46 protein-coding genes (2 of these 46 cut by a window edge) are annotated in these 57671 nt (G+C 62.0%); 24 read left to right on the plus strand and 22 right to left on the minus strand.

The annotated features are described in order from the left end of the window. The 3 genes in view from glgP to glgB are tightly spaced (at most 2 nt apart) and all read right to left on the minus strand, a layout consistent with a single transcriptional unit that may run on beyond the window. Window positions 1–1395, minus strand: the 5' portion of a protein-coding gene (gene glgP / locus F0M18_RS15885; RefSeq protein ID WP_149612454.1) for an alpha-glucan family phosphorylase. 1152 nt of this gene lie to the left of the window's left edge; 1395 of the gene's 2547 nt are visible here — the first part of the coding sequence; it begins with the start codon at window positions 1393–1395; the stop codon falls past the left edge of the window. A 2-nt stretch (window positions 1396–1397) separates the two neighbouring features. Further along, entirely contained in the window at window positions 1398–2867 is a 1470-nt protein-coding gene (glgA, locus tag F0M18_RS15890; protein WP_149612455.1) for a glycogen synthase GlgA, read from the minus strand. Further along, window positions 2860–5046: a 1,4-alpha-glucan branching protein GlgB gene (gene glgB / locus F0M18_RS15895; protein ID WP_149612456.1), complete on the minus strand. Its 2187-nt coding sequence runs from the start codon at window positions 5044–5046 to the stop codon at window positions 2860–2862. The genes glgA and glgB overlap by 8 nt, the downstream gene beginning before the upstream one ends. Window positions 5047–5178: 132 nt before the next feature. Here glgB and glgC point away from each other — a divergent pair, with 132 nt between their 5' ends. The 6 genes from glgC to F0M18_RS15925 all read left to right on the plus strand — a co-directional run bounded on the left by glgC (window position 5179) and on the right by F0M18_RS15925 (window position 15311). After that, window positions 5179–6447, plus strand: coding sequence for a glucose-1-phosphate adenylyltransferase (gene glgC / locus F0M18_RS15900; protein WP_149612457.1), 1269 nt, complete (start codon window positions 5179–5181; stop codon window positions 6445–6447). Continuing rightward, window positions 6437–8134 carry a glycoside hydrolase family 57 protein gene (locus F0M18_RS15905; RefSeq protein ID WP_149612458.1) on the plus strand — a complete coding sequence of 566 codons (1698 nt, stop codon included), beginning with the start codon at window positions 6437–6439 and terminating at the stop codon, window positions 8132–8134. The genes glgC and F0M18_RS15905 overlap by 11 nt, the downstream gene beginning before the upstream one ends. Beyond that, entirely contained in the window at window positions 8134–9618 is a 1485-nt protein-coding gene (malQ, locus tag F0M18_RS15910) for a 4-alpha-glucanotransferase (protein WP_149612459.1), read from the plus strand. The genes F0M18_RS15905 and malQ overlap by 1 nt, the downstream gene beginning before the upstream one ends. Before the next feature lie 80 nt (window positions 9619–9698). Further along, window positions 9699–11441: a Vgb family protein gene (locus F0M18_RS15915; protein WP_188109759.1), complete on the plus strand. Its 1743-nt coding sequence runs from the start codon at window positions 9699–9701 to the stop codon at window positions 11439–11441. 5 nt (window positions 11442–11446) lie between these two features. Then, a complete protein-coding gene (locus F0M18_RS15920; protein ID WP_149612460.1) occupies window positions 11447–13345 on the plus strand; it encodes a pyrroloquinoline quinone-dependent dehydrogenase in 1899 nt (632 codons plus the stop codon). Window positions 13346–13355: 10 nt separating this feature from the next. Beyond that, window positions 13356–15311 carry an outer membrane protein assembly factor BamB family protein gene (locus F0M18_RS15925; RefSeq protein WP_149612461.1) on the plus strand — a complete coding sequence of 652 codons (1956 nt, stop codon included), beginning with the start codon at window positions 13356–13358 and terminating at the stop codon, window positions 15309–15311. A 51-nt stretch (window positions 15312–15362) separates the two neighbouring features. Here the strand turns inward: F0M18_RS15925 and F0M18_RS15930 are convergent, their stop codons facing one another. After that, window positions 15363–16697 (minus strand): mechanosensitive ion channel family protein, encoded by a 1335-nt coding sequence (locus F0M18_RS15930; protein WP_188109760.1) that lies wholly within the window; start codon window positions 16695–16697, stop codon window positions 15363–15365. A gap of 106 nt (window positions 16698–16803) precedes the next feature. Between F0M18_RS15930 and F0M18_RS15935 the strand changes: the two genes are divergently transcribed. The 3 genes from F0M18_RS15935 to F0M18_RS15945 all read left to right on the plus strand — a co-directional run bounded on the left by F0M18_RS15935 (window position 16804) and on the right by F0M18_RS15945 (window position 20116). Continuing rightward, window positions 16804–17475, plus strand: a complete 672-nt coding sequence (locus tag F0M18_RS15935) for a DNA-3-methyladenine glycosylase I (protein WP_149612463.1) — start codon at window positions 16804–16806, stop codon at window positions 17473–17475. Between the two features lie 197 nt (window positions 17476–17672). Continuing rightward, window positions 17673–18860, plus strand: coding sequence for a flavin-dependent monooxygenase (locus F0M18_RS15940; RefSeq protein ID WP_149612464.1), 1188 nt, complete (start codon window positions 17673–17675; stop codon window positions 18858–18860). A gap of 149 nt (window positions 18861–19009) precedes the next feature. Next, window positions 19010–20116, plus strand: a complete 1107-nt coding sequence (locus F0M18_RS15945; RefSeq protein ID WP_149612465.1) for a Rieske 2Fe-2S domain-containing protein — start codon at window positions 19010–19012, stop codon at window positions 20114–20116. A gap of 92 nt (window positions 20117–20208) precedes the next feature. Here F0M18_RS15945 and F0M18_RS15950 read toward each other — a convergent pair whose 3' ends face one another. From F0M18_RS15950 to F0M18_RS15960, 3 genes are all read right to left on the minus strand, one after another. Next, on the minus strand, window positions 20209–21243 hold the full coding sequence (locus F0M18_RS15950; RefSeq protein ID WP_149612466.1) for a COX15/CtaA family protein: 1035 nt from the start codon (window positions 21241–21243) through the stop codon (window positions 20209–20211). Window positions 21244–21317: 74 nt separating this feature from the next. Continuing rightward, window positions 21318–22502 (minus strand): acetyl-CoA C-acyltransferase family protein, encoded by a 1185-nt coding sequence (locus F0M18_RS15955; protein WP_149612467.1) that lies wholly within the window; start codon window positions 22500–22502, stop codon window positions 21318–21320. An 83-nt stretch (window positions 22503–22585) separates the two neighbouring features. Then, window positions 22586–24535: an acetoacetate--CoA ligase gene (locus tag F0M18_RS15960; RefSeq protein WP_149612468.1), complete on the minus strand. Its 1950-nt coding sequence runs from the start codon at window positions 24533–24535 to the stop codon at window positions 22586–22588. A 90-nt stretch (window positions 24536–24625) separates the two neighbouring features. Here F0M18_RS15960 and F0M18_RS15965 point away from each other — a divergent pair, with 90 nt between their 5' ends. Both F0M18_RS15965 and F0M18_RS15970 read left to right on the plus strand, forming a co-directional pair. Beyond that, the gene (locus F0M18_RS15965; RefSeq protein ID WP_188109761.1) at window positions 24626–25522 is read left to right on the plus strand and encodes a LysR family transcriptional regulator; all 897 of its coding nucleotides are present in this window, start codon (window positions 24626–24628) and stop codon (window positions 25520–25522) included. A 52-nt stretch (window positions 25523–25574) separates the two neighbouring features. Continuing rightward, on the plus strand, window positions 25575–27467 hold the full coding sequence (locus tag F0M18_RS15970) for an ATP-binding cassette domain-containing protein (RefSeq protein WP_149612470.1): 1893 nt from the start codon (window positions 25575–25577) through the stop codon (window positions 27465–27467). 529 nt (window positions 27468–27996) lie between these two features. Here the strand turns inward: F0M18_RS15970 and F0M18_RS15975 are convergent. After that, window positions 27997–29184: an amino acid aminotransferase gene (locus F0M18_RS15975; RefSeq protein ID WP_149612471.1), complete on the minus strand. Its 1188-nt coding sequence runs from the start codon at window positions 29182–29184 to the stop codon at window positions 27997–27999. Window positions 29185–29201: 17 nt separating this feature from the next. Then, on the minus strand, window positions 29202–30644 hold the full coding sequence (pepD, locus tag F0M18_RS15980; RefSeq protein WP_149612472.1) for a beta-Ala-His dipeptidase: 1443 nt from the start codon (window positions 30642–30644) through the stop codon (window positions 29202–29204). A 151-nt stretch (window positions 30645–30795) separates the two neighbouring features. Here pepD and F0M18_RS15985 point away from each other — a divergent pair, with 151 nt between their 5' ends. After that, the gene (locus tag F0M18_RS15985) at window positions 30796–30981 is read left to right on the plus strand and encodes a hypothetical protein (RefSeq protein ID WP_149612473.1); all 186 of its coding nucleotides are present in this window, start codon (window positions 30796–30798) and stop codon (window positions 30979–30981) included. A gap of 24 nt (window positions 30982–31005) precedes the next feature. Here F0M18_RS15985 and F0M18_RS15990 read toward each other — a convergent pair whose 3' ends face one another. Next, window positions 31006–31842: an esterase/lipase family protein gene (locus tag F0M18_RS15990; RefSeq protein ID WP_149612474.1), complete on the minus strand. Its 837-nt coding sequence runs from the start codon at window positions 31840–31842 to the stop codon at window positions 31006–31008. A 156-nt stretch (window positions 31843–31998) separates the two neighbouring features. On the opposite strand from F0M18_RS15990, the gene cmoA reads away from it, so the two are divergent. Then, on the plus strand, window positions 31999–32730 hold the full coding sequence (cmoA, locus tag F0M18_RS15995; protein WP_149612475.1) for a carboxy-S-adenosyl-L-methionine synthase CmoA: 732 nt from the start codon (window positions 31999–32001) through the stop codon (window positions 32728–32730). After that, a complete protein-coding gene (gene cmoB, locus F0M18_RS16000) occupies window positions 32727–33722 on the plus strand; it encodes a tRNA 5-methoxyuridine(34)/uridine 5-oxyacetic acid(34) synthase CmoB (RefSeq protein ID WP_262500974.1) in 996 nt (331 codons plus the stop codon). Before cmoA ends, cmoB begins: the two co-directional genes overlap by 4 nt. A gap of 35 nt (window positions 33723–33757) precedes the next feature. Here the strand turns inward: cmoB and F0M18_RS16005 are convergent, their stop codons facing one another. Further along, window positions 33758–35416, minus strand: a complete 1659-nt coding sequence (locus F0M18_RS16005) for a BamA/TamA family outer membrane protein (protein ID WP_188109762.1) — start codon at window positions 35414–35416, stop codon at window positions 33758–33760. Window positions 35417–35587: 171 nt separating this feature from the next. Between F0M18_RS16005 and gshA the strand changes: the two genes are divergently transcribed. The 4 genes from gshA (at window position 35588) to F0M18_RS16025 (ending at window position 38944) form a co-directional block, all read left to right on the plus strand. Then, complete coding sequence (gene gshA, locus F0M18_RS16010) at window positions 35588–37207, plus strand: glutamate--cysteine ligase (RefSeq protein WP_149612477.1); 1620 nt, start codon at window positions 35588–35590, stop codon at window positions 37205–37207. Continuing rightward, a complete protein-coding gene (locus tag F0M18_RS16015) occupies window positions 37204–37797 on the plus strand; it encodes an acyl carrier protein phosphodiesterase (protein WP_149612478.1) in 594 nt (197 codons plus the stop codon). Before gshA ends, F0M18_RS16015 begins: the two co-directional genes overlap by 4 nt. 171 nt (window positions 37798–37968) lie before the next feature. Continuing rightward, entirely contained in the window at window positions 37969–38478 is a 510-nt protein-coding gene (locus F0M18_RS16020; protein WP_149612479.1) for a disulfide bond formation protein B, read from the plus strand. Window position 38479: 1 nt separating this feature from the next. Beyond that, the gene (locus tag F0M18_RS16025) at window positions 38480–38944 is read left to right on the plus strand and encodes a sigma D regulator (RefSeq protein ID WP_149612480.1); all 465 of its coding nucleotides are present in this window, start codon (window positions 38480–38482) and stop codon (window positions 38942–38944) included. An 18-nt stretch (window positions 38945–38962) separates the two neighbouring features. On the opposite strand, the gene F0M18_RS16030 is transcribed toward F0M18_RS16025, so the two are convergent. After that, on the minus strand, window positions 38963–39736 hold the full coding sequence (locus F0M18_RS16030; RefSeq protein ID WP_262500976.1) for an FKBP-type peptidyl-prolyl cis-trans isomerase: 774 nt from the start codon (window positions 39734–39736) through the stop codon (window positions 38963–38965). Between the two features lie 232 nt (window positions 39737–39968). Between F0M18_RS16030 and F0M18_RS16035 the strand changes: the two genes are divergently transcribed. Beyond that, a complete protein-coding gene (locus F0M18_RS16035) occupies window positions 39969–41858 on the plus strand; it encodes an ABC-F family ATP-binding cassette domain-containing protein (protein WP_149612481.1) in 1890 nt (629 codons plus the stop codon). Here F0M18_RS16035 and F0M18_RS16040 read toward each other — a convergent pair. From F0M18_RS16040 to F0M18_RS16055, 4 genes are read right to left on the minus strand one after another with little or no spacing between them, the layout of a single operon-like run. Then, window positions 41855–42952 carry a ParB N-terminal domain-containing protein gene (locus F0M18_RS16040; protein ID WP_149612482.1) on the minus strand — a complete coding sequence of 366 codons (1098 nt, stop codon included), beginning with the start codon at window positions 42950–42952 and terminating at the stop codon, window positions 41855–41857. The genes F0M18_RS16035 and F0M18_RS16040 overlap by 4 nt on opposite strands. 27 nt (window positions 42953–42979) lie before the next feature. Further along, complete coding sequence (locus F0M18_RS16045) at window positions 42980–43237, minus strand: GIY-YIG nuclease family protein (protein ID WP_149612483.1); 258 nt, start codon at window positions 43235–43237, stop codon at window positions 42980–42982. Then, a complete protein-coding gene (gene elbB / locus F0M18_RS16050) occupies window positions 43237–43890 on the minus strand; it encodes an isoprenoid biosynthesis glyoxalase ElbB (protein WP_149612484.1) in 654 nt (217 codons plus the stop codon). The genes F0M18_RS16045 and elbB overlap by 1 nt, the downstream gene beginning before the upstream one ends. Before the next feature lie 54 nt (window positions 43891–43944). Beyond that, window positions 43945–46080: an FAD-dependent oxidoreductase gene (locus F0M18_RS16055; RefSeq protein ID WP_149612485.1), complete on the minus strand. Its 2136-nt coding sequence runs from the start codon at window positions 46078–46080 to the stop codon at window positions 43945–43947. A 184-nt stretch (window positions 46081–46264) separates the two neighbouring features. On the opposite strand from F0M18_RS16055, the gene trxA reads away from it, so the two are divergent. The 4 genes from trxA (at window position 46265) to ubiD (ending at window position 51446) form a co-directional block, all read left to right on the plus strand. After that, window positions 46265–46591, plus strand: a complete 327-nt coding sequence (trxA, locus tag F0M18_RS16060; RefSeq protein WP_149612486.1) for a thioredoxin TrxA — start codon at window positions 46265–46267, stop codon at window positions 46589–46591. An 81-nt stretch (window positions 46592–46672) separates the two neighbouring features. Continuing rightward, the gene (gene ppk2, locus F0M18_RS16065) at window positions 46673–47629 is read left to right on the plus strand and encodes a polyphosphate kinase 2 (protein WP_149612487.1); all 957 of its coding nucleotides are present in this window, start codon (window positions 46673–46675) and stop codon (window positions 47627–47629) included. A gap of 319 nt (window positions 47630–47948) precedes the next feature. Beyond that, entirely contained in the window at window positions 47949–49217 is a 1269-nt protein-coding gene (gene rho, locus F0M18_RS16070; protein WP_149612488.1) for a transcription termination factor Rho, read from the plus strand. A 741-nt stretch (window positions 49218–49958) separates the two neighbouring features. Further along, window positions 49959–51446 carry a 4-hydroxy-3-polyprenylbenzoate decarboxylase gene (ubiD, locus tag F0M18_RS16075; protein WP_149612489.1) on the plus strand — a complete coding sequence of 496 codons (1488 nt, stop codon included), beginning with the start codon at window positions 49959–49961 and terminating at the stop codon, window positions 51444–51446. Window positions 51447–51544: 98 nt separating this feature from the next. On the opposite strand, the gene F0M18_RS16080 is transcribed toward ubiD, so the two are convergent. The 6 genes from F0M18_RS16080 to F0M18_RS16105 form a co-directional block, all read right to left on the minus strand. Then, entirely contained in the window at window positions 51545–52783 is a 1239-nt protein-coding gene (locus F0M18_RS16080) for a heme biosynthesis protein HemY (RefSeq protein WP_149612490.1), read from the minus strand. Between the two features lie 3 nt (window positions 52784–52786). Then, complete coding sequence (locus F0M18_RS16085) at window positions 52787–53980, minus strand: uroporphyrinogen-III C-methyltransferase (protein ID WP_188109763.1); 1194 nt, start codon at window positions 53978–53980, stop codon at window positions 52787–52789. A 4-nt stretch (window positions 53981–53984) separates the two neighbouring features. After that, window positions 53985–54752 carry a uroporphyrinogen-III synthase gene (locus F0M18_RS16090; protein ID WP_188109764.1) on the minus strand — a complete coding sequence of 256 codons (768 nt, stop codon included), beginning with the start codon at window positions 54750–54752 and terminating at the stop codon, window positions 53985–53987. Continuing rightward, on the minus strand, window positions 54742–55674 hold the full coding sequence (gene hemC / locus F0M18_RS16095; protein WP_149612493.1) for a hydroxymethylbilane synthase: 933 nt from the start codon (window positions 55672–55674) through the stop codon (window positions 54742–54744). Before hemC ends, F0M18_RS16090 begins: the two co-directional genes overlap by 11 nt. Window positions 55675–55738: 64 nt before the next feature. Beyond that, window positions 55739–56473 (minus strand): LytR/AlgR family response regulator transcription factor, encoded by a 735-nt coding sequence (locus F0M18_RS16100; protein WP_149612494.1) that lies wholly within the window; start codon window positions 56471–56473, stop codon window positions 55739–55741. After that, the gene (locus F0M18_RS16105; protein ID WP_149612495.1) at window positions 56470–57531 is read right to left on the minus strand and encodes a sensor histidine kinase; all 1062 of its coding nucleotides are present in this window, start codon (window positions 57529–57531) and stop codon (window positions 56470–56472) included. Before F0M18_RS16105 ends, F0M18_RS16100 begins: the two co-directional genes overlap by 4 nt. A 106-nt stretch (window positions 57532–57637) precedes the next feature. On the opposite strand from F0M18_RS16105, the gene argH reads away from it, so the two are divergent. Continuing rightward, window positions 57638–57671, plus strand: the beginning of a protein-coding gene (argH, locus tag F0M18_RS16110; protein ID WP_149612496.1) for an argininosuccinate lyase. Its footprint extends 1364 nt past the window's final position; only the first 34 of its 1398 coding nucleotides appear in the window; the start codon lies at window positions 57638–57640; the stop codon falls past the right edge of the window.

Genomic DNA, 57671 nt, shown 5'->3' on the forward strand with positions numbered 1-57671 from the left:
CACACGCTGCAATAATTGCTGCTTCAGCGCCTTGTGCACGCTCCAGTAGTGATAATCAGGGATTTCTTCCAAGCGCTCCCAGTACTCATCGTTCAGCAACTCGTTGCGCCAGTCATCCAGGCGCAGGTCGAACAGACTGGTCCATTCCCGCGCCAGGAAAGTCTGCAGGTGCACACCATTGGTCACGTAGCGAATCGGGTTCTCCGCATGGGGCACCTGGGGCCAGATGCCCTGCTCCATCTCCGAGGCAACGCCACCGTGAATGCGACTGACCCCGTTGTGGAAACGCGTACAGCGCAGTGCCAGGCTGGTCATATTGAATCCGTCACCGGAATTCAGGCCCAGGGCATACAGCTTCTCGAAGTCCAGCCCCAGGGCCGACGACATCGGCTGCAGGTACTTTGCCACCAGCTGATGCTCAAAGATATCGTGACCGGCGGGTACCGGCGTATGCGTGGTGAACACGGTACCCGCCGCCACCAGTTCCATGGCACTGGCAAAGTCCAGGCCCTCGTGCATGCGGTAGGCGCAGCGCTCCAGCAACTGGAAGGCCGCGTGGCCCTCGTTGATGTGCCACACCGTCGGCCGCAGGCCCAGGTCGCGCAGGGCGCGCACACCACCCACTCCCAGTACCAGTTCCTGTTGCAGTCGCATTTCGCGATCACCGCCGTAGAGCTGGTTGGTGATACGGCGGTCTTCCTCGCTGTTCGCCGGCACGTTGGTGTCGAGCAGGTAGAGCTTGATATGACCCGCCTGGGCCGTCCAGACCTGGGTCTTGATGGTGCGCCCCGGAAACTCGATATCCAGGGTGAGGTGCTGACCCGATGCAGTCAGCGCCGGCACTACCGGCAGGTCATGCGGATGCGAGCGGGTGTAGGAGACCTGCTGGTGGCCATGGCCGTCAATGGTCTGGGTGAAGTAGCCGGCCTGGTACAGCAGACCGACGGCGACAAATGGCAGCCCCAGGTCACTGGCCGCCTTGCAATGGTCACCGGCGAGGATGCCCAGGCCGCCGGAATAGATCGGGAAACTCTCGTGAAAACCGAATTCCAGGCAGAAATAGGCAATCAGGTCCTCCTCCGGGTCGAACACCTCCGCCAGTTCCGGGTGTACCCGGTGCTCGCGATAGGAGTCGTAGGCGGCCATGACGCGACGGTAGTCCTCCATGAACGAACGATCGGCGACGGCATCATCGAGGCGCTCCTGCGCCACCCGGCGCAGAAACATTTTCGGGTTGTGACCGCAGGCGTCCCAGAGTTCCTTGTCCAGGCGGTGGTAAAGCGAGCGAATGGATCGGTCCCAACTGTAGACCAGGTCATTGGCGACTTCGCTTAGCCGCTGCAGTTGCGCGGGTATCCGCGGCTGTATTTCAAGGGGAAAACGTGTACCGGGCATACTTACTCCACTGTCTCTTCCAGCCCGTACAGGGCCAGGTAATTGCGCGCGCTGCGCTGCCAGGAAAAGTCCTGCGCCATGGCGGTGCGCTGCATGCGACGCCAGGCTGCACGGTCGGGCCACAGCGACAGGGCCTGTTGCAAAACCGAGCGCAGCGCTTGTGAATCAGGCTGTTCGAACACGAAACCGGTCGCCGTGCCGGCGGCAAGGTTGGCCTCGCTGGCATGGGTCACGGTATCAGCCAGGCCGCCCACTGCCCTGACCAGCGGCAGGGTTCCGTAACGCAGGCTGTACATCTGGTTCAGGCCGCAGGGTTCGAACAGCGACGGCATCAGGAACACGTCCGCCGCGGCTTCGATGCGATGCGCCAAGCTTTCATTGTAGGCCAAAATGACCGCGGCGCGGCCAGGATGCCGCGCCGCCAGCTGCGCCAGCGCCTGCTCCAGCCGGGCATCGCCGGTGCCAAGCATGACCAGCTGGGCCGGTGTCTGCAGCAACTCGTCAAGCAGGGGCAGCAACAGTTCGACACCTTTCTGCTCGGCCAGCCGGCCGACAAAGCCAAACAGGGGTATGTCAGCCGCATCGTCGAGGCCCAGCTCACGCAGCAGGGACGCCTTGTTGCGCTGCTTCAGGTCGAGACGCTCGCTGTCATAATTCTGCTCCAGCAGCGGGTCGGTGGCCGGATTCCACACCGCCTCGTCGATGCCATTGAGGATGCCGACCAGCTGTTCCCTGCGATGATGCAACAGGCCTTCCAGGCCCATCCCGCCGGGGCTCTCGCAGATCTCCCGGGCGTAGGTCGGGCTCACCGTGGTAATCCAGTCAGCATAGCTGAGCCCGCCCTTGATAAAACAGAGCTGGTCGTAAAACTCCATACCCTCACCCGACCAGAAATGCGCCGGCAGCTGCAGGCGCTCGAAAGTGGCGCGATCAAACATGCCCATATGCGCCAGGTTGTGGATAGTGAACACCGTGCGCGGGCGCGGCGTGCGCTCGTGTGCCAGGGCAATGGCCGGGCCGGTGTGCCAGTCATTGCAATGCAGCACCTCCGCCTGCCAGCCGAGGGCGGTATCGCCGCAGGCAATAGCGGCGGCGGCACGGGACAGCAACATGAAACGCTGGGCGTTATCGGCCCAGGGTTGCCCCGCGGCGTCGTGGTAGGGATTACCGGCGCGCGCGCTGAACAGGGGATGCTGCAACAGCCAGGTCCTGACGCCGCTGCCCGGCAGTGCGGTTTCCAGCAGCGTGACCTCATCGCCGGCACAGGCAAAGCTGCCGATCTCGACGGCATCATCGACTTTATCCAGGACATCGCCGTAGCCGGGGACGAGGATGCGCACATCCAGCCCCATGTCCGCCAGTACCGTGGGCAGGCTCCCGGCCACATCCGCGAGACCGCCGGTCTTGACCAGCGGGTACACCTCACTGGCCACGAACAGCAGGCGACTGCGCTGCGCGGCGCGCTCACTCACCAGCGGGCTCCCATTGCAGCACGATACCTGCCAGCGGTGGCAAGGTCAGCACCAGTGACGCCGGGCGCCCCATCCAGCTGCTGGCCTCGCCGGCAATGTGTGTGCCGTTGCTGACATTACTGCCACCGTAAAAGTGTGAATCGGAATTGAACACCTCGCGATAGACGCCCTGCTCCGGCACACCGACACGGTAATCTGCGCGCACTACCGGGGTAAAGTTGAGCACCACCACCAGGAAGCGCTCACCGTCGCGACGCAGGTAGGCCAGCACGGATTGTGTGGCATCGTTGCAATCGATCCATTCGAAGCCCTGGGCGGTGAAATTCTGGCCGTGCAGCGGCCCGTGCCTGCGATACAACTGGTTGAGGTCGCGCACCAGGTGCTGCACCCCTGCGTGCGCCGGCTGCTCCGCCAGGGCCCAGTTGAGCTGTTCGGCATGACGCCACTCCAGCGGATCGGCCAGTTCGCAGCCCATGAACAGCAGCTTGGTTCCCGGATAGGTGAACATATAGGTGTAGAGCAGGCGCAGGTTGGCGAAACGCTGCCAGTCGTCTCCGGGCATGCGTCCCAGCAGGGAGCGCTTGCCGTGCACTACCTCGTCGTGGGAGAACGGCAGCATGAAGTTCTCGCTGAAGGCATACATCAGGCCAAAGGTCAGCTTGTCGTGATGGTAGTGGCGATAAATGGGCTCCATGGCCATGTAGTTCAGTGAGTCGTGCATCCAGCCCATGTTCCACTTCATGGAAAAACCCAGCCCGCCGACCCAGGTCGGCCGCGTCACCTGCGGCCAGGCGGTGGATTCCTCGGCGATGGTAAGAGTGCCGGGATGGGCGCCGTGAGTGAGCGTATTCAGCTCGCGCAGGAATGCAATCGCCTCCAGGTTTTCATTGCCACCGTGTTCGTTGGGCGCCCACTCGCCCTCCTCGCGGGAATAATCCAGGTACAGCATGGACGCCACCGCATCCACCCGCAGGCCGTCCAGGTGAAACTCCTCAAGCCAGAAGCTGGCACTGGCGAGCAGGAAGTTACGCACCTCGTTGCGGCCATAGTTGAAGATGAGTGTGCCCCAGTCGGCATGCTCGCCGCGCCGGGGATCGGCGTGCTCGTACAGTGCCGTGCCGTCAAAACGCGCCAGGCCGTGGGCATCCCGGGGGAAGTGGGCCGGCACCCAGTCCAGTATGACGCCGATATTGCGGCTGTGCAGGTAATCCACGAAGTAACGAAAATCATCGGGGGCACCGAAACGGGAGGTGGGGGCAAAGTAGCCCGTGGGCTGGTAGCCCCATGACTCGTCCAGCGGGAACTCGGTAATGGGCAGCAGTTCCACATGGGTAAAGCCCATGTCAGTGACGTAGTCCGCCAGCGCCGGGGCGATCTCCCGGTAATTCAGTACCTCACCGGTTGCTGCGCGCCGCCATGAGGCCAGCTGCAATTCATAGACGGAAACCGGCGCCCGTTGCCAGTCCCAGTGGGCACGGCGCTGCAGCCAGTCAGCATCCGACCAGGTGAACTCACTGGGCGCCTGTACCACCGAGGCGGTGGCCGGCCGCAGCTCGAAGGCGTTACCGTAGGGGTCGGCCTTGAGATGCAGGGCACCCTGTTGATCGCGAACCTCGAATTTGTAATTGCTGCCCGCCGCCAGCCCGGGGATGAACAGCTCCCAGACACCGCTGCCGCCACGCACCCGCATCGGGTGGGCCAGGCCATGCCAGCCATTGAAGTCACCCACCACGCTAACGCGCGTGGCATTGGGCGCCCAGGTGGCGAAGCGCACCCCGGTAACCCCTTCATGCCGGCAGCAGTGGGCGCCGAGAATACGGTAGAGATGTTGGTGCCGGCCTTCGGCAAACAGGTGCAGATCGAGATCGCCAATCAGCGTCCCGAAGCGGTAGGGATCCTCGAACTCACGCCAGTTACCGTCACCGCCGTGGCAGCGCAGGCGGTAGGCCGGCTCCGCCTTGCAATCGATACTGATGGAGAACAGGTCGGTCTCGGGGGTGCGCTCCATGGGCAGGCGGGCATCCCCGGTGACAACCTCCACCGCGGCGGCACCGGGCAATAATGCCTTGATGTGCCATGTCCTGCCGCGGCGATGGCAGCCGAGCACGTCAAAAGGGTCGTGATGGTGGCCGGCCAGGAGCCGGCGTGCCGCGTCGCTGATTGTGCGCCTCTTCTTCACTGTCGCAAATAATTATGTACTGATCTGAATCAAGTGGGAAAACGGGACAATTCCCGGTTCATTGACCACAATGTAACAGTAACCTCATAAAGTCACTTTACGCTAACTACAAAACAGTTCAATGAAGGCGCAATGAATAATCCTGATTCTGTACGTTACGTGAGCCGCATCACCCGCAACACCCTGGCCATGGTGCTGGCCGGCGGTCGTGGGTCGCGACTCAAGCAACTCACCCAGTGGCGAGCCAAGCCCGCGGTGCCCTTTGGTGGCAAATTCCGCATCATCGACTTCCCGCTGTCCAATTGCGTCAACTCGGGGATTCGGCGGGTAGGTATCCTCACCCAGTACAAGTCACACAGCCTGAACCAGCATATCCAGCGCGGCTGGGGTTTCATGCGCGGCGAACTGGGCGAGTTCGTGGAACTGGTGCCGGCGCAGCAGCGCATGGAAACCTCCTGGTATGAGGGCACCGCGGACGCCATCTACCAGAACATCGATATCATCCGCGCCCACAATCCGGAGTACGTGCTGATACTCGCTGGCGACCACATCTACAAGATGGACTACGGCACCATGCTGGCGGCGCACGTCGAAAGTGGCGCCGACGTCACCGTAGGCTGCATCGAGGTACCACTGGAAGAGGCCTCCGCCTTCGGCGTCATGGCAATCGACGAAGATGGCCGCATCGTCGAGTTCGCCGAAAAACCCGCGCAGCCGCCGGCCATGCCCGGTCAGCCTGACAAGGCGCTGGCGTCCATGGGCATCTATGTATTCAGCAGGGACGCCCTGATCGATGAATTGATCCGCGATGCCAATACCGACGGCTCCAGCCGCGACTTCGGCAACGACATCATTCCCTGCATTATCAAGCAGCGCCATGTCCGCGCCTTCCCGTTTCGCAACACCAGCACCGGCGGGCCAGCCTACTGGCGGGACGTGGGCACTGTAGACGCTTTCTGGTCCGCCAACCTGGAGCTTATCGGTATCAGCCCGGAATTGAACCTCTATGACCGGCGCTGGCCGATCTGGACCTACCAGGACCAGGTCCCGCCGGCGAAATTCATCTTTGATGACGAGGGGCGCCGCGGCATGGCCGTGGACTCCATGATCGCCGGTGGCTGCATCGTATCCGGCTCCTCGGTGCGCCACTCGATGCTGTTTTCCAATGTGCGCATCCACTCCTATTGCAAGGTAGAGGATGCGGTAATCTTCCCCGACGTGGAAATCGGTCGCAACTGCCACATTCGCAAGGCCGTGATCGACAAACGCTGCGTGATTCCACCGGACACCCGGATCGGGCTGGACCCGGAAGAAGACGCGCGGCGCTTCCACGTATCCGAAGGTGGCGTGGTGCTGGTGACGCCGGAAATGCTGGGACAGAGGGTGCACCATGCCCTCTGACAAGCCCATGAAAGTCGCACTGTGCTGGCATATGCACCAGCCGGAGTACCGCAACATGGGTACCGGCACATTCCAGCTGCCCTGGACCTACCTGCATGCGGTCAAGGATTACGTGGACATGGCTGCCCACCTGGAGGCCCTGCCCCGGGCCAGGGCAGTGGTCAATTTCGCGCCCATACTGCTCGAGCAGATCGAGGCCTACGTGGCCCAGGTGAATGCGTTCTTCAACGGGCGAGGAGCGATCAAGGACGCCCTGCTGGCGAACCTGGTAGAACCGGCCCTGCCCGGGGACCCGGATTCACGACTGGAGCTGATGAAGCGCTGCCTGCAGGCCAACCGCGAGCATATGATCGAGCGCTTCGCGCCCTATCACCGGCTCGCCGACCTGGCGCAGTATTACCAGGCCCATCCGGAGTCACTGATTTATGCCTCCAACCAGTTCCTGGCGGACCTGCTGGTGTGGTACCACCTGGCCTGGGTCGCGGAGTCGGCGCGGCGCCAGGACCCGCGCGTGCAGGCACTGCAGGACAAGGGCTACAACTACACCATCCACGAGCGTCGCGAATTGCTGCACGTACTGCTGGAACTGATGCAATCAGTGATCCCACGCTATCGCGCACTGGCCAGGTCGGGCCAGGTCGAACTGACCATGAGCCCCTACGCGCACCCCATCGTGCCCTTGCTGCTGGATATGGAAAGCGCGCGCGAGGCGATGCCCGATGCGCACCTGCCCATCAATACCACCTACCCCGGCGGGGAAGAACGCGCTCGCTGGCACCTGCAGCAGGGTCTGGCCACCTTCGAGCGCGTTTTCAGCACGCGTCCGGCGGGCATCTGGCCATCAGAGGGCGGTGTCAGCCAGGCGGCGCTGGAGCTGTTTGCGGAGGCCGGCTTCACCTGGGCGGCCAGCGGCGCTGCCGTGCTCAATAACAGCCACCAGGCCGAGAACCACTCCTGCAGCCACCGCGTTTACCGTTTCGGCGATGCCGACATCGACTGCGTGTTTCGCGATGACGGGCTATCCGACCTGATCGGTTTCACCTATTCGGACTGGCACTCAGAGGACGCCGTCGCCAATCTTACCGGCCACATGGAGCATATCGCCGAGCTTTGCCAGGATCGTGACGACTGCATGATCACCATCATCCTCGACGGTGAAAACGCCTGGGAGTACTACCCGGAAAATGCCTGGTACTTCCTCGACCACCTCTACCGGGCGCTGCTGGACAACCCGAAACTGGAACTGACCACGGTCGCAGATTTTATCTCCACATCCAAACCGCAGCCGTCGCATGAAGAAAAGCTGGTAGCCGGGAGCTGGGTATATGGCACTTTTTCCACCTGGATCGGCGCACCCGAAAAGAACCGGGCCTGGGACCTGCTGGTGGACGCCAAGCACTGCTTCGATGAGGTAGTGGCATCCGGCAGCCTCGGGCAGGAGCAACTGCGCGATGCCACCAGGCAACTGGCGATCTGCGAGGGCTCTGACTGGTTCTGGTGGTTCGGCGACTACAACCCGGGGCCCACCGTCAGCCAGTTTGACCAGCTGTATCGCATGCACCTCGCGCATCTTTACTACCTGCTGGGCGTGGAGGCCCCGGGCAACCTGTCCGAGGTCATCTCCCGCGGCGGTGGCCAGCCCAGCCGCGGCGGTGTCATGCGCCACCACGATCAGGACACCGCATAATGCCGCCCTTCACCGCCCGCAGGGCGGGTGTGCTGCTGCATCCCACCAGCCTGCCCGGCAGCGCCTATGGCGGTGACTTCGGCGCCGAGGCACGCCGCTTCGTCGACTTCCTGGCCGCAGCCGGCCTGTCGATCTGGCAAATGCTGCCACTGGGGCCCACCCATGACGACGGCTGCCCCTACCAGTCCTCGTCCGTGCATGCCGGCAATCCCGACCTGATCAACCTCGACTGGCTGGTCGAGCGCGACCTGCTGGAGCCGGCGCAGGCTGCGGCGGGCAGGCTCGACCCGCAGGCCAAACGCACGGCCCTTGACCAGGCCGCCGTCGTGTTCTTCGAGCAGCTGTTCAACGCTACCCAGTCGGAACTCACCCGCGCCTACAGTGACTTCACTACCGAGTCGGCATTCTGGCTGGAAGACTATGTCCGCTTCCAGGGTTTTCGCGACGCCGCCGGTCGCCAACCCTGGAGCACCTGGGAAGCGGGGCTGCGCAACTGCGAACCCGAGGCCTGCGCCAGGCGCGCGATGGAGCTGGCAGACCAGCTCAGCAAGCTGCGCTTCCGCCAGTTCATCTTTCACCGGCAGTGGCTGGAGTTGAAGCAGTACGCCAACGAGCGCGGCGTGCTGCTGTTCGGCGACATGCCGATATACGTGCACCTGGAGAGCGCTGACGTCTGGGCCCACCAGAAACAATTCGACCTTGACGACAACGGGCAGCCGTTAACGGTGACCGGGGTGCCGCCCGACTATTTTTCCGCCGAGGGCCAGCTGTGGGGCAACCCGCAATACAACTGGCAGTACATGCTGGCACACCATTTTGACTGGTGGCTGAAGCGCTTCACCTCGGCCGCGCGCATGTTCGACATCGTGCGCATCGATCACTTCAGGGCACTGGAGGCCTACTGGGAGATACCTGCTGGCGCCACCAGCGCCATCGGCGGCCGTTGGGTGCACAGCCCCGGCAGGGAACTGCTTGGCCTGGTACGCGAACACTGCCCGCGGCTGCGACTGGTAGCGGAAAACCTCGGCATCATCAGCCCCGAGGTGGAGGCGCTGCGCGAGCAATTCCAACTGCCGGGCATGCTGATCCTGCAGTTCGCCTTTGACGGCAACCCGGAGAACCCCTACCTGCTGCACCGCCACGAGGAAAACGACGTGGTGTACACCGGCACCCACGACAACGACACCAGCCTGGGCTGGTTCCAGAGCCTGGACGAGGCCACCCGCGAGCATGTTTGCCGCTACTTCGAGTGCCAGCCCGACGACATGCCCTGGGCGATGATCGACAGGGCCATGGCCTCACCCGCCGCCACCGCCATCGTACCCTGGCAGGACCTGCTCGGGCTTGACGGCCGGCACCGCATGAACACACCGGGCACCACCGAGGGCAACTGGCACTGGCGCTTCCAGTGGCAGCAGGTACCCGAGGACCTGGCGCCACGCACACGCCAGCTGCTCAGCGACTATAATCGACTGACAGGCTGAATCCCGCTTTGCGTATTTTGCACACGGAACAGCCCTTATTTTGTGGTACCGTGCCGCCTTTTTTCACAGGAGTCTCTGCAATGCGCCTGCTAGCACTGTCCGTTTTGCTGTTTACCGCCCCCGTTTTCGCCGCCGAGATACAGGTGACCGATGCGCAGGGCAAGCCATTGGCCCAGGCAATGGTAACCCGCACCCCGGTGGAGGTGCCGGCAGCAGACCTGAGTGACGACGGCTATGCCCCCCACGGGGTGACCAACGTGTCCGCGGTCACCGTGACCCGCTTCACCGACGCCGAAGGCAAGGCGGATATCATCGCCGAGGGCAAATTCAGTTACCGGGTGCGCGCGCAGGGCTACCAGGACGCGTGGTTCAATGAGGCGCCAGAGTCTGTGGCACTTGCGCCAATGAACCAGACCCAGCTCTACGCCAGCTACCCCTCGAACGTGTGGCTGTCGCAGGTGGACTTCGACGGCGACGAGGCGCTCAAGCACACCTTCCAGCTCAATTGCGCTTTCTGCCACCAGCAGGCTTCTCCCTTCATGCGCAACGAGCGCACCATCGACCAGTGGGTCAGCATCATGGAGCGCATGAACACCTATGGCGCCCGCCTGCCGGAAGACGATATCGAGCCAGTGTCGAAGATCCTGCAGCGGGAATACCGGGAACTGCGCGAACACCCCGAGCGCGTGCCCGCCCCCCGCAAGTGGGAGGCGCACCTCTCTGAGGTAGAGATGACCGAATGGCCCATCGGTGACGGCTTTTCGCAGATGCACGATTTCCTGCTCCACCCCAATGGCATGGTCTACGTGGGCGACAACCTGTTTGACCGTATCTACGAAATCGATACCGAAACCGGCGAGTACACCGTGTACAAGGTGCCGCACTACGAGGATGCCGAACTCGGCGGCATTCTCGGCAATCGCTTTACCGTGTTCCCGAAGATGTACAACTATATGGGCGTGCACTCCTTCGCCTACTCGAAAAAGGACGGCAATATTTTCATCACGCCTTCCATGCAGCAGGCCCTGCTCGAATTCGATGTAGAGAAAAAGGAGTTCATCATTCACGACATGCCCGGGGGCTACTACCCGCACACCATCCGCACCGACGACCAGGATCGCGTCTGGTTCACCCTGGCCCTGTCCTCCCAGGTGGCCATGTTTGATCGCAGCACCGGCGAATTCACGCTCTATGACCTGCCGGCCCGTGGTTTCAGGGAGTGGATGGTATTGAAAAGCCTGCCGCTGATTTTCAGCATCGACCCGGAAAATCGCCCCACCCCCTCACCGAATCGCGAGTCTACCGGGCTGCCCATGCCCTACGGTATCGATGTCGCGCCGGACGGCAGTGTGTGGGTCGCCAGGCTGTATGCCAACGACCTGGCGCACATCGACCCGGACAGTGGCGAGATCACCATGATCGACTTTCCCTATGAAGGCCCCCGGCGCCTGCGCGCCGACGCCGATGGCAACATCTGGGTGGTCGCTTTCCAGAACGGCCTGCTGGTGAAATACGACCCGCGGGAGAAGGCGTTTACCCGCTACGAACTGCCGGTGATAAACGAACTGCCCTACGCTCTGAACGTGGACCGCGACCGCGGCGTGGTGTGGGTCAACGGCAACCAGTCAGACACCATCCTCGGCTTCGACATCGCCACGGAGAGCTGGAAGGTCTACCCGATGCCCAGGCAGCGCTTTTTTACCCGCGATATCGAGATCTCCGAGGAAGATGGCGCCATCTACACCAGCAACTCCCACTTCCCGACCTGGCAATCTGAAGGCGCGACACCCACCCTGCTGCGCATCACGCCACTGGAAGAGTAATAACGATGCGGCAGATCCTCTTGTTGTGCGCATCGCTGTGCGCCGCATCAGCAGCGGCGCAGGACTGGCAGCACTACGGTGGCGACCCGGGTGGACGCCACTATTCGGCGGCGCAGCAGATCACGCGCGAAAATGTGGCGCAGCTGCAGGTGGCCTGGGTCCACCGCAGCGGAGACAGCGAGAAGCTGCCGGCGTGGATGGAAAACACCTCCGCCCAGGCCACGCCCATTCTGCTGCCGGCGGCAGCGGGGGAATCCCTGGTCTATTGCACGCCCTTCAACCGCATTATCGCCCTGGACCCGGGCACCGGGGCGCAACGCTGGAGCCACGATCCCGGAATCAAACTGGAGGGCGAGCGCCCCTTCCGCTGCCGCGGTGTCACTTACCACGAGGAGCTGCGCGTCGATGCGGGCGCCCCGTGCCGGCATCGCCTGTTCACCAATACCCATGATCGGCGCCTGCTGGCCGTCGACGCGCTGACCGGTGAAGCGTGCGCAGACTTTGGCGACAACGGCCAGGTGACGCTGCACGGTCACGGGCAGCCGGCCGACATGATCAGCAACTCTTCAGCACCGCTGGCCGCATCCGGCCTGGTGATCACCGGCTCCACGGTGGTGGATTTCCACTACGCCAGGGCACCGCGCGGGACGGTGCAGGCCTACGACAGCCTGAGCGGCGAGTTGCGCTGGCAATTCGACCCGCTCGAGGGGCACGCGGGCAGTGGCGGCGCCAACGTGTGGGCGCCCATGTCAGTGGACGAGTCCCTGGGGCTGGTCTACCTGCCCACCAGCGCACCCTCCCCCGATTACTACGGCGTAAACCGCCCCGGCACCAACCGCTACGCCAACAGCGTGGTCGCCCTGGACCTGGCCAGCGGTGCGGTGCGCTGGCATTTCCAGCACGTGCGTCACGACCTGTGGGACTACGACACACCGGCGCAGCCCATCCTGTTCGACTGGAACAAGCACGGCGACAGCGTGCCCGCGCTGGCGCAGCCCACCAAACAGGGCTTCGTATTCGTGCTCGATCGTCGCACCGGGGAGTCACTGTGGGAGATTACCGAACAGCCGGTGCCCCCGTCACAGGTGCCAGGTGAAATCGCGTCGCCCACCCAGCCCAAACCCATCGCCCCGCCACAGCTGCTGGACTCTTTCCTGATGCCACAACAGGCCTGGGGCCTGACCCCCTGGGACCGCGGCGACTGCGCGCGACAGCTGGACGAACTGGACAACCTCGGCCTGTTCACACCCCTCAGCGAGAAGCTGACGCTGATGCTGCCCGGCAGCCTCGGCGGCGCCAACTGGGGAGGCGGCGCCATCCTGGGGCAATCCGGTGTACTGATACTGAACGTCAACACGGCTCCGTTCACCGGCAGGCTGATTCCCGCCGACAACCGCAGCGGCGCACGCGATGCGCGCGACCATCCTACCGCTGGCCAGCGCATGCGCGTGCCCATGCAGGGCACGCCCTATGACGTGGAGGTCGGCACCCTGGTCTCCCCGCTGGGTATTCCCTGCAGCCCTCCGCCCTGGGGCAAGCTGGTTGCCGTGGACCTGGTCAGGGGCAGCATACTGTGGGAGCAGCCCCTGGGCTCGATACACGAACTGGGGCCATTTCCGCTGCCTTTCCACATCAACTGGGGCACACCCAACCTGGGCGGGGGCATCGCCACGGCTGGCGGCCTGTTCTTTATCGGGGCCACCATGGACCGGCAGTTCCGCGCCTTCGATACGGAAAGTGGCGAGGTATTGTGGCGCCACACCCTGCCGATGGATGCCGCGGCCACGCCCATGACCTACATCTACCAGGGCCGCCAGTACGTGGTGGTCAACGCCGGCGGGCATGCCATGTTTGACCGCCCGCAGGGTGACTACCTGTACGCCTTTGCCCTGGACTCACAGTGAGACGGATATCATGAAGAAGGTACTGCTCGTTCTCCTGCTGCTGGTGCTCGGCGCGGGTGCCTGGCTGGCGCTGCAGGAGTCACCAATGAAGACCCTTGAGGGCATCGCCCTGCAGCATTCAGACAAACTGCCGCTGGCCTTTTTTGGCGAGCGCCTGTTCGACGAGCACTGCGCCAGTTGCCACGACAACCCGCAGATGCACGCCCCCACGCGGCAGGCGCTGTCCGGATTCTCCCTCGACTCGGTCATGGTGGCGCTGACTTTCGGCAAGATGCAGCCCATGGCGGCGCACCTGAGCAAGATCGAAAAAGGCCTGATTTCCATTTATCTCACCGGTTCCGACAGCGGCCAATACGAGTGGCTGGCCGACAGTACCTGCAGCGCGCCGCCGGCCGACACCACCACCGGCTATGTGCGCAACTGGGGCCTGGATGCCGCCAACTCGCGCTTCGTCGCCCCCGCGCAAAGCAACATTACCCGCGACAATGTCGGCACCCTGGAACTGGCCTGGGCCCTGGCCTTCCCCAAGGTCACCGATATGCGCTCACAGCCGGCCATCCTGGGCGACACCCTGTATTTCGGCGACAAGACCGGCAGGCTCTACGCCATCGACCGCAAGCAGGGCTGTATCCAGGCCCATACCAAGGTGGCCAGCGGCATACGTTCTGCCATCACCGTGGCCGAGGACGGCAGCGGAGAACCGCTGCTGGTATTTGCCGACTCCATGGCCTTCGTCTATGCGGTTGACCCCGTCACTCTGGATATCCAGTGGAAAGCGGATGTGCGCCTGTTTGATACCTCCACCATTACCGGCTCGGTGAGTTACCACGCCGGTCGTCTCTACGTACCGGTCTCCTCTTACGAGGTCGCCGCAGCGGGCAACCCACAGCATGTCTGCTGTAAATCCCACGGCGGCGTGATCGCGCTGGACGCAGGTGACGGCGATCGCCTGTGGGAATGGCATGCCACAGCCGACGCCACCGAGCAGGGCGTGGACCGCGATGGCAAGCCCATGTTCGGGCCATCGGGCGTGTCCGTATGGAGCACCCCGACTATCGACGCCGGGCGCAACCGGCTCTACGTCGGCACCGGGGAAAACCTGTCACACCCGGCAACGGATACCTCGGACGCGGTCATCGCCCTCGACCTCGATACCGGCGAGCAGATCTGGTCCTACCAGGCCACCGCGAATGATGTCTGGAACGCCGCCTGCCTCAGCGGCGGCGCCAACTGCCCGGAAAACGCCGGGGGCGACTTTGACATCGGCGCCTCGGTGATTCATGCGCAATTGCAGGACGGCAGCGAGCTGCTGCTGGTGGGCCAGAAGTCAGGGGATGCCATGGCCCTGGATATGGACGGCAAACTGCTGTGGAAGGCCCGCGTGAGCAACGCCGCCATCGGCCCGGACCTGCACCAGACCACCACTAACGGCGGTATTCACTGGGGTATGGCCCTGGCCGGGGAGACCCTGCTGGTGCCGGCGGCAGACCCGGAGCGACGCCGCCCGGGCTATGATCCCCGACCCGGCATCCACGCACTGCACGCGCGCAGCGGCGAGGTACTGTGGTTCCAGGGCGTCGAACGCGGCTGCTACCTCGCCGATGAAGACAAACCCCTGGTGGGCCTGCAAAACATGCGCGAGGGCAAGGACCGACCGCTGGAGGAGCAATATGCCTGTTCCTTCTTCTATGGCCTGTCGGCAGCAGCCACGGCCACCCGGGAAGTAGTCTTCAGCGGTGCCCTGAACGGCATCCTGCGCGCCTACGACGTGGCCACCGGCGAATTGCTGTGGCAGACGGAAACCGCCAGGCCGTTTGCAACGGTGAACGGGGTGGAAGGGCATGGTGGCGCCATCGATGTGGATGGCCAGGTGCTGGCCGGGGACTGGCTCTACGTGCAGTCGGGCTACTCGATGTTCGGGCAACTGCCCGGTAATGTGCTGCTGGCTTACCGGCTCAAGCAGTAACCTGGCCGCGCAGGCCCTGCGCGATTGCCCGCTTCCCGACCAGGACGACGCTCAGGCGGGTTTCTCTTCCGTATCAGGTGCTTCGCGCGGCAGGACATCCGCCACCGTGCTGGCGTTGCCATCGCGCACTGCGCGATAGTGCGGCGAGGTAATTTCCACCTGGTGGCCGTGGAATTCGTCGAGAATATTGGCGTGCAGGTTGGAGTAGATGCGCGGCAACTCCTCCGGAGTGCGCGTCCAGCCGTTGATCTCGTAACTGACGTAGTTGTCGTCCAGCGAGGTTTGCAGCACGAACGGCTCCGGTGTCTCGGCAATGTGTTCGGTTTTTATCGCCGCCGCGATCAACAGTGCATTGACGGTTTGCCAGGGCACGTCATAGCCAATGGTCACACTGGTGTGCACCAGCAAACCGCGCTGGCCCATGTTCTTGCTGTAGTTGATGATGTTGTTGGTCAGCACCATCGAGTTGGGTATGGACACGATGACGTTTTTCAGCGTCTGGATACGGGTCACGAAAGTGCTGCGTTCCACTACCCTGCCGCGCGTGTCGGCCACTTCCACCTGGTCCCCGACGCTGAAAGCACGCGTATAGGTAAGCACGATACCGGCGATCACGTTGGCAACCGCCGTGGTTGAACCCAGGGATACCAATACCCCGACGAAGATGGAAATTCCCTGGAAGGCCGGTGAACTGGAGCCGGGAAGATAGGGAAAAATAATCACCGCCGTGAGTGCGTAAACCAGCAACTTGATAATGCCGAAACTGGTATCGGCCCACTCGGGGTAGAAGTTCTTGAGGTAAATGCGGCGCGTACGGATACCGTCGAAGATCAGGCCCAATGTTCGAATCATGAAGCGCGCGACGATAATGATGACGATAATCGTCACCAGGTTCGGCAGGTACTGCACAAACCCGTGCCAGATGTACACCACCGCATCGACGAAGGCGTTGATCATGCCCGCGGCCAGGCGCAGGGTCCAACCCGATGTCAACAACAGGCCGTTGATGGCGGAGAGTATAAACAGCAGCGATAGCAGCCGGCCAACCCAGGTCCAGACCCCCATCCACAGGTTCTTCATGTCCGCCGAGGACAGCAGGTCCTGCGCCTGCAGGCGCAGCGCCTTGTAACGTTCTTCCGGCGTCTCTTCCATGCGCTTAAGCCGCCGCTTGACGTAGAACCGCGTCAGCAGCAGCAGAAGCAGTGAGACGCCGATGATCACCGCGGCAATGGTCAGTCGCAGCAAGGGCGCGGTAGCATCCATCTGGTCAAAGAGCTGCAGGATGAACAGGGTGTCCTCATTGATCGGCATCACTTCGGCGATGGCCTGCTCAACGCTTGGCTCGGCAACGGGTGCTGGCTCGGTTACCTGGTTGGGATCTGGCATGGTGCGACTCTGGCTGGTATCTGGCAGGGCAAGCATAGCAGCCAACTGGCGCGCTGGCATCCCGCGACCCTACACTGGGCGGGCCGGCTGCACTACACTGTCGCCCATGGAAAAATTCGAATTGATATATGAGCGCGCCTGCGAGCGCAAGGGCGGCGAAAAAGCACTGATGCGCCTGCTACCGGACTTTCGCAGTGCCCGCGCCCTGAACGCCACCCGCGATGATCGCTGGCTGGCGGAGATGACACGCTGCACCTTCCAGGCCGGTTTCGTCTGGCGTGTCATCAACCAGAAGTGGGATGATTTTGAAGAAATCTTTTTCGGCTTCGCTCCGGAAAAGGTGCTGCTACTGAGCCCGGACCAGATTGACAATATCGCCCGCAACCCGCGCATCGTGCGCAACCGGCAAAAGGTCCTCTGCGTGCAACACAACGCGCTGTACGTCCGCGATGTTTCCCGGGAGCACGGCAGCTTCGGGCGCCTCGTCAGCGGCTGGCCACAGGAGGACCTGATTGGCCTGTTTACGCACCTGAAGAAACACGGCAGCCGCCTCGGCGGCATGACCGGGCAACGGGTGCTGCGCAACATGGGCAGGGACACGTTTATCCTCACCGGTGATGTCATCCGCTGCCTGCGTCGTGCGGGGCTGGAAATCAGCGACACCCCCAGCAGCCAGCGCGAACTCAGGTTGGCCCAGGACGCGTTCAATACCTGGCACAGTGAGACCGGGTTGCCGCTAAGCCATATCAGCCGTATCTGCGCCTGTTCCGTGGACTGACACCCACCCGCCTGTCCTTTCGCGCCCTGTTATACCGCCCCGGTACAGCTGGGAATACCGTCTTTGCAGTCCGGATTTGATCCAGATCAAGCCATGGTTTGGCGTCCGCCGTGTTTAGCCAAAATGAGGTATGAGCCTGCAGCAGCGCAGCGCCATAGTGAATCCTGACAGCAATAACACGCAACGAGGACAAGCCAATGAATGCGCCCCAGATCACTAAATCCGAACAGCTCTACCAGTCAGCCCGGCAACTGGTACCGACACTGCGCGACCGCGCTGAAGAAACTGCAGCACTGGGTCACCTGCCCGAAGCGACCGTGCAGGCCATGCAGGAGGCGGGCTTTTTCCGCATCATGCAGCCAGCGCGCTACGGCGGCTTCGAGATGGACCCGGAAGTGTTTTTCAAGGTACAGATAATCCTGGCGGAGGGCTGCATGTCTACCGCCTGGGTGCTGGGCGTGGTTGCCATACACAACTGGCAGCTGGCGCTGTTTGACGACCGCGCGCAACAGGATGTCTGGGGTGAAGACGACTCCACCCTGATTTCCTCGTCATACATGCCAGTGGGCAAGGTAGAACATGTCGACGGCGGCTACAGGCTGTCCGGGCACTGGGGCTTCTCCTCTGGCTCCAAACACTGTGACTGGGCCTTCCTCGGGGCCATGGTACCGCCGAAAAACCCCGGAGAGGCGCCGGATTACCGCACCTTCCTGGTACCGCGCAGTGACTACGAGATCGTGGAGAACTGGAACGTCTCCGGCCTGGAAGGAACCGGCAGCCACGACATCACGGTGCAGGACGCCTTCGTCCCCGAGTACCGCACACACCGCTCCATACACGGGTTCGAGTGCAACAGCCCCGGCAACGAGGTCAATGATCACTACATCTTCCGCCTGCCCTTCGGCCAGATATTCGTGCGCGCGGTATCTTCCTCCAGTATCGGCTGCCTCAAAGGTGTGATCGACAGTTATGTGCAGGTCAACAAGGAACGGGTAGGACTTAACGACGGCAACAAGGTCGCCCAGGACCCGGACGCGCGCATGGCGCTTGCCGAATGCATCACCGCCGTGGACGAGTGCCAGACCATTATGTTCCGCAACTTCGATCGCATGGTCGAGGCCGCACGCACTGGCACCCAGCTCGACATCGAGGAACGCATCAAGATGCGCTTCGACGCCGCACTGGTGTCGCGCAAGTGCACCGAGGCGATCAACCTGATGTTCAACGCCTGCGGCGCCCAGGGCATATTCCGCGACCACCCGTTGAACCGCGCCTGGCTGGACATTAACGCGGGGCGCCAGCACGTGGCCAACAATCCGTTCAAGTTTGGCCGCAACGTCGGCGCGGTGATGATGGGCGCAGACAACCAGGACTTCTTCCTCTAGCGCGAACAGGCGGGCGGTTTTACTCCTTGAACCGCCCGCTTTGACCCAGATCAACGTGGCCCGGGAATGGCCGCAGGTGGCCATGGCCCGTGCCATGAGAACCGGCAAGAATGAGCAGACACGCACTGTAAGCGAAGCGGAGACGGAATATGACAGCAGCAGAGAAAGCCATCAGGGCGAAGCGAGACCCTTATGTGATTCGCGCGGATGAGCGCGAGGAACGCTATGCGCGCGGTTGGTACGTGATTGGTGCCACCAACAGCGTGAACCTCAAGCCGCGGGCGCTGAACGTATTCGGCACCAAGCTGGTGGCCTATCGCGGCAAGGAAGACGGCGAAGTGCATATTCTCGACGCCTACTGCCCGCACATGGGCGGCGACCTTTGTGGCGGCGAGGTGAAGGGCAATTCCGTGATCTGCCCGTTCCACCTGTGGAGTTGGGGCGCCGACGGCGTCTGTGACGACATCCCCTATGCCAACAAGATACCCGACAAGGCTGTCATCAAGTCCTGGCCCGTGCTGGAGAAGAACGGCCTGATCTTTGTGTGGCAGGATCCGGAAGGCAACCCGCCCATTTCGGAGCAGGAGCCACAACGCATGGATGACTGGTACTCGGAGGAGTGGACCGACTGGGAAATGGAAGCCATACCCATCCAGTCACTGGGCCGCGAACTGGTAGACAACATGGCGGATATGGCGCACTTCGGCCCGATTCACTATTCCAGCGTGAAATCGTTCAAGAACACCATGGAAGGTCACCAGTTTGTGCAGTACATGGTGGGAGGCCACGAGATTCTCACCGAGGGCGACGAAGGGCTGATCACGTCGGTCGCGCGCTATGAGGGTCCGGCCTACATGACCACCACCATGACCGGCCTGATGGATGGTCACCCGATGAAAGTCCACCTGCTGGTGAGCCACGTCCCCACGGACATGAACCAGTTCATCATCAACTTCGGGGTCATGATGCAGAAAGACCCGAAGGCCTCCAAGGCCCAGAACGCGGCCATGGTGCAGGAGTACATGGAGCGCAACATCGAATCCTTCCATCAGGATGTGGCGGTGTGGAACAACAAGTGCATTATCGACAACCCGCTGCTCTGCGACGGAGACGGCCCGATCAACCTGGTGCGCAAGTGGTACAGCCAGTTCATGACCAACGTCGATGACATCCAGCCGGGCCAGGTCAAGTCGCGGGAACATGTCACCGTGGACGGTCCCTCGGTAGAGGAAGTCCGGGCCAAACAGGGATTCTGATCTCTCAGGGAAAAGCCTGCTGCCCCGGGGCCCATCACTGCGATGGGCCATTTGCTTTCAACCTACCTGAACCGCCGTGAAACTCAGGCCGCTCAACCACCCTGCCGGCGCAACACGTGCGCGCAGTAGACACCCGCAGTCAACAACAGCACGGCGCCACCCTGGTGGCTGGCAGCCAGCCAGACCGGCACGTGCAGTAACAGCGTGCTGATGCCCAGTACCACCTGCAACCAGAGCGCCGCCAGCAGCAACAGCATGGCGACAGTACCCCGAGGCCCCAGGCCCTTGCGCCAGCTGAGCAGCGCAAACACGTGCACCAGCACAAACAGGAAGTAGGCAAAAATACGGTGGTTGAACTGGATGGTGGTAATGTCTTCGAACGCCGCCAGCCACGCCGGTGACATCTCATACAGGCCCGGCGGAATGAAACTGGTGCCCATCAGCGGCCAGGTACTGTAGGCGTAACCGGCCCGGGTGCCCGCCACCAGCCCGCCACTGAGAATCATCAGGTAAACCAGCACCGCCACCCACATGGCGAGATTGGCGAAACGGTGAGTGCCCTTACCGCCCGGGAAGAGCAAACCAAAGGCAAGCCACAGCATGTAGCCATAAATCGCTACTGCGACACCGAGGTGCGCCGTTAACCGATACTGGCTGACACGGGGATCGTCCACCAGGCCGCTTTTCACCATGTACCAGCCCAGCAGGCCCTGGAAGCCGCCCATGAAAAACAGTATCCACAGCCTGGGCATCAACCCCGCACGTACCCGGCCTTTCATGGCAAAGTACACCATGGGCACGAAGTACAGCACGCCGATCAGGCGGCCCAGCACCCGGTGCAGGTACTCGTACATGAAGATGGACTTGAAGCCAGCCAGGTCCATACCGCGATTGACCTTCTGGTATTCGGGAAACTGCCGGTACTTCTCAAAGGTAGCCAGCCAGGCCTCCTCGGAAAGCGGGGGAATGATGCCCATCAGCGGTTTCCACTCCACCATGGACAGGCCCGAGCCCGTGAGCCGGGTGACGCCACCGAGGATGATCATGCCGAAGATCACTGCTGCACAAAGCAACAGCCACGTGGCGATCTGGCGATCGTAATGAAGTTGTCTCTGGTTCGTTAACATTGCGTCTTCTGCCGTGTTCTATCTTACGACGCCAGCGGCTTAACGGTTCAGCCTACCCTGTCGCCGACAGGGCCCTAGATGCGTTCAAACAACGCCGCGATACCCTGGCCACCACCAATACACATGGTGGATACCGCGTAGCGGCCGCCTGTACGTTCCAGTTCATACAGCGCCTTCACCGTGATCAGCGCACCGGTGGCGCCGATAGGATGCCCCAGTGAAATGCCGGAGCCATTGGGGTTCACCTTTGCCGGATCCAGGCCGAGTTCCTTGACCACGGACAGCGCCTGCGCCGCGAAGGCCTCGTTGCATTCCCAGACGTCCACGTCGTCCTGGGCAACGCCGGTCTTCTGCAGCAGCTGCCGCACGGCCGGTGCGGGGCCGATACCCATGATGGCGGGATCGACCCCGGCCAGTGCGTAGCCGCACATACGCGCCAGCGGCTTCAGCCCCCTGGCTTCGGCCGCGCCTCTCTCCATCAACACCAGGGCGGAAGCAGCGTCGTTGATGCCGGAGGCGTTGGCCGCAGTCACACTGCCTTCTTTCTTGAATGCGGGCCGCAGGCCGGACAGCGATTCCGCGGTGGTGCCCGCGCGCACGTGCTCGTCGTGAGCAAACACCGTGACACCTTTGCGGGTCTTGACTTCGATAGGCAGTATCTGTTCCTTGAAGCGCCCCTCTTCCTGGGCCTGCTGCGCCCGGCGATGGCTCTCGGCCGCAAATTCGTCCTGCTCTTCGCGGCTGACGCTGTACTTGTCGGCGAGGTTTTCGGCGGTGACACCCATATGGTAATCGTTCACGGGGCAGGTCAGGGCACCGATCATGGCGTCGACCATGGCGCCGTCGCCCATGCGCGCACCGAAGCGTGCATTCGGCAGCCAGTAAGGCACACGACTCATGGATTCTGCGCCGCCGGCAACCGCTGCATCGCAATCGCCCAGCAGGATCATCTGTGCAGCGGAGATAACGGCCTGCAGGCCGGAGCCGCAGAGGCGGTTAACGGTGAGCGCGGGGGTTTCGTTGGGCAACCCACCCTTCAGGGCCGCTACCCTGGACATGTACATATCGCGACGATCGGAGTGGGTGACATTGCCGAACACGCAGTGACCGATGTCCTGCGGGTCGACGCCCGCACGCTTGACCGCCTCGGCAACGACCTGGCCTGCCAGCTCAGTGGCGGGCACGTCTTTCAGGCTGCCACCAAAGTCAGCGATGGCGGTGCGCACGCCGCTAAGGACTACTACTTCACGTTCACTCATGTCTTTCTCCGAAAATTGCATTGCTGGCCCGGACTCGAGGCGGGCGCCACTTTACCAGATCGTCAGCGCGATTTCAGGCCCTCTCAGGACCGCAATTCAGGCAGGTCGCGATACAGTTCCAGCGCCCCGGGGTTGGCCAGTGCGTCGGTATTTTTCACCTCCCGGCCGTGCACCACATTACGTACCGCCAGCTCCACAATCTTGCCGCTGATGGTGCGCGGTATATCAGCGACCTGGACAATCACCGCGGGTACATGTCGCGGCGTGGTGTTCTCGCGAATGGACTGCCTGATCCGCGCCTGCAGTTCCGCGTCCAGGTTGATGCCTTCACGCAGCACGACAAACAGCACCACGCGCACGTCGTCGCCCCATTCCTGGCCGATAACGATACTGTCTATCACCTCCTCCACGCGCTCGACCTGGCGGTAGATCTCCGCCGTACCGATGCGCACGCCACCGGGATTGAGCACCGCGTCAGAGCGGCCGTGGATAATAAAACCCCAATGCTCGGTTACCTCACCATAATCCCCGTGGGCCCAGACGTTGGCATAGCTGTCGAAGTATGCGGCGCGGTACCTGGTGTCTCCGGGGTCGTTCCAGAAGCCGATCGGGGCACTGGGGAAGGGCCGGGTACAGACCAGTTCGCCCTTCTCCCTGACCACGGAGTTGCCCGCTTCGTCCCATATCTCTACCGCCATGCCAAGGCCCGCGGCCTGTATCTCGCCGACGTAGACCGGCAGTACCGGGCAGCCCAGCACAAAGCAGGACAGAATATCGGTGCCGCCGGAGATGCTCGACAGGCAGACATCGTCCTTGAAATCGCGATACACGTACTCAAAACTCTCGTGGGACAACGGGGATCCGGTGCTGAGTATGGTGCGCAGGCTATGCAAGGCGTGGCTCTGTCGCGGCTTGTGCCCGGCCTTCTCCAGCGCGGCGATGAACTTGGCACTGGTACCGAATACGGTAATCCCCTCTGTGTCGATCGCGTCGAGCAACAGCCTGCCGTCATTGGCAAACGGAGAGCCGTCATACAGTATCAGCGTCGCCCCGGTCGCCAGGCCCGACACCAACCAGTTCCACATCATCCAGCCGCAGGTGGTGAAATAGAAGAACACGTCCTCGCGGCGCAGGTCGGTGTGTAACTGGTGCTCTTTCAGGTGCTGCAACAGCGACCCGCCGGCACCGTGAACAATGCACTTGGGTACGCCCGTGGTGCCGGAGGAATACATGATATAGAGCGGGTGGTCAAAGGGCAGGCGCGCAAAGTCGACCCCGGTGGCCGAGGCCTGCAGGTAATCCGCAAACAGCACCGCATCGGCTATGGCGTCAACGGCCGGCCGTTGCTCCAGCAGGGGCACGATAACCACCCTTTCGATACTGTCGATACGCTCACGAATGGCGGCAATACGCTGCAGCGAGTCGCAGCGTTTGCCGTTGTAGTGATAGCCGTCGGCCGCGAACAGTACTTTGGGCTGGATCTGCCCAAACCGGTCCATCACCCCGCTGATGCCAAAGTCCGGCGAACAGGAAGACCAGACAGCACCCAGGCTGGTTGCAGCCAGCATCGCCACCACCGTTTCCTCGACGTTGGGCATGAAGCCGGCCACCCGGTCTCCTGCCACCACGCCCTCCGCCCGCAGCGCTGCGGCCAGCTGGGCAACACGCGTGTACAGGTCGGCGTAGCTCAATTCCCGGCGCTCACCATTTTCCAGCAGCGAGACCAGGGCCGGGCGACTGTCGCGAAAGCGCAGCAGGTTCTCGGCGAAGTTGAGGCGGGTGCTGGGAAACCAGCGGGCGCCGGGAAAGCGGTCACCATCGACGAGTACCGGCTGCAGCTCGCCCTCACCGATCACCTCGCCAAAGTGCCAGATTGCCTCCCAGAACTGCTCTGGCTGCTTCACGGACCACTGCTGCAACCCGGCGTAACCGGCACCCATCTCGTATCCGCGGTCCTGCAGCTGCTTCCGCAACTGCGTTATACGTGCCTGCTCAATGCGTTGCTGGCTGGGGCGCCACAGGGGCTTACTCATCGACTCGTCTCCTCAAACTGATTGCACAATATGCGCCAGCGCCATATATTTAACAAATTGATATTTCTAACGTTTATTTTTACTTTATTTATGAATGTCAGTCTTCGCCAGTTGCGCGCCTTCGTTACCCTCGCCCATAGCCGATCCTTTGCCGAGGCCAGCGAACTACTGCACCTGTCCCAATCGGCCTTGAGCCTGGCGATCAAGAAAATGGAGCAGACGGTGGGCGGCAGCCTGTTTGTGCGCTCTACCCGGTCACTGGAACTCAGTCCCGAGGGGCGCAACTTCCTGCCCACCGCACGCAGATTACTGGCGGACTGGGACCAGGCCTTCGATGATCTGGGACGAAGCTTCAGCCTGCAGCAGGGCAAGATAAGTGTGGCAGTCATGCCATCGTTTGCCATGAATCAGTTTCCGGAGGCGCTCGTCGCCTTTCGACAGGAGTACCCGCATATCAATATCGGCGTGGAAGATGTGGTGATGGAGGCGACGATCGAGGCCGTGCGCACTGGCCAGGTGGACCTGGGCATCACCTTCGAGCCAGAACAGCTGGACGGTGTGGATTTCATACCGCTGTTCACTGATCGCTGGATCGCGCTGGTTCACCGCGCGTCTCCTTTGGCGGCTGAGGACCGGCTGACCTGGCAGCAGTTGGTGCAACAACCCTTTATTGCCATGAACCGCGGGTCGTGGTCTCGTGTCACCACGGAGGCAGCCATGGCCGCTGCGGGAGTCAGCCCCGGGCAGCTTCTGGAAGCCCACCAACTCGCCACCATCGGTCGGATGGTCTCTGTGGGCCTGGGTGGCGCCGTCGTGCCACAACTTTGCAGGGACCAGATGGAGGGCCTGGGTATTCTGTGCAAGCCCATCGACGGCCCCAGTATCGAGCGCCAGGTGGGCATCTTCACGCGTAAACGCCACGGACTGTCGCGAGCGTCTGAGGCGCTGGTCGGTCACCTGCAGCGGCATTTCACCGACGGGCTGTAGCCCCGGGCGCATCTGGCGTAGAATTCGCCTCCCACACCCGAACCGAATCCCCATGCCACTGCTCAAACTCGATAAAGTCAGCCTGCACTTCGGCACCCACGCCATACTCGACGCTGTCGATCTCACTATCGACAACGGCGACAAGCTTGGCCTGCTGGGGCGCAACGGTGCCGGCAAGACCACCCTGCTTAAACTGCTGGCGGGAGAGATCGCCGCAGACAGCGGCGAGCGCTGGCTGCGACCCGGTACGCGGCTGGCGCGACTCGAACAAACCCTGCCTGATGCGGCCGGGCTCTCCGTCTATGACACCGTGGCCGGCGGCCTGGAAGAAGCCGGGGCGCTACTGGCCGAATACCACCAGTTGATCCACGGCGATGACATGGATGCCCTGGCCCGGGTGCAGCAGCAGCTGGAAGCCGTCGACGGCTGGAACCTGCAGCAGCGCGTGGAAACCACACTGAGCCAACTGCAACTGCCGGCGGACGCGCTCATGAGTGAGCTGTCCGGCGGCTGGCGGCGGCGGGTCGCACTGGCGCGGGCACTGGTCAGCGAGCCCGACATCCTGTTGCTGGACGAGCCCACCAACCACCTCGACATCCCCGCCATTACCTGGCTGGAAGAGCAGCTGCGCAACTTTCGCGGCTGCCTGATCCTGATCACCCACGATCGCCGCTTCCTGCAGAACGTGGTCAACAGTATTGCCGAGCTGGACCGGGGACACCTCACTGTCTGGCGAGGCGACTATCGCGGCTTCCTGCGTCACCGGGAGCAGGAACTGGAGGCCGAGGCGCGCGCCAACGAACTGTTCGACAAAAAGCTGGCGCAGGAAGAGGTGTGGATTCGCCAGGGTATCAAGGCCAGGCGTACGCGCAACGAGGGTCGGGTGCGCGCGCTCAAGGCCATGCGTGCAGAGCGCGGCGAGCGCCGCGAAAGACAGGGCCGCGCCGAGTTTGGCGTGGAGGAGGCATCCCGTTCCGGCAAGATTGTGGCGGAGCTGCAGCATGTCAGCCACGCCTACGGCGACAAAACCCTGCTCAGGGATTTCAACGCCATCATCCAGCGCGGTGATCGCATCGGTATCGTGGGGCCAAATGGCGCCGGCAAATCCACCCTGGTGAAGATCATGCTGGGAGAACTGACTCCCGACTCTGGCACGGTCAAGCTGGGCAGCAAGCTGGAAATCGCCTATTCGGACCAGCTGCGTGGCCAGCTGGACCCCGAGAAAAACCTCATCGACAACATCTGCGGTGGCCGCGACTTTATCGACATCGGCGGCAAGCAGCGCCATGCCATCTCCTATCTCGGCGACTTCCTGTTCTCCCCGGAACGGGTGCGCACGCCGGTGAAAGCCCTTTCAGGCGGCGAGCAGAACCGGGCCATTCTCGCCCGCCTGTTCAGTAAACCCGCCAACCTGCTGGTCCTGGACGAGCCGACCAATGATCTCGACATCGAGACACTGGAGTTGCTGGAGGAAATCCTGCTCGAATTCGAAGGCACAGTGATTCTGGTCAGCCACGACCGGGAATTCATGGACAACGTGGTCACCAGCCTGTTGATTCTGGAGGGCGACGGTCACGTCGACGAACAGGCCGGCGGCTACGGCGATTGGGAAGCCCGCGGTGGCAGACTGAGTGACCTCTCGGCAACGGGCAAACGCAGGGAGGAAGCGGCGCCCCCCGCAGCGGCCAACACCACTAGCGAAAAACCGGCACCCGCACCGGCAAAGCAACGCAAGCTGTCCTACAAGGACCAGCGCGAGCTCGACGCGCTGCCGGCCCTGATCGAGACCCTGGAAACCCGCCAGCGCGAGCTGGAAGCGCAGGTCGCAGAGCCCGATTTCTACCAGGGCGAACACACGGCAGTGCAGCAGGTTTTAGGCGACCTGGCGGGTGTGCAGGAGGAACTTGAACAGGCCTTTGAGCGCTGGTCGGAATTGGAAGGCTGAAACGCTTGAATGGAGGGCGCAGTGGCAGATGATTCATTTTCGTCGACGTCAGGCCCGGCAGCGGGGTTAGCTGTTTGAGACGACCACAAGCTCCGTCGCGTTTCCGGGCCGCTGCGTAACTCGGCAACGGTTGCTGTGCGCAACCGTTAAGCAGCCTCAGACATCCACAGCGGAAGTCCCCCGAAAACGCGACTACGCAAAAAGCGGTGGCCTGATTGTCTCTAACAGCTAACCCCACTGCCGGACCTTCGTACAGTTGTTGCAATCGAATTTTTTTGAAGAACCGTTACACTTCCCAGCTAACGGATCAGGTGCTCAGTAGCCAGGTTCCGTTGCAGGAACGTCGGAGGCCATGGATGGCCCGGCCGGCGCTCCGGGGAGTCGAGGTGCCATGGATGGCGCGCTACCGTTTCCGGCAACGGAACCTGGCTGCTGAGTGCCGAGCGGCCAGAGTGAAATCACCAAAAAGTTCGGACCCAATATCTCAGGCAGCGCTATCCACATGGCCCCTGACGCTGGCGTGGCTGGCTTACAACACCGCCGCCACAGACTCAGCCAGGTAATCGATATTGCCCGCGTTCACCCCCGCCACGTTGATGCGTGATGAGTTGAGCATGTAAACGGCGTACTCCTCACGCAACCTGACCGCCTGCTCCGCAGAGAGGCCCAGGAAAGAGAACATGCCCTTCTCCTTCTCTATGAAAGCAAAGTCACGATCACAAGCGGACTCCAGCTTCTGGCGCAATGTACTGCGTAGGCCATTGATGCGCTCACACATCTGCAACAGTTCAGTCCGCCAGGCCTCGCCCAGTTGCGCGTCAGCCAGGATACGGCCGGCGATCAATGCTCCGTGCGCCGGCGGCATGGAGTAAATGCGGCGCGCTGCGACCAGTGCCTGGCTCACCAGCGCCTGGGCGTTATCCCGATCACGGCAGATGAAAAGCGTGACCCCGGTGCGCTCGCGGTAAAGCCCCATATTCTTGGAACAGGAACCCGCCACGATCATTTCCGGCAGGCGCTCCGCCAGCAGGCGCAGGCCCGCGGCATCCGCGTCCAGTCCGTCGCCCATACCCTGGTAGGCGATGTCGATGAACGGCAGGAAGCCCTGCGCTGCGGCCATATCCGCGACCACGCCCCACTGCTCCAGGGTCAGGTCGGCACCACACGGATTGTGGCAGCAGCCATGCAGCAGCACCACGTCGCCCGCTCCGGCCTGTTTCAGGTCCTCGACCATGGCATCAAAATTTACGCCGTGACTGGACGGATCGTAATAGCGATAGCTGGAGAACTGCAGGCCGACACTGCCCAGCAAGGGCAGGTGTACCGGCCACGTGGGGTCGCTGACCCATACCGTGGCGCCCGGTGCCGCCGCGTGAATAATTTCCGCACCGATGCGCAGTGCGCCACAACCACCCGGCGCCGACACACTGCTGACCCGCTTGTCCTGCAAGGCGACATGGTCGGCACCAAGCAGCAGTTCCTGCATGCCGGTATTGAAATCCGCGACGCCCGCCGCCGGCAGATACGCCTTGGTGGTCTCGTCGGCAGCCAGCGCGGCCTGGGCGTCACGTACGGCGTCGAATACCGGGCAGATGCCCTGCTCGTTCATGTAAATTCCGACGGTAAGGTCGACCTTTTCGGCGCGCGTGTCAGCGCGCGCAGCGGCGGCCAGCCCGAGAATGGGATCAGCGGGAAGCGCTTGCAGTTGGTCCAGCATGGTTACGGTCCTTCAGTTCAGATATCAGCGAGTAGTTCAGTGAGGAAGCGCCAGAAAGGCTCTACCGTGTCTATTCTCAGGCGTTCGGAGGGGGAATGTGCTCCGCGAATGGTAGGCCCGAAGGACAGGGTATCAACGCCAGGGAGCTTGCTCTTGAGTATTCCACACTCCAGTCCGGCGTGAATCGCCTTGACCGCCGGACGCGCGCCAAACAGGTGCTGGTGCACGGCGCTGCCCTGCTCCAGCAGCGGACTGCTGAAATCGGGTTCCCAGCCGGGATAGCCCACATCTTCAGTGACCTCGAGGTCGTAGGCGCGCGCCAGCGCCAGCACGGCGTGCTGCAGCGGCAGCGATTGTTGTTCATTAAAGAAGCGATAGCTGGATTCGACATACAGCTCCCCGCGCTGCAGGCGCAGGATAGCCAGGTTGATACTGAGGTCTACCAGGTCCGCGGGTTGTTCCAGGCTGTAGGCCTGTGCGCCGTGCGGGAAGGCGGCGATCAGGTCGAGCAGGCGCAGCGAATCCACTGCATCCAGGGCGCTGTCCAGCTGTACCGACTGCAGTGCCAGTTCCACGCCGTGATCCGCAGCGGGCAGGTAGCCGAGCCACCGCTGCCGGGCGTTCTCCAAGTGTTCGGCGAGCCGGCCGGCGACCTCTGCGGGAACGGCGAACTCGACGACGCCTTCACGGGGGATAACATTGTGCGCAACACCCACCTCGATGCTGCCCAGGCGCAGGCCCGGAAGTCCGCGCAGGCACTCACCCAGCAGCTTGATGGCATTGCCCAACTGTTCGTGTATCTGCACACCCGAGTGGCCACCGGCCAGGCCGCGCAGGTTGAGCCGAAAGCACTCGGCATCGCCACGCAGGGGATCCTCGGCAAAACTGCGCGCAAACTGCCAACCGGCGCCACCGGCACAACCGATGTAGAGCTCGTTCCAGTCCTCGGTGTCGAGATTCAGCATCAGGCTTCCGCTCAACATGGACGCATCAAGGTTCAGCGCACCACCGAGCCCGGTTTCTTCATCCACGGTGAACAACAGCTCCAGGGGGGGATGAGTCACATCAGGATCAGTCATCAGGGCGATGGACGCTGCACAGCCCAGGCCGTTGTCCGCGCCAAGGGTGGTGCGATCGGCACCTAACCAGCCGTCGTCGACTTTCAGCTGCAATGGGTCGCGGGTGAAATCATGCTCCACGTCATCGGTCTTCACGGTCACCATGTCCAGATGGTTCTGGATGATCACGGTGGGCCGATCCTCGCGACCCGGCGACGCCGGCACATAGATCACCAGGTTGCCCGCGTCGTCCAGGCGCACGGGATGGCCGGCCTGCTGCGCCAGATCGACAAGGTATTGCCTGACCGCGGCCTCCTGTTTGGAAGGACGCGGTATACGGGTGAACTGGTAGAAGTGTTCCCACAGATGCGCGGGGCGCTGGGGGTAGTTGTCGGGCTTCATGAACAATCCGGTGTCGCTATGGCTAAAGGCGCCGGATTATAGCGCTGCTGGGCATTTTTCACACAATTTCAGCGCAATTTTTACCTCCAATCACGGTCTCATATTCCTAGACTACAATCGCAGCAATTTTTTACTTAAGAGTATTTGTACCATGAAAAGAATAGACGATGGCAAGGTGAGCCTGGTGGAGTTCCTCTCCAGCATCAAGTTTTCCCGCAGCCGCAGCAACAAGAAGGCCAGCGATGCCGGCAAACGCTTCGCGTCCTTTGAACAGCGCGCACCGGTCAGCCAGCCTTTTGCCACAGAAGACTCTTACCTGATTCGCAGCGCCAACTAAGTCCGGCTCACCGCGCTGGGCGCTTCAGGTAGCGTCAGTGATCCTGGCGAACGGCGCAGTGCGCCTGCTCTGGCATAGCGACCAGCGCTGGTCTGGCGCCACCAGGTGATTGGCAATCACGGCAAACACGATGGGGTTGAACGGAAAGCCCACGTGACTTGCCATCACCGCCATATTGGTGACATAGCGCGGGTCGCCCTCACAACGGGCGATGCCCTTGCCGACAATCCCGTCCGACTCACTGTACAGCGTCAGCACCGGCACACGCAGCTCACCGCCGCTGTAGGTGTAATCCACCCATCGCCGCAGCGCCTCCTCTGACTCACCCGCAGAATTGTCATTCATACGTGCCATCACGCTGTAGAGTGCCGTGCCCCTGGGGTCGCCAAAGGGCGTACCCAGCGTAATGACCTGGCGAATCCACTGCGGATAGCGGTGCGCCAGGGCCACGGAATACAGCCCACCGAGACTCCAGCCTATCAGGGTGACCTTGCGCCCCGAGGCTTGCCACTCGCGTTCCAGCTGCACGGCGATTCGCTCTTCCAGCTGGGCGCGATGACGCATGAATTGCTCCATGCTGTCCGCTTTGGCCTCACTCGCATTGCGCCCCAGCCCCCACGGCACGGCGTTGTAGCCGCGATCACGCAGAAATTTCCGCAGCATGGCGGTGGAGCCGTCCGCACCCATGAAGCCGGGGATGGTCATAATGGTATGGCCATCACCCCTGGGCAGGGTCTTGAACACCCCCTTGCACAGCACCGACGTGCCAGCCTCCATGGCCACCCGCCCAAGTTCGCTGATACTGTGGCGCAGACGGGGTGGTCGGATATCGGCAACGTAATGGCTGTTGGGTGCGCGCATCGGCAGGTCCTGCTGTGGCTCGTATAACCGTCATTCTGCGGGCTTTTGACATGCGGCAACAGGTCTTTGTGCAGCCGCCGGTTTAACAATTCATGCTAGAATCGCGGCCTTGTTGAGCAGCGGCCATTAGCAGCGCGGAGGCATGCGGTAGCTAAAATGACGGATTCCCGAGATACGATTTACGCTGACCCACTGCGAGAGGCCGGCCTGTTCACCTTTGATGACAATGTGGCGCGTGTATTTCCCGACATGATCAAGCGCTCGGTTCCGGGCTACACCACCATTGTCGCCATGACTGGCCTGCTCGCGCAGCGATATGCCGCACCGGGCAGCAACCTGTACGATCTCGGCTGCTCTCTCGGCGCATCAAGCCTGGCCATGCGCCAGAACCTGGACCACCGCGACTGTCGCATCATCGGTGTCGACAATTCGAAGGCCATGCTCGAGCGCTGCCGCACCATTATCGAAACGGACACCCACGACACGCCCGTGGACCTGGTGTGCGCGGATATCGAAAATATCGCCATCGACAACGCCTCCGTGGTGGTGCTGAACTTCACCCTGCAGTTCATCCCCCTGGCCCAACGCGACGCGGTGATCAGGCACATATACAAGGGCCTGCGCCCGGGCGGGGTGATGGTACTGTCAGAAAAGGTCACCTTTGAAGATCCGCACCTCGACGAGCTGAATATCGCACTGCATCACGAGTTCAAGCGCGCCAACGGTTACAGCGAGCTGGAAATCGCCCAGAAACGCGCCGCCATAGAGAATGTGCTGCTCCCGGAGACACTGGCCACCCACCGCGAGCGTATGGCAAACGCCGGGTTTTCCGCCTGCGATGTCTGGTTCCAGTGCTTCAATTTCGCCTCCATGGTGGCCCTGAAGTGATCGACTACTCGCCACTTATCGACCGCTGGCAGGAGGGCGACCTGGCGCCCTGGGCCCGGGCACTGCCCGGGCGGATCGAGCAGGGCTTGTCGCAAAAGCGCTATGGAGACCTCGAGCGCTGGCTGGCCGCGCTGGACAGCCTGCCGGACATCGACGTGGCCAGCGTTCAGCTCGACAGCCCGCGCGTGGGCGCAAGCAGCAACCAACCCCTGCCCGCAGACCTATCCACCTCTCTGCGCGAGGCGCTGATGGGCCTGCACCCCTGGCGCAAGGGACCTTTTGAACTGTTCGGCGTGCACATCGATACGGAATGGCGTTCGGACTGGAAGTGGGAACGACTGCTGCCCGGGCTCGATCCATTGCCGGGACGCCGGGTACTCGACGTCGGCTGCGGCAGCGGCTATCACTGCTGGCGTATGCTCGGCGCAGGCGCACGCGAGGTTATCGGCATCGATCCCACGCCCCTGTTCGTGGTGCAGTTCTGGGCACTGCAGAAGTACCTGCAGCAAGCTGCAGCCTGGGTGCTGCCCCTGGGCATCGAGCAGGTGCCGCCAAAGCTGCGTGCTTTTGACAGCGTATTTTCCATGGGTGTGCTGTATCACCGGCGCTCGCCCATGGATCACCTGCTGGAGCTGCGTGACTGCCTGCGGCCCGGAGGCCAGCTGGTGCTGGAGACGCTCGTTATCGAAGGGGGCCCGGGGGCCGTGCTGGTGCCCGAGGGGCGCTATGCGCGCATGGGTAACGTCTGGTTCCTGCCCAGCTGCGACACCTTGCTGGGGTGGCTGCGCAAAACCGGGTTCGCCGATGCCAGGGTGGTGGATGTCGGCAATACCAGCACGGCGGAACAACGCACGACCGAATGGATGACCTTCCACTCACTGGCCAACTTCCTCGATCCCGACGACAGCAGCAAGACCATTGAGGGTTACACGGCTCCGCGTCGCGCCGTTATCACGGCGCGGGCGCCGGGCAATTGGGAGCCCGCTGATTGATTTGACCTGGGCTGGTGCAGCCGGGGAGGGCCGTGCTAGAAACGGTCCTTGACGGTCATCAGCAGCTGCACATCGTCCACGTCGTCGTCCTTGTTGAAGGGGAATGCCAGGTCGATGTGAATCACACTGCCCTTTTCCGCACGACTGGAATTGAGCCGGATACCAATACCGGCATTGGACAACACACCGCCATTGGAGCCGTTGTCCTCGCCCTCGAACCAGGCGCGCCCCACATCGAAGAACACCGCGTAGCCCACCCGCAGCAGTCGGAACGGATGCCAGTCAGAATAGTAGCGCTGTTCAATATTGAACACCGCGGAGCGATCACCAACCTGGTAATTGCGCTCGTAGCCGCGCAGGCCGTTCTGGCCACCCAGGGTGAGCTGGTTATCACCAGTGAGACCATCGGTATAATCCAGGCGAATCCCGGAAAACAGCGCCCACTTCGCCGCCTGGCGCCAGTGGTAGCGGCTGTTTATCGTCAACCACATGTTTTCGAACTCGGCATCGTCAGTCGACCAGAAGCCGGTGATTTCACTGTCGACCAGCCACAGGTCCCGATCCGTGACGCGCAGGGTATTGCCGTAGCGCCCGGAAAAATGCACCTGGTCACGCGTCGCCCCGAGCGCCTCTGCCGAGTAGCCGAGGTTCCACAGGTAATGCTCGCCGACATAGAGATCCTCGGTGCGGCCAAGGTAGTTCAGGTTGTGAATCTCCATGTACTCGTCCTCTATCGACTGGTAGCCAATAAAGGGGAAGCTGTACTCGCGATCCTCCGGTAACTCAGGCGGTGGGATCTCGGAGTCGGAGAAGGCGAACTCGTTGTTTTCATAGTGATAGCCCAGCAGCCAGCGGCCCACCTGCTTTTCCAGCTCTCGCTCGGTGGCTACACCACCAAAAAAGCGCACCGATTGCTGCTGGTGATCAAATTCCTCCACCTCGTCGCCACGGAACCAGATGTTCTCTTCCCGCTCCCAATCCTCCAGGCGCATGCCCGCCGACCAACGCTCATAAACGGAGAAGAACGGGCGATTGAGGCGGAAGCGATAGTCGTGGCCATCGTCATTGTCGGTGAGCGACAGGCGCGTGCGCCAGCGACTGCCGGCCACCGCCGGATCATCGTAAATCAGCGTGGTGCCCGAGCGCTCCTCGTCGCTGTCATAGCGTACGGCCACCTGCTTGCCCGTGCCGAGGAAGTTGGTGTCGCGAAAGCCCAGCGAGTATTCATTGGTGCCCCCGCTGCGCTTGAAATTGACGGTGGGCGTAAATGTCCAGATGTCCCGGGTGATGACCTCCAGGTCAACATATTCGCCACAGCGCCGCCAGGGGCGCACGCGCGCATCGTAGAGAAACTTGAGGTCGCGCAGCACGCGTTCTGATTCGCGCACCATGGTAGCGAGATAATAATCCCCCTCTTTTACCAGTAGCTGTTCGCGGATCACCCATTCCCGGGTCAGGCTGTGGAAGTCGTTGGCCCAGCGGTAGATCCCCGCGTTCTCACGCGGGTCCTCGCGGTCGAACACACGATAACGGGTAATGGTTATGGAGGATATGATCAGCCCATCGGGCAGGGACTCGGCAAAGCTGCGGTGCTCGGGAGAGGATTCGAAACGAAAGCTGTCGGATGGTTGCTGGGGCGGTACTTCCTGGCACTCCTGCGCCGCTGCCGGAATCGCCAGCATACACGCCAGCACCAGACACACTCCGGACCACCACAACTGTTGACGCCTTGCACTCCCCATACCCCGAAGATAGCCCTGTTGGGCTACGCTTACAATGCACATCCTGTACTCTGTAAACGTGGGCGGCTAGAATCGTGACTTTTCCGGCATAAGCCAGTCCGAAACGGGTCCAGCGGACCTTCGATGGCGCATAACCATAAGGAGTCTTCCTTGTCTTCCCTCCCTGAGCAGCAGCTGGCATTGCTGCGGCAACCCGAACAACAGGATGTGCTGCGCGCCATAGGCCGCGGTATCGAGAAGGAGAGCCTGCGGGTAAACCCGGACGGATTTCTTGCACAAACCCCGCACCCCGCCAGCCTGGGCTCGGCGCTGACCCACGGCAGCATCACCACCGACTACTCTGAGGCCTTGCTGGAATTTATCACCCCGGTGAGCACCAGCATCGATGACAGCCTGGAACAACTTGCGGATATTCACAGTTACGTTTACAGCCAGATCGGCGATGAAATCCTGTGGAGCACCTCGATGCCCTGTCAACTCGGGGACGACAAGGATATCCCGGTGGCGCAGTACGGCAGTTCCAATGTCGCGCGCATGAAAACCGTCTACCGCTATGGCCTGGGGCACCGCTACGGGCGGGTCATGCAGACCATCGCCGGCATCCACTACAATTTCTCCATGCCCGTCAGCTACTGGGAAGACAGCTGGCAGGCAGCTGGCCAACCCGGCACCCTGCAGGATTTCATCAGCGAGCGCTACCTGGGCCTGATTCGAAATTTCCGCCGTTATTCGTGGTTGCTGATCTACCTCTTTGGCGCGTCCCCGGCAGTTTGCGGCAGTTTCCTGCGCAACCGGGATAACCATGGCCTGCAACCCTTCGGTGACGGCCACAGCTTCCACCTGCCCTATGGCACCGCCCTGCGCATGGGAGACCTGGGTTATAACAGTGATGCCCAGAAGGGTCTGCGCATCTGCTACAACTCCCTGCCCAATTACGTGGAAACGCTGCGCAGCGCCATTATGCAGCCACACCCCGCCTACGCCGGCTTCAGCAGCGGCGCCGGTGGTGACTACCAGCAATTGAACGACAGTCTGCTGCAAATCGAGAATGAGTTTTACAGCCCCATAAGACCGAAGCGGGTAACCCACTCCGGGGAAACGCCACTGCATGCGTTGACGGAACGGGGCATAGAGTACATCGAGGTGCGCTGCGTGGACGTGAGCCCGTTCTCGCCACTGGGCCTGGATGCACAGGAGATCCGTTTTCTCGACACCTTCCTGCTTTACTGCCTGCTGCAGGACAGCCCACCCTGCGATGAAGAAGAGCAGGAAGGCATGGCAGCGAACCTCGCCGCCGTGGTCAACCGTGGCCGTGAACCCGGCCTGCGCCTGCGCACCTGGAGCGGCGAACGGCCGCTGCAGGACTGGAGCCAGGACCTGCTCAACGCCATGGAAGATATCGCCGCCACCCTGGATGCAGCCCACACCGGCAGCCAGTACGGCGAATCGCTGCGCGAGCAAAGAGCGAAAGTGGCTGATCCGGAGCTGACACCCTCCGCGCGTGTCCTGCGAGAAATGCGGGAGAACAGCCAACCGTTTTTCCGCCTGGCCCTGGCCTACAGCCAGCGCTGGGCCGAGCATTTTCGCCAGCGCCAGCTATCGCCAGAGCAGATCGCGGATTTCGCGGCACAGGCAACTGAATCGCTGCAGGCGCAACAGGCGATAGAAGCCGGGGACACACTGGCCTTCGAGGACTACCTGGCAAACTACTACCAGCAGTACGCCACCCTGCCGCAGCCATGAACTTCCTGGCCCACTTTCACCTGGCCTGGCCCGAAGATACGCTGGTGGTCGGTGCCCTGGAGGGCGATTTCCTGAAAGGGCCGTTGCGGGGCAGGCTGCCGCGCGATATCGAGCGCGGTGTTGCCCTGCATCGCGCCATCGATGCCTACACCGACAGTCATCCACTGCTGCTGGATCTGCGCCGCGCCTTCCCGGAGCGGTTGCGCCGGTACACCAGCATCCTCGTGGACCTCAGCTTCGACCACTACCTCAGCCGCCACTGGAGCTGCTTCAGCAGCGTACCGCTGAGCGATTTTATCCCCGCGGTGCACGACCACCTGGAGAACCACCGGCATCATCTCAGCGAACGCGCGGAGCACATGCGCCAGCGGCTGGTGCACTACGACCTGCTGGGGCGGTACACTGACTGGGAAACCGTGCCACAGAGTGCAGCCAGGGTGGGCGAACGCTTTACCCGCGGCAACCCCTTTGCAGCCATCGGGACCACGCTGGAAGCGGCCAGGCCGATGATGGAAGAGGCCTTCCTGGCATTCTATCCACAGTTGCTTGAATTCAGCGCAGAAAAGAAACACGGCCTCAGGGCCGGGTGAGAGCGCGCCTGCTGGTGGGCTGGCCCCCACGCATGATTTGCCCAGCCTACGACTCCGCCCCGGGGCGCCGGCTGAACTTATTCACGGGTGCGCCATCGAACATAGCGCGCTGTGTTGCATCGCCATGGAAAAGCCCCTAACTTAGCCGCTCGATACAGAGGAATATCATTCATGTTGCAGTCTCTCTCCCCGCGCTGGGTGTTTGCAGGCCTGGTCCTGCTGGCCGTGGTGTCGATGGCTTTTGCCATGCTCTACCTCGAGCGCTTCCTGAACCTGGCAGCCTGCCCACTGTGCATGACGCAGCGGGTGTTCGTAGTGGCCTGGGGTGTGATCGCGCTGCTCGCAGTGGTGCACAACCCGCGTGGCTGGGGCAACCGTGTCTACGGGGCGCTGTGCCTGCTCAGCGCAGCGCTTGGCGCTGCCGTAGCGGGGCGTCATGTCTGGCTGCAGCACCTGCCTCCTGAGGATGTGCCCGCTTGCGGACCCAGCCTGGAGTACATGCTCGACACCCTGCCGTTTACCGAGACCCTGTCGCTGGTGCTGATGGGGGATGGCAATTGCGCCGAAACCATGTGGACATTTATGGGCCTGAGCATCCCCGAGCAAACGCTGATCCTGTTTCTGGTGACGTGCCTGATCTGTGTATGGCAGACTCTGCGCACCTACCCGAAGGAAAGCTGATATGCCACACAGGAACCCGGAACAGCAGTTTGATGCCGTTGAGCGCCTGCTCACCGGCTGGCTGAAGGAGCGTCGGCAACTACTCGGCCTGTTTACCGAAATCGTGGTGGCCACCGAGGGTGGCGTGGGCAATGCTGCGGCCTATCGCGAACGCCAGCGCGCCCTGTGCCAGGTGCTGGTGGACTACATCTCGGCGGGGCACTTCGAGGTTTATCACGAGTTGTTGGAGGAAGCGGAGAGCTTCGATGACGGTAGCAGCGCACTGGCCGCAAAAGTCATGCCCGCCATCGGCGACACCACCGAGGTGATCCTCGCCTACGAAGAGAAATATACCGACGAGGCCGTCGATAACAGCAAGCTGAAACGCGATCTTTCCGCGCTTGGGGAGGTGCTGGAATCACGCTTCCAGCTCGAGGACCAGCTTATTGCCGGCCTGCACAACAGTCACCGGCGCCAGCTGGGCTGACGCCGGATCCGTACCGTTTTACTCGGCTGCGCCTTCGCCTTCGGCTGCTTCAGCCTGGCTGGGGATGGAGATCAGTTCCACGTCGAAAACCAGCGCCGCATTGGGGCCGATCATCTGGCCGGCGCCACCGGCACCGTAGCCAAGCTCCGGGGGAATTGACAGCTTCCACTTGGAACCTACGGGCATCAGTTGCAGTGCCTCGGTCCAACCCGGGATCACCTGGCCGACACCGAAGGTCACAGTCTGGCCGCGGCTGTAGGACGAATCGAACTCGGTGCCGTCAACCAGCGTGCCACGATAGTGCACTTCCACTGTGTCTTCAGCGCTCGGTTTGGGGCCATCACCGGCCTCGATCACCTCGTACTGGAGGCCGCTTTCCGTGACCACAACGCCTTCACGGGCCTTGTTCTCTTCCAGGTAAGCTGCTGCTGCGGCGGCATTGGCTTCAGCCAGGGCTGCCTGCGTTTCCTGCTGCTCAGCCATCATTTTTTCCTGGTAAGACTGCATTTCAGCGGCAATCTCATCCTGGGTCATGCGACCTTCCTTGCCCTCAGCGCCATCACGGTAGCCGGCCACAAAGGCATCGATATCCATGGGCATGCCGTCCTGGGCCATGCGCTGGCCGAGGCCGAATGCGATACCGTAGCTGAGTCGCGCGTCGGACGATTCCAGGCTGACTTCAGCAGTAGCAGCGGCGGGTGCCGGCGCACTGTCGGTGCCGGCCGTCTGTTGGTTACATGCTTGCAGGCTGACCATTCCAACCAGCGCAAGCGGCAATGCGTACTTCTTCATAAAGTTATTCCATCATTGAAAACTGTGGTGAGCATAGGGTTAAACCTGCCGCCCCCGCCAACCGATGACAACAGTCCCTGACATACCTGCCCGGGCAAAAGCTGAGTGGGTAGCGTGGGAAAGCAGAGCGCGCAAGCGGACGGCCAGTGTACTACCCGCCCCCGCCGGTTGCCACCCCCATGCCGAGTGGCGCTGGTTATGACAGCGCGCGCGGCGTAAAATTCGCCGCCTGATGATTATCTTGCGCGATATTGAACTGCGTCGTGGCAGCAAAATGCTGTTACGAGGGGCAGAAGTAACCATACAGCCGGGGCAGAACCTGGCCTTGATCGGTGCCAACGGCAGCGGCAAGTCCAGCCTGTTCGCCATGTTGCTGGGGCAACTGGAGCCGGACAGCGGCGATATAAAAGGCACCAATAACCTGCGCCTGTCACATATGGCACAGGAAGTGCACGCCACGGGCCTCCCCGCCGGTGAATATGTATGGCGCGGGGACGCCGGGCTGGCGCAGCTCATGGATCGGCTCAGTGAGCTGGAGTCCGCCGGTGACTACGCGGCAGCGGCACCGCTGCACTCGGAACTGGAAGCTATCGACGGCTACAGCGCACCACGGCGCGCAGAACTGCTGCTGCAGGGGCTTGGTTTTGCCGAGGATGCTGCGCAACGCCCAGTCAGCGATTTCTCCGGTGGCTGGCGTATTCGCCTGAACCTGGCCCGGGCGCTGATGACGCCCTCCGACATGCTGCTGCTCGATGAGCCCACCAATCACCTGGACCTGGACGCCACACTCTGGCTGCAGCAGTGGCTGCAGCAGTACACCGGGACACTGCTGATGATCTCCCATGACAGGGACTTCATCGACGCCACCTGTGAGCGCATCCTGCACATCGAGCAACAACAGCTGGCCAGCTACAAGGGCAATTACTCGCAGTTTGAAGCCCAGCGCGCCGAGCGGCTGGCCAACCAGCAGGCCAACTATGAGAAGCAACAACGGCGTATTGCCGAGATAGATGACTTCGTTCGCCGCTTCCGCTACAAGGCAACCAAGGCCAAGCAGGCACAGAGCCGGCTCAAGGAACTGGAGCGCATGCAGGCGATAGCACCGGCCCATATCGACTCGCCGTTTGACTTCAGTTTCCCCCCTGCAGACAAAACCAGCGACCCTTTGCTGCGCCTTGACGAGGCCACATTGGGCTATGGCGACACGCCGGTACTGCGGGGTATCGACCTGCAGCTGCGCCCCGGCAGCCGCTATGGTCTGCTCGGCCGCAACGGCGCGGGCAAGTCCACGCTGCTGAAATCCCTGGTTGGGCAACTGCCGCTGCTGGCAGGACAGCTCAGCCCGGGCGAGCACTGCCATATCGGTTACTTCGACCAACAGCAACTCGAAGCACTGGACCTGGAGGCCAGCCCGGCACAGCATATCCAGCGCCTGAGCCCGGACGCGCGGGAGCAGGACATCCTCAATTTCCTCGGTGGTTTCAACTTCCGCGGCGACGCTGCCAGCAGCCCGGTGGCGCCATTTTCCGGCGGTGAAAAGGCCCGTCTCGCCCTGGCCATGGTGGTCTGGCAGCGCCCTAACCTGCTGGTGCTGGATGAGCCTACCAACCACCTGGACCTGGAGATGCGCCACGCCATGGAGATCGCACTGCAAGCCTACGAAGGGGCACTGATCCTGGTCAGCCACGATCGGCACATGCTGCGCAATACGGTTGAGGAACTGCTGCTGGTGGACAACGGCAGGGTAACCGCCTATCGCCAGGACCTGGCCGACTACGAGCAGTGGATTCTCGGGCGCTTTCGCGAGGACAAGCCGGCGCAGCAGAGCGGCGGCGAGACAGAGAGCTCACGCCGGGAGAAACGGCAACAGGCGGCAGCGGCGCGCGCCAGGCTGCGGCCACTGAAAAAACAGCTGGATAAGAACGAGGCCGAGATGGCCCGGGTGGAAGAGCAGCTCGCTACCATCCAGGAGCAACTCGGCGACAACGGACTGTATCAACCGGAGCGGCAGGCGGAACTCGCGCAATTGCTACAGGAAGAGGGAGCGCTGAAGACGCGCGCCAGTTCACTGGAAGAGGACTGGCTGGAACTGCAGGAGCAACTGGAAAGCGTCGACAGCTAACGCGAGCCGCCCAGCGATCGGTATACCTTGCCACCCACCACGCGCACCCTGGTATAGAAAGCGATGAGCGGAGACATCAGCCCGTAGCGCATGCGTGAGTACTCCGCGATTTGCAGCGCCAGCGCCTCGATACTCTCTTCGCTGAAACTGTAGTAATCGGCATCCGGGGTCGGGCAATCGGCCGCCAGCTCGAGCTGGTAGTGCTCGCGCAGCCATTCGACATCGGGCTTCATGCTCTCTGTCACCTGTTGGTAAACCTCCGCAGGCGCCGTGTACTTGCGACCCGGGATTTTCGACAGTCGCGGGATTTCGTCCGCCCTGCGCAGGGGATTGCGCTTGCCATCCACCAGCACCGGGAGGCTGCGGTTCAGCGCACTGATAAGCAGCGCCGCTTCATGGCTCATGCTGGTATTGGACGGCGGGCGCGGCCGGAACGAGTCACCCACATCCACACCCATGTTTTCAAACATGGCGCCGGTCAGGCCGCGCGGGTGGGCCACCGCAGCGGCGAAGTCATACACCACCAGAGAGCCCTTGCCGAAGGCGTTCTCGACACGCTGGAACAGCGATTTGAAGCGGTAAAAAGGCGGATTCTGGTACAGGTCCTCGAGCACGCCGCCTATATTCAGGCGCTGCTGGATCTCACTGGACAGCGCGTGCACGGGGTGGCGCACGCAGGCAACTACCCTGACCTCTTCCGCATAGCCCCGCAACCATTCGGCCAGTTCCAGCATGTCCGGGCGGTAGAAATGGGCCACACTTTCCGCAGACAACAGCAGGTTTGTCGCCTTCGATTTCCTGAAACCCTGCTCGAGACAGGCGCGCGTGCGCTTGTTGTAGGCGGCCAACTGCTCATCGGATTCCATGCCCCGGGCCGCCAGGCGCTGGCGCACATCGGGATGACCCGAAAACAGCGCGCGCAGCAGGATCGAATGGTTACCCTGGAAGTGGCGTTCATGGGGGAAACGGGTCGGGTAGTGGATATCGTAGCGCGACTCCAGCAGCCCGGCGTTGGCGAGAATGTCCCGTTGCACGGAGGTGGTACCGGTCTTGCCCAGGCCGATATGCAGGTAGAGTGTCTTGAATCGTTTCACTGAACAGTTCCGAAAAGTGCGCCGGCCCTAACGGGCAACAAGCGCCAGTTTCTCACATCGCGGAAGCCGCTTGATGGCTGCTTCCCGCTGCTGCGCACTGCTGCGATCGGCAGCAGACTCCGACCAGAGCAGGCTGACCGGGCGCCGGCCACTGGTGTATTTGGGGCCGCCGGCCAGATCGCCGTTGTGCTGCCGCAGGCGCTTGTGGAGGTCACGCGCCACCCCGGTATACAGCGATCCGTCGGCGCACTGGAGTACATACACATACCAGCCTGGAGCTGCCATCAGCTGAGGGCCAGCACCTCTTTCACACAGTCGCTGATACCCGCGTAGGCTTCGGAGACGCTGCCAGCGAGCATGTAGGCCGGTGTGGTGACCAGTTTTTTCTCCGTATCCACCCGCGCCTCGCTGACGGGGCACTCGAGATGCTCGCCGCCCATCGCCTCGATTGCCGCGGCCACTTCCGCCTCGTTGCCGATGGTGCAGCGTGAACCCTCTCCACAGATAGCAGCCGACATCACCGGGGCAATGCAAATCAGGCCGATAGGCTTACCAGCCTGGTGGAAGTCGCGTGCCAGCGCCAGAAAATCCGCCTGCACCGTCATCTGCGCACCGGCCACGGCAAAGTCACACAGGTTTTTGGCGGCACCGAAACCGCCTGGAACCACCAGCGCGTCGAAATCCGCTACCCTGGCATCGGTCAACGGCTTGATATTGCCCCTGGCGATGCGCGCCGCTTCCACCAACACATTGCGGCTCTCGCCGGCCACCGGCTCACCGGTAAGGTGGTTGATGACATGCATCTGCTCCCGGTCCGGGGCAAAACACTGGTAGCTGGCGCCCTGCTGCTCGAGACTGAGCAAGGTCAGTACCGCCTCGTTGATTTCTGCCCCGTCGTATACGCCACACCCTGAAAGGACTACTGCCACCTTCGCCATCTGCTGCCTCCTGAATAGGTTTTCCAGTGCAAATTCGAGCCGCTACTTTAGCATTTACCCGCGCCGATTGAACCGGTGGTAGCGCTCAACCCAGTCCAGCAGGCGCTCGGGTTTGCGCGCCTTGCGCCACTCACCGGCGAGAAACTTGTTGCTCTCTCCCAGTGTGGGGTAAATATGGATAGTCCCCAGTATCTTGTTGAGGCCAATGCCGTGTTTCATGGCCAGCACAAACTCGCTGACCAGGTCACCGGCATGGTAGCCGACGATCGTCGCCCCGAGGATGCGGTCGCTGCCCGGGCGGGTCAGCACCTTCACAAACCCCTCGGCCTCGCCATCGGCTATCGCCCGGTCGAGGTCACTGATGTCGTAGCGCGTCACCTCAAACTCGACGCCCTGCTCCAGGGCCTCCTGCTCATTGAGCCCCACCCTGCCCACCTCCGGGTCGGTAAAGGTGGCCCAGGGCACGACGGAATAATCCACGGCAAAACGGCGGAAGCGACCAAACAGCGCATTGACCGCTGCATACCAGGCCTGGTGACTGGCCATGTGGGTAAACTGGTAGGGTCCGGCCACATCGCCCGCGGCGAATATGGTCGGCACGGCGGTACGCAGGTAATCGTCCACCTCAATGCGGCCCGCAGCATCAAGTTCGATACCGAGCTCCTCCAGGCCCAGGCCCTCCACATTGGCGGTGCGGCCAACAGCGAGCAGTACCCGTTCGAAGGACACATCTATGCGCTCACCATCCCGGCTGAGCTCACAGCTGGGCTCGGGGCCCGGGGTGAAGCGCCGCGGTTCCGCCGACGTCAGCACTTCTATACCCTGGCTGGCAAAGGCCTGCTGCACACGCTCTGATACATCCTCGTCCTCGCGCGGCATCACCCGGCTCGCGTGCGTGACCAGGGTCACGGCGACCCCCAGGGCGGCAAAGGCCTGGGCCAGCTCACAGCCTATCGGCCCGGCGCCCAGCACCAGCATGCTCGCCGGCCGCTCACGAATCTCCCAGACCGTATCCGAAGTGAGGTAATCGATGTCTTCGAGGCCGGGCACGTCGGGCACCCGCGGCCGCGCCCCGCTGGCGACAACGATATGCCGGGTACGGATGCGGCGCCCGTCCACCTCAACCTCCCAGGGGGAGACAATCCGCGCCTCGCCCTGCAGGCAGTCCACCCCCAGCGAGGTGAAGCGTTCTACCGAATCATGTGGCTCGATTTTCTTTATCACCGACTGCACGCGCTGCATGACGTCCGGGAAACGAACCTCTACCTGCATCGGTGCCAGACCGAACTCTTCTGCCCGCTGCGCATAGCGGGCAATGCGGCCGGACCGGATCAGGGCCTTGGAAGGAACGCAGCCGGTATTCAGGCAGTCACCGCCCATCTTGTGGCGTTCGACAAGCGTCACCTTGGCCCTGACCGTCGCCGCGATCAGCGCAGTCACCAGGCCCGCCGAACCGGCTCCGATGACTACCATGTTGGTATCGAAACTTTCCGGTTTATCCCAGGCGGCAAGGCGGCGACGCGCTGACAACCAGCCGACGACCCACTTCGCCAACAGCGGGAACAACCCCAGCAGCACAAAAGAGCCGAGCAAACCCGGCGAGATGATCCCGGACAGGGATTCCAGCTGGCCCAGCTGCGTGCCCGCGTTCACATAGACCGCCGTGGCCGGCAGCATGCCCAGTTGCGACACCCAGTAATAGCGCCAGGTGGAGATCGGCAACAGCCCCATCAGCAGGTTGATAAGGAAAAACGGGAATATGGGCACCAGGCGCAGGGTGAACAGATAAAACGCCCCATCCCTGGCAAACCCTTCGTTTATCGCCTTCAGCGGCTTACCAAAGCGCCCCTGCACCCAGTCGCGCAGCAGCGTACGCGACACCAGGAAGGCGATGGTCGCTCCAATACTGCTGCCAAAGGACACCAGTAGCAGCGCGTACCAGAAACCGAAAAGCGCTCCGCCAGCGAGCGTCATCACTGCCGCTCCGGGAACCGACAACCCGGTCACGGCGACATACACGACAAAATAGATCGCCCCGGCGAGCAGCGGATTGCGGGCATACCAGGCCTGCAACTCCCCGATGCGGGCCTGGGCCGTGCCCAGCTGCAGATACTGCCCCAGGTCGAAAGCAAACCAGGCAAACAGGGCGAGGCCAATTATCAGCAGAACCAGCAGTTGTTTTTTATTCAAGTTGACCCCATCAATTTGTTCAGCGCAACGGCAGGAATGGCGCGCAAGTCGAGTTATATCACAGAGCTCTAAGCTCAGAGCGAAAAACTCTGGCGCGGCAACTTGTGCCACGACCGGCCGGTGGTATTATGGCCACCTTTGAAAACAGGCGGTATTGATTACCGCAGAGCAACTGGAGAACAGCATGTCAGACAAGATAGTACACGTCAGCGACGCCACTTTTGACGCCGAAGTACTCAACTCAGACGTCCCCGTACTGGTGGATTTCTGGGCAGAGTGGTGCGGGCCCTGCAAGATGATCGCCCCGGTACTGGACGAAATCGCCGATGAATACGAAGGCCGATTGAAGATTGCCAAGGTAGATGTCGACGCCAACCCCGAGATCCCGCCGAAGTTCGGCATTCGCGGCATCCCCACATTGATCGTATTCAAGGGCGGCAACGCGGAAGCAACCAAGGTGGGCGCCCTGTCAAAGTCGCAACTGACTGAATTCATTCAGGAAGTTGTTTAATTGAAGCGGTATTGATTCGCATCATTGCTTCGGCCACCTCCTCCGTGGCTTCATTAGAGTTTTTGCAACGGAGATACAGAAGTGGCCGAACAATCCCAACAAGCTCACCCCGTCGATAGCGCCAATGATCAGGCTGTGGCCGCAACCGAGCACGGCCCTTACAACCCACCTCAGCTGAAGGAAGAACTGGTTGGCACGCTGGATTCACCAGAAGCCATTCGCGACCTGTTCACCAGCGGTGTGTTTCCCTATGACTCCAAGATCAGCGCGAAAGAGTACGAAAGCACAAAACGCGCATTGCAGGTCGAACTGCTCAAAGTGCAGCGCTGGGTGAAAGAAACCGGCCAGAAAATCGTCGTTCTCTTTGAGGGCCGCGACGCGGCAGGCAAGGGCGGCACCATCAAGCGTTTCATGGAACACCTCAACCCTCGTGGTGCGCGGGTGGTGGCACTGGAGAAACCCTCCGAGCAGGAGCAGGGCCAATGGTACTTCCAGCGCTATGTGAAGCACCTGCCCACCCGGGGAGAGATCGTCATGTTCGACCGCAGCTGGTACAACCGCGCCGGCGTCGAGCGGGTGATGGAATTCTGCACCCCCGAGGATTACCTGGAGTTCATGCGCCAGACCCCGGAGCTGGAGCGCATGATGGTGCGCAGCGGTATCCGCCTGTTCAAGTACTGGTTCTCGGTGACCCGCGAAGAGCAGCACGCGCGATTCGACAAGCGCCGCAACGATCCGCTGAAACAATGGAAGCTGTCCCCTATCGACCAGGCCTCCATTGATAAGTGGGATGACTATACCGAAGCCAAGGAGGCGATGTTCTTCTACACTGACACCGCTGATGCGCCCTGGGCCATCGTCAAGTCCGCAGACAAGAAGCGCGCGCGCCTGGCCTGTATGCAACATTTCCTCAACAGCCTGGATTATCCGGGTAAAAACCATGACGTGGTGAGGACCGACCCGTTGATCGTGGGCCAGAGCTCACATGTGATCGGCAAGTCACGGCACATTCTCGGCCCGTCACTGAGCGCCTGGTAAGGTTTCGCTCACCGGCAGTGCCGACGGCACCCGCTTCCGCAGCAAGCAACACCTGCGGGAGCGGCGCCGGCACCGTTTAGTTATTTCATGCGTTCGGGGTAGGGCGGCCACACCGGGCCCGCCTGACAGCCCTGGCCACAAACTCGAAAAAACCTATAGACGACCCCGATTCCGCGTGCTACATTTCTCGTCGTTGCACAGTCCCGTGCAGCGATAATAACTCTGCCATTCAATTATTTAGCTTCACTCTGCCGCATGACGCCGGCGCGTTGAATCGTATAAATCCTCCCCTTTCGAGCCTTCACTGCACCTGTAATCTATGAATCTTACCGACCTGAAAACCAAATCCACCCAGGAACTTATCGACATTGCCAAGGAAATGGGCCTGGACAACATGGCCCGCTCCCGCAAGCAGGACATCATTTTCGCGATACTCAAGCGCCACGCGAAAAGCGGCGAAGACATCTACGGCGATGGCGTACTGGAAATTCTCCAGGATGGCTTCGGCTTCCTGCGCAGCGCTGACAGTTCCTACCTGGCGGGCCCGGACGATATCTACGTTTCGCCCAGCCAGATACGTCGCTTCAATTTGCGCACGGGGGACACGATCTCCGGCAAGATTCGCCCTCCCAAGGACAGCGAGCGCTATTTCGCCCTGCTCAAGGTCGGCGAGATCAACTTCAGCAAACCGGAGAGTGCCAAGCACAAGATCCTGTTTGAAAACCTCACACCGCTGTTCCCCGATCAGCGCCTGACGCTGGAGAAAGGCAACGGCAGTTCCGAGGACCTCACCGGCCGCATCATCGACCTGGTAGCGCCTATCGGTAAGGGCCAGCGTGGACTGCTGGTGGCTCCGCCCAAGGCGGGCAAGACCATCATGATGCAGAACATGGCCCAGGCCATCATCAGCAACAACCCCGAGTGCTACATCATCGTACTGCTGATCGATGAACGCCCGGAGGAAGTCACCGAGATGCAGCGTTCAGTGGGCGCGCGCGGTGCCGAAGTTGTTGCTTCCACATTCGACGAACCCCCCTCACGTCACGTACAGGTCGCCGATATGGTGATCGAAAAGGCCAAGCGCCTGGTAGAACACAAGAAAGACGTGGTAATCCTGCTCGACTCCATCACCCGTCTCGCGCGGGCCTACAACACGGTGATCCCCTCCTCCGGCAAGGTACTGACCGGCGGCGTGGACGCGCATGCCCTGGAACGCCCCAAGCGTTTCTTTGGCGCTGCGCGGAATATCGAGGAAGGCGGCAGCCTTTCCATCATCGCTACCGCGCTGATTAACACCGGCTCGAAGATGGACGAGGTGATCTACGAGGAGTTCAAGGGCACCGGTAACATGGAACTGCACCTGGATCGCAAGGTGGCGGAGAAACGTGTCTACCCGGCTATCAACATCCGCTCCTCCGGCACGCGCCGCGAGGAATTGCTCACTGGCGACGAGGAACTGCAGCGCATGTGGATCCTGCGCAAGCTGCTGCACGGCATGGAAGACCTGGCCGCAATCGAGTTCCTGATCGACAAGCTCAAGGACACCAAGACCAACGACGAGTTCTTCCTGTCGATGAAGCGGAAGTAGCGCTTCCATCTTTGAAAGCAAAGAGGGGTATTCCTTTTTAACTCCCCGCCCCAGGCAGGCTTAATCTACCTGCCGGGGACTGCGTAAAGCGCCATCCATGGCAGCTCGACTTCACACATACGTGCGCTCGCTTTGACCGGGATATTCTTTCTCCACTCCCCGCCCCAGGCAGGCGGTATTGCCCTGCCGGGGACTGCGTAAAGCGCCATCCATGGCAGCACGTCTGCGCACATCCGTCCGTTCGGGTTGACCGGGATGCTCCTTTTCAACTCCCCACCCCAGGCAGGCTTAATCTACCTGCCGGGGACCGCGTAAAGCGCCATCCATGGCAGCTCGACTTCGCACATCCCTGTGCTCAGACGTCCCCTGCAGGTAGATTAAGCCTGCCTGGGACTGCAGTGTGGTCGTACTTCAGCCATGCTCGCCACTCCCGCTACTTGTAACTGTAGTGAGCAGTCGTGAGGCTGTACAGGTGCGTCGTGGGCGTGCGAGCACATGGATGTGCGAGCCCGAGTTGCCAAGGATGGCGCTTTTGCGGTCCACGACGCACCTGTACAGCCGCGCGGCTGCGGCGAGCACAAATCCGAAACGCCGCAGCCCAAGCCTGCCAGGGATGGCGCTTTTTGGCGGTCCCCGGGAGCAACTTTCGAGTCGCCGGTGGCGGCCGTGGAACGAAAGATTGCGCACTACAATGCGAAAGTGTAGTGTCGATTGGCACTGCATTCAGTAAAAGATCAAAACGTGAAATACAAAGACCTCCGCGAGTTCATCGCCGAACTGGAAAGGCGCGGTGACCTGGTTCGCATCAACACCGAAGTCGACCCCAACCTGGAAATGACCGAAATCGCCGACCGCACCCTGCGCGCCGGCGGACCCGCCCTGCTGTTTGAAAATCCCAAAGGCTTCACCACGCCCGTGCTCGCCAACCTGTTTGGCACCGAGCAACGCGTGGCACTGGGCATGGGCGCGGAAGAAGTCAGCGCGTTGCGTGAAATTGGCGAACTGCTGGCCTACTTGCGGCAACCGGATCCTCCCAAGGGCATGCGCGACCTCGTGGACAAGGCGCCGGTGCTGAAAAAAGTGCTGAATATGGGCCCGAAAATGGTGCGAAACCCGCCGTGCCAGTATCACGCCGTGCAGGGAGCAGACGTCGACCTGTACCAGTTGCCTGTGCAAACCTGCTGGCCGGGTGACGCCGGCCCGCTGGTGACCTGGCCCCTGGTGATCACGCGAGGACCGGAAAAAGAACGCCAGAACCTCGGCATCTATCGAATGCAACTGATTGGCCGCAACAAGCTGATCATGCGCTGGCTGTCACATCGCGGAGGCGCGCTGGACTACCGCGACTGGCAGATCAAACACCCCGGTGAGCGCTACCCGGTGGCGATCGCGCTGGGTGCTGACCCGGCGACAACGCTGGGCGCGGTAACGCCAGTACCGGATGGGATTTCCGAGTACGCCTTCGCCGGGCTGCTGCGCGGGGGCAAGACCGAGATAGCCGAGTGTTTTACACCCCTGTGTCGCGAACACGGCCTGCAGGTACCGGCATCGGCCGAGTATATTCTGGAAGGTTACCTGGAGCCGGGAGAGATGGCGGATGAAGGCCCCTTCGGCGACCATACCGGTTACTACAACGAGGTAGAGCGCTTCCCGGTGTTCACCGTGGAGGCCATCACCCATCGCGAAAACCCCATTTATCACAGCACCTACACCGGGCGGCCACCAGATGAGCCGGCGGTGCTGGGTGTGGCCCTGAACGAGGTCTTCGTACCGTTGCTGCAGAAACAGTTTCCGGAAATCGTCGACTTTTACCTGCCTCCGGAGGGCTGCTCCTACCGCATGGCAGTAGTGACGATGCGCAAGGAGTACCCGGGGCACGCCAAGCGCGTCATGTTGGGCGTCTGGTCATTCCTGCGCCAGTTCATGTACACCAAGTTTGTCATCGTCACCGACGAAGACGTCAACGCCCGTGACTGGAAGGATGTGATCTGGGCCATGACCACGCGCATGGACCCACGGCGCGACTGCGTTTTCGTGGACAATACGCCCATCGATTATCTCGACTTCGCCTCCCCGGTTGCCGGCCTCGGCTCCAAGGTGGGCTTCGATGCAACCAACAAGTGGCCCGGCGAAACCGATCGCGAATGGGGTGAACCGATCATGATGGATGAGACGGTCAAAGCACGGGTGGATGCCATGTGGGATGAACTGGGTATAGAACCGGGCTAGTTCGCCAGTCACCGGCCCGTGAGGCCGTGGTTGTCACCGCAGACCGGTAACAACACAGGCAAAAAACGCAGGCTGCAAAACAGCAGGGGCCTCGCGCTTCAGCTTTTTGCCTGCACGGCCGACCGCTCCGGCATCGGCAATTCCGGCAGCCCGGTTTCGCGTAACAGCAGACCCTCGCGGTAATAGGCTCCGGCAACTTTCGGCTCGCCCAGCGCCACCAGCAGGCGACCCAGCTCGGCACAGACTTCCGCAGTGCGCTCCTGCCGGTAGCTGCGTTCAAAATAATCTCGCGCCTTGCCCCAGAGCTCTCCGCGCGCGGCCAGGCGGCCCAGGGTCAACAGCAGTTGCGCGTCATCAGGGTGCGCGGGCAGCCAGGCCTCCGCGGTGGCCAACTGTTTGGCGCTGTCCTGCCCGACCACATAGCCATACTCGCGTACCAGGTTGCTGTCCCAGTGTTGCTTCAGGGCCCGCACGATGACCTTGTCCGCCGCGGCGTAATGCTCACCCTGCACCAGCAGGTCGACATAGGCATAGATCACAGCGGGATCATTCTTTAAATGCGTGGGCACCTTCTGCCAGACCCGCTGCAGTGCGCTGGCAGCATCCACGTCGACTGCACTCGCGCTCAATTTCTGCGTGTACACCTCGCGCTCGAGTTCTTCCAGTGCCTCGGGTGACATTACCTTGTACTTCTTCAGCTCCGGCAGCAGCGCGGCCAGTTCCGGCCAGTCCTTGAGACCGTAGTACGCGCGGTGCAGGAGGTCCAGCACGTAGGGATGGCGACCGGCATTGCGGCGCGCCCTGACCAGGGTGGCCAGCGCCTGCTCGTACTTGCCGGAGTGCAGGCGCAACTCGGCCTGGGTCAACTCGACGGCGATACCGGCTTCGGATTCGGCGTCCTCCGCGGCGCCCAGGTACTCACGCATCTTGTCCGGTTCATTCAGGCGGTAGCTGGAACGGGCTGCCATCAGGTAATTGATAAGTGGCGCCTCACTGTTCCTGGCACCGCGCAACAGCTGGCGTCTGGCGCGAGTCCAGTTGCCCTCGATATAGCTGATCAGGCCGCGCGTGGTAAGACGCGACGAGGCCCGCGCCCTGCGTCCACTCACCCAGCTGGTCAGCGATTGCTGGCCACCCACGAGGCGCCGGATCAGGCGCACCACCAGGTAGATCAGCAGTGTAAATACGGTGAGCAATACCACGCCAACCCAGAGGCTGGTTTCCACCGTGTAGTTACCGTAAGCGACCAGTACGTAGCCCGGGTCGGTCTCGATGATGGCGACCACACCGACCCCGGCCAGCAGGGCGATGAGTACCAGTATGAATAACCTGCGCATGGCTTATTCGGCGCCTCCCTGTTGCAGGCGCTTCTTCACAGCCTGGTCCAAGGCATTCAGGGAACGCGACAGATCAGGCATGACTACCTGGATGGTCTGGCCTTCAAGACTGGTTATTTCCCTGGCCATGGCCCGCGCAGCAGCTTCATCCGTATCGAAGAACTGTGCCACCCAGTGCTGGGCGCGTTGCAGGCTTTCGGCATACAGGGTCTGGTTACCGGACAACAGGGCTACCTGCGCCTGCTCCAGTAACATGCGCAGATTCTGCCGCACCAGCCCTTCCCACTGCGGATCCATCAGTGCCTGCATCGGCACGTCACGACGACGGATCACGATGTAGTCGGACAGTTTACTGGCCGCTTCTTCGTAGCCGCGCTGCAAGCGCACCTGCCAGTCATCAGCGGCTTCGAGTTCCGGCCGCTGTTCCTGCTCGGGTAGCTGGAAAATACGCAATTGACCCGCCTGCTCCACAAGGGCGGACAGACGCAGATAGATACCTTCTACATCGACCTGGGGCACCGCGCGCAATGCGGCCTGCTCCGCTGCCACCGCGGCGCGCACCTCGTGCAGGCTGCTGTCGTCCAGTTGCCGGAGAATGGCGTCTGCGCTTTGCAGCAGTGCCAGTGCCGATTCCGTGTCGCGCGCCATCAACACGCGCTGGTTGGCCAGGCGCAGCAGGTACTGGGCTTCGGCGCGCAACCAACTCTCGTGGTCATTGGCACTGAAGGCGGCGATCTGCTCGCCCTGCCGTTGTAACTGTTCTTCCAGGGTGCCCAGCTCCGCGGCCTGTTGCTGCACATCCGCCTGCGTTGACTGCACAGCACCGTTCAGCTCAGCCTGCAGCTTGCGCTCCAGTGCCTGCAATTCTGCCTGTTCACCCCCGGCAACAGACTCCAGCTCACTGATGCGCTGCAGCAGCGCCTGCTCCCTGAACAGCGCCTGCTGCACCGACCAGGCCGCCGCACCGGCCAGCACCAGTATGAGTAACAGGGCCAACCACGCCACCAGGGAGGAACCGCCCTTCTTTGCCGGAGGCGGGGCCTGGGGCGGTGGCGCAGCACTGGGCCGGGCTTCCGGCGCGGGTGGCGCAGAGGCCGTGGTAACGCCGGTGCTGTCATCCTGGCCGGTGGCATCACTCGCGCCCTGTTCGGCGGTGGCCGGGGCTGACTCGGATGGCTTGTCTTTGTCTTCGCTCACTCTTTTATTCTCCAACTCGCCTCTGCAGCAATGCCTCCAGCATGGCACCGTCTGACGCATTAGCGGCTGTGGTGACATGACTGAAACCCGCTTCCTGCGCCTCTCCCGCTACGCGGTCCGAGGGCACGATAAGGTTGATATCCCTAAACTTAGTGGTTTCTTTGTCGCTAAGCAACGTCAGCATATTGTTCAATCCCTCGCCGCTACTGATCAGCACCGCCCGCACGCCCTGGGATTGCAACAGTTCTGCCAGCCTGCCCGCGGGCAAATCCGGGCACCGGCGCTGGTAACAAGCGAGTTGATCAACCCTGGCACCGCGTTCTGCGAGCACGTCCCGCAGCGTCTGCCGGCCACCCACGCCCTTTACCAGCAGTACGCTATCACCCTCGGGCTGTTGCAGTTCGGGCAACGCCAGCAAACCCTCGCTGGTCATTTTTTGGCCAGGCGTCAGCGGGCACAGCCCGCGCTCGCGCAATAGCGCCGCCGTGGAATCGCCAATGGCATACCAGTTCAACCCGGTCGGCAACTGTGGCCAGTAGTTGTCTATCACTTCAAGGCCGAAGCGAACCGCGTTGGCGCTGATAAAAATCACGTGCTGGTACTGGTCCAGATTCTGCACATGCTGCCGTGCAGCGGCGGGCAAGACCTCAACAGGCCGCAACAAGAGCAGTGGCTGGTGTACGCCGCGCCAGCCATTGCGCGCCAGCGCCGACAGCAACGGCCCCGCCTGTCCTTCCGGGCGGGTTACCAGGACCACGGACTCAGTCGCCATAGACTTCGGCGAGGATTGCTCCCGCGCCCTGCTGCAGCAGCGCTTCGGCAACGCTGATGCCAAGGGCTTCCGCATCGGCAGGCTCCGCCCGGCCCTCTGCGCGCAGCAGCTGCGATCCATCCGGCCGCCCTACCAGCCCGCGCAATAGCAGTTGCCCGTCCGCGAGATGCTGGGCAAAACAGGCGATAGGCACCTGGCAGCCACCATTGAGATGTTTGTTCAGGGCGCGCTCGGCAGTCACTCGCTGGGCAGTGGGCTCGTGATGCAAGGCCTGCAGCAGGGACAGGCCCTCGTCATCATCGGCGCGCAACTCGATGCCCACAGCGCCCTGGCCGCCGGCGGGCAATGAATCATCTACGGAAATGCTGTCGGCAATACGGGCGGCAAAACCCAGGCGAATCAATCCGGCGGATGCCAGGATGATAGCGTCGTACTCACCGTCATCGAGTTTGCGCAGGCGTGTATTCACATTCCCGCGCAGGAAGCGCACTTCCAGGTCAGGGCGTCGGGCGCGCAGCTGGCACTCCCGGCGCAGGCTGGATGTACCGACGACCGCACCTGCGGGCAGCTGTTCGAGGGAGTCATACCGATTGCTGACGAAGGCGTCAGTCGGGTCTTCGCGCTCACAGATCACGCCCAGACCCAGGCCGTTAGGAAATTCCATGGGCACATCTTTCATCGAGTGCACGGCAATGTCTGCTCTGCCGTCCAGCAGCGCGGTCTCCAGCTCCTTCACGAACAAGCCCTTGCCGCCCACTTTAGCCAGCGGCACATCGAGCAGCTGGTCGCCCCGTGACGTCATCCCGAGCAGCTGCACTTCCAGGTCGGGGTGAGCGCGCTTCAGCGCATCGCGCACGTATTCCGCCTGCCACAAGGCCAGCGGACTTTCCCTGGTGGCAATGGTGAGTGTACGGCTGGGCATGAATCGGGTTCCTTGATAGCTGCGCTCGGGGGAACGCCAATCATATCACTACGGCGGCTACCGTTCAGCGTTCGGCCAGGCGTTGCTTGACCGCACTGAGGTGGCGCCTGCTGATAGCGGGCTGCAGCTGCAGGCCATCGAGCACCACCCGCCAACTGCCGTCTTCGCCCTTTTCCAGGCGCTCTACGTAGCGCAGTGCCACCAGGGCATTGCGGTGCACGCGAATAAACTGGCCGGAAAACTCCTGCTCCAGTTCTTTCAATGTCTCAGGCAGGAGCAGTTCCAGTTCGGCAGACATTGCGGTCACGTACTTCTGGCCCGCCACGAAACAGCGCACCGCATCCACCGGCATCGATTCGAAACCACGGTGGGTGTGGCTGCTGATGGTGCGCCGGGCATCATCACCCGCATCTGCCTGTTGCAGACTGGCCAGTTGCAGACGGTTCACCCTTCCCGCTGCGTTCAGCGCGCGCTGCAGTTCACTCTCGCGCACGGGTTTCAAGAGGTAGGCAATGGCCTGGTGCTGCAGCGCCTGCAGAGCGTATTCATCGTAAGCGGTACAGAAAACAATCGCTGGCGGCGACGGCTGCTGATCAAGCTGCGCGGCCACTTCGATTCCGTCCATGCGCGGCATACGGATGTCCAGCAGTACCAGGTCAGGCTCTTCCTCGGCCACCATCTGCAGGGCCTGTGCGCCATCGGCTGCCTGCAGGCAACACGCCTCGGGCTCGACCCGCTGCAACAGGCGCAGCAGACGCTCGCGCGCCAGCTGCTCATCGTCAACGATCAGGATCTTCACTGCGACGGTTCCATCCTGTAGTTCAGCCGCACCCGGAAACATCCCCCGGAGGGATCAACCTGCAGACCAGCCTCGTCGCCGTACAGTCCCTGCAGTCGCTGCTCCACGTTTGCCAGTGCCATCTGGTTGCCCGTTCTCGCATCCGCGCCCTCGGGCACGGGATTTTCCACCTGCGCGTACACCGTATCGCCTTCGCGTCCGAGATCGACCCTGATCGTGCCGCCCTCGGGCAAGCGTGCGATGCCGTGGTATACCGCATTTTCTACCAGCGGCTGCAGTACCAGGCTGGGCATGGCCAGCTCACGCAAGCCATCCTGCACCTGCCAGTGCACGGCGAGCCGGTCTCCCAGCCGCAGTTGCTCGATGCCCAGGTACAGCTCGCAGAGACGCAGCTCGTCCGCAACCGTGGTCACGCCGCGACTTTCCTTGAGACTGGCGCGAAACAACTCCGCCAGGTCCTCTACCGCCTGCTCCGCCGCATCCGGTCGCGACACGATGAGGCTGGCAATACTGTTGAGCGTATTGAACAGGAAGTGCGGGCGAATACGTGCACGCAGGGAATCGAGCCGCGCCTGCAACTCCATCTGTCGCTGCTGCAGCAACTGGTGCTGGAGGAAGAAGTAACGCAGGATAATCCCGCCAAGCACCAGAGAGATCATGACGTTGCGCAGTACCCACCAGGGTGACTCGCCACCCCCTGAGAGCCAGGGGAAAAAATGCAGGACCAGCGCACTGGAAAGCGCAGTGACCGAGGCGATCAGCCCCAGGCTGATGGCGGTAGCCGCGACCAGGTTGAGACGGCTCATCAGCGCCCGGCTCCGGCACATCAGCAGTGCGCTTAACAACACTACCCATTGCACGAACAGCGAGCAGGTGGCCAGCAGATCCCAGTCGAAAGCGGGCAGCGCGCTGCTGGCGAGGGTATAGACCATCACCATCAGCTGGGCCAGCAGGATCATCATTAACACCGGTCGAGAAGCGCACAGGTCGGGGATGAAAAACTCCCCCAGTGCTGTCGTTTCCTGCTCTCGATCCCGGTCAGCCCGCGCTGGCTGCATAGACGCGTCCCCTCGTGTCTTAGCTGGTATACTTGCATCCCTTCGTGGCCCGGACAAGGTAAAAAGTCACGCCGGGCCAGGCAGTCGTTCAGCAACAGGATCTCAAATGAGCAAGCAACAGGACACCAGTAAACTCTGGG

This window comes from Pseudohalioglobus sediminis, from assembly GCF_008370495.1.
Taxonomy (GTDB): Bacteria; Pseudomonadota; Gammaproteobacteria; order Pseudomonadales; family Halieaceae; genus Halioglobus.

Bases quoted from the DNA above. Each gene is read 5' to 3' on its own strand.
- trxA (WP_149612486.1), top strand. From the start codon at position 46,265: ATGTCAGACAAGATAGTACACGTCAGCGACGCCACTTTTGACGCCGAA.
- cmoA (WP_149612475.1), top strand. From the start codon at position 31,999: ATGACGGATTCCCGAGATACGATTTACGCTGACCCACTGCGAGAGGCC.
- rho (WP_149612488.1), top strand. From the start codon at position 47,949: ATGAATCTTACCGACCTGAAAACCAAATCCACCCAGGAACTTATCGAC.
- F0M18_RS15985 (WP_149612473.1), top strand. From the start codon at position 30,796: ATGAAAAGAATAGACGATGGCAAGGTGAGCCTGGTGGAGTTCCTCTCC.
- F0M18_RS15940 (WP_149612464.1), top strand. From the start codon at position 17,673: ATGAATGCGCCCCAGATCACTAAATCCGAACAGCTCTACCAGTCAGCC.
- F0M18_RS16025 (WP_149612480.1), top strand. From the start codon at position 38,480: ATGCCACACAGGAACCCGGAACAGCAGTTTGATGCCGTTGAGCGCCTG.
- F0M18_RS15935 (WP_149612463.1), top strand. From the start codon at position 16,804: ATGGAAAAATTCGAATTGATATATGAGCGCGCCTGCGAGCGCAAGGGC.
- F0M18_RS15915 (WP_188109759.1), top strand. From the start codon at position 9,699: ATGCGCCTGCTAGCACTGTCCGTTTTGCTGTTTACCGCCCCCGTTTTC.
- F0M18_RS15955 (WP_149612467.1), bottom strand. From the start codon at position 22,502: ATGAGTGAACGTGAAGTAGTAGTCCTTAGCGGCGTGCGCACCGCCATC.
- glgC (WP_149612457.1), top strand. From the start codon at position 5,179: ATGAATAATCCTGATTCTGTACGTTACGTGAGCCGCATCACCCGCAAC.
- F0M18_RS16015 (WP_149612478.1), top strand. From the start codon at position 37,204: ATGAACTTCCTGGCCCACTTTCACCTGGCCTGGCCCGAAGATACGCTG.
- F0M18_RS15925 (WP_149612461.1), top strand. From the start codon at position 13,356: ATGAAGAAGGTACTGCTCGTTCTCCTGCTGCTGGTGCTCGGCGCGGGT.
- F0M18_RS16020 (WP_149612479.1), top strand. From the start codon at position 37,969: ATGTTGCAGTCTCTCTCCCCGCGCTGGGTGTTTGCAGGCCTGGTCCTG.
- pepD (WP_149612472.1), bottom strand. From the start codon at position 30,644: ATGAAGCCCGACAACTACCCCCAGCGCCCCGCGCATCTGTGGGAACAC.
- F0M18_RS15950 (WP_149612466.1), bottom strand. From the start codon at position 21,243: ATGTTAACGAACCAGAGACAACTTCATTACGATCGCCAGATCGCCACG.
- F0M18_RS16035 (WP_149612481.1), top strand. From the start codon at position 39,969: ATGATTATCTTGCGCGATATTGAACTGCGTCGTGGCAGCAAAATGCTG.
- F0M18_RS16045 (WP_149612483.1), bottom strand. From the start codon at position 43,237: ATGGCAGCTCCAGGCTGGTATGTGTATGTACTCCAGTGCGCCGACGGA.
- F0M18_RS15970 (WP_149612470.1), top strand. From the start codon at position 25,575: ATGCCACTGCTCAAACTCGATAAAGTCAGCCTGCACTTCGGCACCCAC.
- malQ (WP_149612459.1), top strand. From the start codon at position 8,134: ATGCCGCCCTTCACCGCCCGCAGGGCGGGTGTGCTGCTGCATCCCACC.
- F0M18_RS16090 (WP_188109764.1), bottom strand. From the start codon at position 54,752: ATGGCGACTGAGTCCGTGGTCCTGGTAACCCGCCCGGAAGGACAGGCG.
- F0M18_RS15975 (WP_149612471.1), bottom strand. From the start codon at position 29,184: ATGCTGGACCAACTGCAAGCGCTTCCCGCTGATCCCATTCTCGGGCTG.
- gshA (WP_149612477.1), top strand. From the start codon at position 35,588: ATGGCGCATAACCATAAGGAGTCTTCCTTGTCTTCCCTCCCTGAGCAG.
- F0M18_RS16030 (WP_262500976.1), bottom strand. From the start codon at position 39,736: ATGAAGAAGTACGCATTGCCGCTTGCGCTGGTTGGAATGGTCAGCCTG.
- F0M18_RS15905 (WP_149612458.1), top strand. From the start codon at position 6,437: ATGCCCTCTGACAAGCCCATGAAAGTCGCACTGTGCTGGCATATGCAC.
- F0M18_RS15945 (WP_149612465.1), top strand. From the start codon at position 19,010: ATGACAGCAGCAGAGAAAGCCATCAGGGCGAAGCGAGACCCTTATGTG.
- F0M18_RS15990 (WP_149612474.1), bottom strand. From the start codon at position 31,842: ATGCGCGCACCCAACAGCCATTACGTTGCCGATATCCGACCACCCCGT.
- elbB (WP_149612484.1), bottom strand. From the start codon at position 43,890: ATGGCGAAGGTGGCAGTAGTCCTTTCAGGGTGTGGCGTATACGACGGG.
- F0M18_RS15960 (WP_149612468.1), bottom strand. From the start codon at position 24,535: ATGAGTAAGCCCCTGTGGCGCCCCAGCCAGCAACGCATTGAGCAGGCA.
- F0M18_RS15930 (WP_188109760.1), bottom strand. From the start codon at position 16,697: ATGCCAGATCCCAACCAGGTAACCGAGCCAGCACCCGTTGCCGAGCCA.
- F0M18_RS15965 (WP_188109761.1), top strand. From the start codon at position 24,626: ATGAATGTCAGTCTTCGCCAGTTGCGCGCCTTCGTTACCCTCGCCCAT.
- F0M18_RS16105 (WP_149612495.1), bottom strand. From the start codon at position 57,531: ATGCAGCCAGCGCGGGCTGACCGGGATCGAGAGCAGGAAACGACAGCA.
- hemC (WP_149612493.1), bottom strand. From the start codon at position 55,674: ATGCCCAGCCGTACACTCACCATTGCCACCAGGGAAAGTCCGCTGGCC.
- F0M18_RS15920 (WP_149612460.1), top strand. From the start codon at position 11,447: ATGCGGCAGATCCTCTTGTTGTGCGCATCGCTGTGCGCCGCATCAGCA.
- F0M18_RS16080 (WP_149612490.1), bottom strand. From the start codon at position 52,783: ATGCGCAGGTTATTCATACTGGTACTCATCGCCCTGCTGGCCGGGGTC.